This is a genomic window from Ensifer adhaerens (assembly GCF_013283195.1).
In the GTDB taxonomy this organism is placed as follows: Bacteria; Pseudomonadota; Alphaproteobacteria; order Rhizobiales; family Rhizobiaceae; genus Ensifer; species Ensifer adhaerens_G.
The window spans coordinates 300663-356951 of the sequence record NZ_JABEKT010000003.1 but is presented as its reverse complement, the minus strand read 5'-3'; the positions used below and the strand labels follow the sequence as shown (position 1 = coordinate 356951).

Genomic DNA, 56289 nt, shown 5'->3' with positions numbered 1-56289 from the left:
CCGCTGCATTGGCGAGGGCGGCATCGACGGCGGCGTCATCATGTAGATCGTAACGGGCAAGCTCCTTGCCGTCGGCGGGATTGATCGTCGTGATCACGGTGATCTCCTGATTCTTGGATGGAATAGGGAAAATTGATTCCCATTTTGCATTTTTAAAACTTAAAATGCAAAAAATCTCATTTTGTCAAGCGGAGTGGCTGGCATAGGTGTCGATCCGCCCAGAACTACATCTCCGCAAGCTGCGAGAATAAACGCCGTGATTGGCAAAAAATTCTTTATGAACATGTCATTACAGAGACACCTCAGTCTCTGAACGATGCGCCGTGGTTAGCCGATCTTTTCGGATGGTTTCAGGCTCCCCCTCACGTTCTGGGAGAGCGATTGCGCCGAAAAATTGGCTTTTCATCCGTGTTTCGTGCAAAATTCGCGGATCGCCCGTTTCCATCGCGCGGTCGCTCGCGTAAAACTGGCGGGATCCGGCGCACGCGCCTCGCACTATTGGATATGACATGGCCTCCAGTCCGCTTGCATTGAACATCGCCAATGAGATCACGCTTCTCATCACCTCGGGTGAGATTGTCGGGGGAGAGCATTTGCGGGCGCAGCATCTTGCGGATCGATTTGGAGTTTCGCGCCAGCCGGTGCGGGATGCATTCCAGATCCTTTCGGATCAGGGGCTGGTGGAACTCAAGGAAAACCGTGGCTTCTTCGTCAAGGAATCGGCCGGCGCCGTGGTCGAGCCGGTGAGTGACGAGGCAAGGCCGTTTGAGGTCGCAAACGATTACCAGCGGCTTGCCGAAGACTGGCTGACGGACAAGATCCCGGCCGAAGTCACCGAGCAGATGTTGCGCGAGCGCTATGACCTCACAAAGGCGCAGCTGAACGATATTCTGCTGCGTGCCGCGCGCGAGGGCTGGGCGGAGAGAAAGCAGGGTTATGGTTGGCGTTTCCTGCCGGTTGCCAAGACGGCGGAAGCCTTTGAGCAGATCTACCGTTTTCGCATGCTGATCGAGCCGGCAGCCATGTTGGAGCCGGAGTTCCGTCTTGATCGAACCATCATCGACGAACAGCGCCGGATCCAGATGCGGATGCTGGATACAGATATCGAGCGGCTGCCGGCCGAGCGGCTTCTACACAATGGTGCGCTCTTCCATGAAGAGCTGATCAAGATGTCCAACAACCCGTTCTTTCACCTGTCGCTGGTCCGGGTGAACCGGATGCGTCGCCTGCTGGAATATCGGTCGCGGGTCGATCGCAGCCGCACGGTGCGCCAGTGCCAGGAGCATCTCGCGATTCTGGATCTGTTGCAGCAGGGCGAGATCGTCGAAGCCTCCTTTGCCATGCGCCGGCACCTCGGCGGCGCGCTGTCGAAAAAATCACCAATTACATGGTCTTGGTCCCAGCATTCCCAAGAAAAGCAATCCGAATGAATTTTTCGATTGCATTTTTAGCTTAAAAAAGCCAATTATCTCTCGTGGCATTCAGCGACGTGACAGTTCGTCGCCTCATGGGAGAGCAATCAATGAAGATCTTTGTGACGCCGTGCGATGGCATCGGCCCGGAAATCACCGCCGCGACAATGGAGGTGCTGAAGGCGACCGATGCTGCCTTCTCGCTCGGACTCGAATATCATTTCGAAGACACCGGCTTTGCGAGCCTCCAAAAGTTCGGCACCACGCTTCGCGACGAGACCATCGAGCGTGCACGCACCTTCGATGGCGTCATTCTCGGTCCCCAGTCGCATATGGATTATCCGGCGCGCGACAAGGGCGGCGTCAACGTTTCGGCGGGCTTCCGCGTCAAGCTTGATCTCTATGCAAACGTTCGGCCGGCGCGTTCGCGTCCGTTCCTCAACGATGCCAAGAAGATGGACCTCGTCATCATGCGCGAGGCGACGGAAGGCTTTTATCCCGACCGCAATATGTATGCCGGCACGGGCGAATTCATGCCAACGCCGGATGTCGCTCTCTCAGTTCGCAAGATCACGGCCTCAGCCTGCGAGCGCATTGCGCGCCAGGCTTTCATTCTTGCCATGAAGCGCAACAAGAAGGTGACGGCCGTTCACAAGGCCAACAACTTCATCCTGACGGATGGCCTGTTCCTGCAGCAGGTTCGCAAGGTTGCGGCGGAGTTTCCGGAAGTCACGCTCAATGAATTCATCATTGACGCGATGGCCGCCCATCTGGTGCGCGATCCCTCGCGCTTCGACGTGATCGTTGCGACGAACTTCTATTCCGACATCCTTTCCGACCTCGCCAGCGAGCTTTCCGGCAGTCTCGGTCTTGCCGGTTCGATCAATGCCAATGCCGAAACCGGCCTTGTCTGCGCCCAGGCGCAGCACGGTTCCGCACCGGACATCGAAAACCAGAATATCGCGAACCCTACTTCGCTGATCCTGTCCGTCGGCATGATGCTGAGCTGGCTCGGTGAACAGCGTGGCCTGCCGCAGTTTGAGGCCGCCGGAGCGGAGATCGAAAGGGCGGTCGATGAGGTTCTCGCCAATCCAGCCACCCGCACCCGCGATCTCGGCGGAAACGCCAACACTGATGCTTTCGGTGCCGCAGTCACCAAGGTGATCCACAATGGCAACAGCAGCCGGACCTTTGCCGTCGCCTGATCGCCTGTTGGATATATCGATTTAAAAATCCAAACTCAGCATTTTCTGGGGCCGGATCGTCGGCCCTGGAAGTTTCGCCCGGAGGAGCGTGGAGCGCGGGCACAACATGGGAGAAGAGCATGAACACGAAGACAGTACGAAGCCTTGCCGCGGCAACCGCGCTACTCGGCTTTTCGGCAGTCTCTGCATGGGCGCAGGATGTGCCGGCCGGCTATCCGGCCGATTACGCCGCCATCATTGAAGCGGCAAAGAAGGAAGGCACGGTTTCGATTTACACCTCGACCGATGCCGCCCAGTCGCAGAAGCTGCAGGATGCCTTCACGGCGAAATACGGGATCAAGATCGCCTATAACGACCTTGGCACCAACGGCGCCTACAACCAGGTGATTTCGGAGGCCGCGGCCAGCCAGGTCACCGCCGATGTGGTCTGGAGCTCGGCGATGGACCTGCAGATGACGCTGGTTCAGGATGGCTATGCCGAGGAATATGCCTCGCCGGAAGCCGCAAACCTTCCCGCCTGGGCCACCTACAAGAATATTCTCTACGGCACCACCGTCGAGCCGATCGGCATGATCTACAACACCAAGGCGCTGACGGAAGACAAGCTGCCGAAGACCTATGCCGATCTCATCACCTTCCTGAAGGACAACAAGGGCGAGCTGCAGGGCAAGGTCGCGACCTTCGACCCGGAAAAGAGCGGCTCCGGCTTCCTCAACCATTCGAACGACGCGAAGAACCGCCCGGATTTCTGGGATCTCGCCAAGGCGATGGGCGATGATGGCGTAAAAATCTATTCCAGCTCCGGCGGCATGAAGGAAACCGTTGTTTCCGGCGAAAACGTCATCGCCATCAACATCATCGGTTCCTACGCGCTCGACTGGATCAAGGAGAGCCCGAACCTCGGCGTACACTTCGCGACCGACTATACGCCGGCCTTCTCGCGTCTTGCCCTCGTCACCAAGGGTGCGCCGCATCCGAACGCCGCCAAGGTCTTCGTGGACTTCATGCTGTCCAAGGAAGGTCAGTCCCTGCTTGCCGAAGGCGGCCTGCCTTCGGTGCGTGAAGACGTGAGCGCCGGCCTCAACATCAAGACGCTCAACGAGCGTGTCGGCGGCGGCCTGAAGCCGATCGCCGTTGATGAAGGCGTGCTCGAATACATGGACCAGATGAAGCGCGTTCAGTTCCTGAACGACTGGAAGGCCGCGCTCGGTCGCTGACATCTCTCCTGCTGCGGCGCGTATGGTCGCGCCGCAGCTTCGATTTCCCTTGTGAGAGGCGATTATGTCTACCCATGCACAAGCGCCGGCTGCGCTTCCGATGACGAAGGCGGCGGCCGAGAAAAAATATCCGGCAAAGATGCCGCGCCACGGAAATGCGAGTGTCTATCGCACCGTTGTCATCGGCCTGCTGGCCATTGCCGTTCTGGCTCCTGTCGGTTTGATCATCTACCAGAGCTTCCTGTCGGCTGCCTTCTTCAGCCCGCGGGCGAAGTTCGGTCTCGATGCATACCGCTATGTCTTCACCGACAGGAATTTCTACAAGGCGCTCGGCACGACCGCCGTCTTTTCCTTCGGCATGGTCGCGATTGCCGTGCCGCTCGGCGGGCTGCTCGCCTTCCTGATCACCCGCACCGACATCAAGGGCAAGCGGCTTCTCGAGATCCTCGTTCTCGTGCCGATGTTCATTTCATCGATCGTTCTCGCCTTCGGCTACACCGTTTCTGTCGGCCCGACCGGCTTCGTGTCGCTGTTCATTCGCGGGCTGATTGGCTTCGTGCCGTGGAACATCTACAGCCTACCGGGCATGATCCTGATCGCCGGCCTCAGCCACGTTCCCCATGTCTATCTCTATGTGTCATCGTCGATGCGCAATCTGCCGTCCGATCTGGAAGAGGCCGCCCGCACCACCGGCGCATCGATCTGGCAGGTCTCGCGTGACGTGACGCTGCCGATGGTTTTGCCGTCGCTGATCTTCGCCGCCTCGCTCAACATCCTGCTCGGCTTCGAAACCTTCGGCATCCCGCTCGTTCTGGGTGACCCGAACGGGATCATGGTGCTGACGACCTATATCTACAAGCTGACGACCTTGTTCGGCACGCCGACCTACCAGCTGATGGCCGTTGTCGCCGTGGTTCTGATCCTGATCACGCTGCCGCTCGTCTGGGCACAGCGCAAGCTTCTGAAAAACGCCCGCAAATATGTGGCGATGGGCGGCAAGGGTGCGCGTGTCGCCACCCTCAAGCTCGGCCGAGGCGGGCAGGTCATTGCATTGTCCATCATCGGCTTCTGGCTGTTCGTGTCCGTCGTCCTGCCCATCGGCGGCATCACGGTCCGTGCCTTCGTCGATGCCTGGGGTGAGGGCGTCAATCTCTTCGCCCAGCTGACCTTCGCGAATTTCGATCATCTGCTCGAAGTGCCGAGCCTGGTGCGCGGTATCATCAACACCGTCATCCTGTCGGTTGTCGGCGGCGCGGTTGCGGTCGGGATCTATTTGATGGTCGGCCTTGCCGGTCACCGCAATTGGGGCGCATCGAACACGCTGCTCGATTACATCGTGCTTCTGCCGCGTGCGCTGCCGGGTCTGGTCATCGGTCTTGCCTTCTTCTGGGTCTTCCTGTTCGTGCCGCTGCTCACGCCGCTTCGCCCGACACTGATCAGCATTTTCGTCGCCTATGTCGTCGTCGGCCTGTCCTATGGCCTGCGGCTGCTGCAGGGCACCTTGCTGCAGGTTGCCCCGGAACTCGAAGAATCCGCCCGCACCACCGGCGCCACCATCGGCCGCACCTGGAAGGACGTCGTCATCCCCATCGTCCGTCCCGGCCTCGCCGGCGCCTGGGCGCTGATCATGATCATCTTCCTTCGCGAATATGCGACGGGTGTTTACCTGATGGGTGCCGGAACCGAAGTCATCGGCTCGCTGATGGTCTCGCTCCTGCAGACCGGCGCCATGAATACGATCGCAGCCCTTTCCCTCATCAGTGTTGTCTTGACCGGCGCGGGCCTCGCACTCGCCCTCCGACTGGGAGCAAAAATCCATGACTGAACTCGTCGTCAACAATATCCAGAAGTGGCTGGGCGGCCTGCAGATCCTGAAGGGTGCATCCTTCACCGCCGAGCGTGGCTCCATCGTCGCCCTGCTTGGTGCCTCCGGCAGCGGCAAGACCACGCTGCTGCGCTGTATCGCCGGCCTGGAACAGCCGGAAATCGGCACCATCGTCATCGGCGGCAAGACCGTTCTCGATGGCGACAAGAAGCTGGCGCTGCCGCCCGAGCAGCGCAACATCGGCCTCGTTTTCCAGAGCTATGCGCTGTGGCCGCACCGCACTGTCAAGGAAAATGTCGGCTACGGCCTGAAGCTGCGCAATGTCTCGCCGACCGACATCGGCAAGCGCGTGCAGGCGATCCTTGACCGGATGGGCCTCGGCCATCTGGCCGACCGTTATCCGTCGCAGCTCTCGGGTGGCCAGCAGCAGCGTGTGGCGATCTGCCGGGCGCTGGTTTATGAACCGCGCGTGCTGCTGCTCGACGAGCCGCTGTCCAACCTCGACGCCAAGCTGCGCGAAGAGGCCCGTTACTGGATCCGCAAGCTGATCCTCGACCTGCAGATCTGTGCCATCCTGGTGACGCACGATCAGGGCGAGGCGCTGGCTGCCGCCGACAACATCCTGTTGCTGCAGGATGGCCGCATCGTCCAGCAGGGCGGGCCGCAGGAGATCTATTCCAACCCGAACAGCTTCTATTCCGCCGATTTCCTTGGCGCCAACAACATCGTCAGCGGCAAGGTCCAGACGGTCGACGGCAAATCTGCCGTGATTGGCGGCAACGGCTGGTCCTTGAATGGCACCGTGCGTGAAGCGGCAGGCCTCGGCCAGTCGCAGGATGCCCGTGCCGTCATCCGCGTCGAGCAGATCAAGGTCAGCGACACGCCGGCAACCGACGGCATCGAGATGCAGCTCGATGACAGCATCTATCTCGGCGACCGCTGGGAATATCGCCTCAGCCGTGGCGATTTCGTTGTCAAGGCGCATGGCACCAAGCGCATGGCGACAGGCAAGGTCTGGGCACAGATTCCGCAGGAAAGCATCTGGGTGTTCTCCGGCGCTCAGAAGTGAGTGCCCTTCCCGGCGGCCGTTCGTCCTCCCGGACGGCCGCCACTCTTTCTCTGGTGATCCCATGAACCGTCCCCGTATCGCGCTTATTCACGCAACCACCATCGCCATCGATCCGATCAAGGCCGCATTCGCATCCTCCTGGCCGCAGGCGGAGCCGATCAACATTCTCGAAGACAGCCTCTCGCCGGATCGCGCAAAGGTGGCTGAAATCACCGAAGCGCTGACCGATCGGATTGTGGCGCTCACGAAATACGCCCGCTCCACCGGCTGCGAAGCCGTGCTCTTTACCTGCTCCGCCTTTGGCCGGGCGATAGAGCACGCGGCTACCACCGTCGATATCCCGGTCCTGAAGCCGAACGAGGCGATGTTCGAGGCCGCGATCCGAAAGGGTGGCCGCACCGCCATGCTCTACACCTTTCCCCCGGCGCGGGAGGGCATGGAGGTGGAGTTCCGTGAAGAGGCTGATCGGCTGAATGCTGCGGCAGACATCGAAAGCATTCTTGTCGAGGGCGCCATCGAGGCGGTGAGGGCAGGGGATGTCGAAATCCACAACCGGCTGGTCGCTGCGGCTGCAGCGAAGCTCGAAGGCTTCGACGCGATCACGCTCGCCCATTTCTCGACGGCGCGCGCGCTGAAACCGGTGCAGGACGTCACGGATATTCCGGTCCTGACGAGCCCGGATGCCGCCGTCGCCAAACTGAAACATCTGCTGAAGGCTTGAGGTCTTATCATGTTGCTCGGCGTTATTGCTGACGATTTTACCGGGGCGAGCGATATCGCCAACACGATCTCCAAGGGCCTGCCCGGTCAGGGCGGCTTGAAGACGGCGCAGTTTCTCGGTGTCCCTTCCGAGGATGCGCCCGCCGATATCGAAGCGGGGGTCATTTCGCTGAAGAGCCGGTCGATCCCGGCGAAACAGGCAATCGAACAATCGCTGGCGGCGCTTTCCTGGCTGCTTGCCCAAGGCTGCCGTCAGATCGTCTTCAAATATTGCTCCACTTTCGATTCCACGCCGGAGGGCAATATCGGCCCTGTGGGCGAGGCGCTGGCCAGGGCGCTGGGCGTCAACGGCGTTGTGGCTTGTCCCGCTTTTCCGGGGGCGGGCCGTACAGTCTATATGGGACATCTTTTCGTGAAGGACCGGTTGCTGAATGAATCGGGCCTGCAGCACCATCCGCTCAACCCGATGAGTGATCCGGACATCCGCCGGTGGTTGACGAGACAGGTCGTGGACAAGGTTGGCCTCGTGACACAGGAGACCGTGCGAAGGGGAGCGGATGCGGTTCGCGCCGCGCTCGACGCAGCTTCCTACAACGGCGAAACACTCGTTATCGTCGATGCCACCTCCGATGACGATCTTGTCACCATCGCTACCGCCATTGCTGGTCACCGGCTTGTGACCGGCGGCTCGGGCATCGCGATTGGCCTCGGCGCCAATTTCATCCGCGCTGGCCTGGCCAAAGGCAATTCCGGTGGTTTGCTCGGCGCGGAGGGACCGGAAGCGATCCTTGCCGGCAGCTGCTCCGGCGCGACCCGTGAGCAGGTGGAGATCCATAGCCGGAACCACCCCAGTCTTCCGATCGACGTGCATTCCGTCATGGCCGGAGAGACCACGGCAAACACGCTGCTGGAGTTCCTGACCGGTCATCGCGGCAAGGCGCCGCTCGTCTATTCCTCCGGCACGCCGCAGGAGGTGGGTGCCTTGCAGGAACGCTACGGCCGACAAGCCGTGGCCGACCGGCTCGATGCGCTGTTCGCCGAGACGGCACAGAGGCTCGTGGCATCCGGCATTCGCCGCCTTGTTGTTGCCGGCGGGGAAACCTCCGGCGCGGTCGTTTCCGCCCTCGATCTCGGGGCCCTGACGATCGGCCCGGAAATCGATCCCGGCGTGCCCGTACTTCTGTCGGATGGCGATCAGCCGATCGCGCTTGCGCTGAAATCCGGCAATTTCGGTGCGCCGGATTTCTTCACGAAGGCGCTTGAAAGGTTGGCTGGGCGATGATGTCAGAAAGCAAGACCCGCGAGAATATCGTCCGGCTGTCGAAATCGCTGTTCGATCGCGGCTTCTCCGTCGGCTCCGCCGGCAATATCAGCGCGGCCGTCGAGGATGGTATCCTGATGACGCCGACTAATTCGTGCCTTGGATTTCTCGATCCGGCGCGGATCGGCAAGCTCGATCACCGGGGCAACTACGTGTCCGGCGACAAGCCATCTAAGGAGATCTTCCTTCACCGGGCATTCTATGAGACCCGTCCGCAGGCCGGCGCTGTCGTCCACCTTCATTCCACCTATGCGACGGCGCTGTCCTGCCTTTCCGATACCGACCCCGAAGACTGCATCCCGCCTTTGACCCCCTACGTCGTCATGCGTGTCGGCCGTGTCCGGCTGATCCCTTATGTGCGCCCCGGCGATGAAAAGGCCGGCGATCTCATCCGTGACCTGCGAGGCGCCTATGCCGCCGTGCTGCTCGCCAATCACGGTCCGGTGGTCACGGGCAAGGACATCGAGTCTGCTGTTTATGCGAGCGAGGAACTTGAGGAGACCGCCAAGCTCCTGGTCATGCTGCGCGGTGCGCCGGTCAGGATGCTTTCCACTAGCAATGTTCAGGAACTGAAAGCCGTTTTCGGCGAAGGACTTAAATCATGAAAACCGCCGATCTGGTCGATGCATTCGGTGACGACGTTTCCTTCTGCGACCTGCCCTTCATCAAGCTTGGACAGAAGAAGATGTTTTCGGGCGAGATCGAGACCGTTAAATGCTTCGAGGACAATGCGCTTCTGAAGGCGGAACTGCAGAAGCCGGGTCTTGGCAGGGTGATGGTCGTCGATGGCGGCGGCTCTATGCGGCTGGCCCTGCTCGGTGACCAGATAGCCCTGATCCTCAAGCAGAATGATTGGGCAGGTATCGTTATCAACGGTTCGGTGCGCGATAGCGCTGAGATCGACACTATGGATGTTGCGGTCTTCTGCCGCGCGGTGTCGCCCAAGAAATCGTCAAAGGATGGCGTCGGCAAGGTGTCCGTACCCGTCAGCTTCGGCAATGTCACGTTCCGGCCGGGAGACAATCTCTATGGCGACAGCGACGGCATTCTGGTCGCCGCGAAGCGTCTCGACGCGGAGCGTGGGTGAGCGACGCCATGATAGCGATTGCCAATATCACCGTCGGCTCCTCACGCTACGACATCATAGACCTTCCCGCCGAGGTGGGAGATGCGCTGGCGCGCCTGCCTTACATCCACCGCATCCTGCTCGAAAACGTGTTGCGCACAGCAGGCGAGGAGGTGGGTGCCGCGAAGCAGGCGATCCTTGATTGGCTGGAAACCGGCACAAGCGAGCGGGAGATCCCGTTTTTGCCCGGTCGCGTCCTGATGCACGACACCACCTGCGGTCCCGCGTTGGTGGATATCGCCGGCATGCGCTCCGCCCTTGCCGAAGCCGGCGGCGATCCGGCGCTTCTGAACCCCGTGGTTCCGGTCGATGTTTCCACCGACCACTCCATCGGTGTCGATGTGTTCGGCGAAGCCCGCGCGTTGGAGCGCAACATGACGCGCGAGTTCCAGCGCAACGCGGAACGTTATCGTTTCATGAAATGGGCGACCAATACGCTTGATGATTTCCGGGTGCATCCGCCGGGAACCGGCATTATGCACACCCTCAACCTTGAAAAACTGGCAACGGTCGTCGCGACCCGCGAAAGCGGCGGCCGGCACTGGGCGATGCCGGATACGCTGATCGGCACCGATAGCCATACGCCGATGATCAACGGCATCGGCGTGCTTGCCTGGGGCGTTGGCGGGCTCGAAGCCGAAAGCGTTTTCTTCGGCAAGCCGGTTGCCCTGCGCGTTCCCGATGTGGTGGGCGTGCGGCTCACGGGACGGCTGAAAGAGGGCGTGCTGGCAACGGATCTTGCACTTGTCGTGACGCATATCCTGCGCAAGACCGATCTGCAGGATAAGTATGTCGAGTTCTACGGCCCCGGCGTCTCCTCCCTGACGGCTGGAGACAGGTCCGTCGTCGCAAACATGACGCCAGAATTCGGCGGCAACAGCGGCTATTTCCCGATCGATGAAAAGACGCTTACCTATCTGCGCGCAACGGGTCGCGACGAGCAGCAAATCGAACTGGTCGAGAGCTATTGTCGTCGCGTCGGGCTGTGGTTCGATCCGGATACCGCGCCGCGCTACACGAGCACGATCGAGATCGACCTTTCACACGTCGAGCCCAGCCTGGCAGGACCAAGCCGCCCGCAGGACAGGCTGCCGGTGAGCGGCACGAAAGCAGCCATCGCTTCGATGAAGAGGAATGCGATCTCCATCCCGGACCAGCCGAACGACGGTGCGGTGGCGATCGCGGCCATCACCAGCTGCACCAATACATCCGATCCGAGACTGATGATCGCAGCCGGGCTGCTTGCTCGAAAAGCGCGCGCTTACGGCCTGCGTCCACCTCATTGGGTCAAGACCTCGCTCGCCCCCGGTTCGCCGACTGCAGAGCGGTATCTGCGCCGGGCCGGTTTGCTGGAAGATCTGGAAGCTGTCGGTTTCGGCATTGTCGGTTATGGCTGCACGACCTGCATCGGCAATTCTGGCCCGTTAACGGAGCCGGTTAGCAAGGCTATGACCGATCGTGGCATTCTTCCCGTCGCTGTTCTCTCCGGAAACCGGAACTTTCCGGGTCGTGTTCATCCCCATCTCGAAGCTGGTTTCCTGGCCTCCCCACCTATGGTGATCGCGTTCGCCTTGGCGGGAAGCGTCGAGATCGACATCATGAACGACTTCATCGGTTATTCGCGGGATGGCGAAGCTGTCACCCTGGCGATGCTCTGGCCGCAGAGCGCGGAGATCGACGACGCTCTCGCGCACGCGGTCGACAAGAACGACGTCACGCCGGCCTATGCAGAAGCAGAAGCCAGCCGCATGTGGCGGGACCTCGATGCGCCTGAAACAACGCTTTTCCCCTGGGATGAGACGTCTACCTACATTCGCCGGCCTCCCTTTGCCAGCCTCGGCAAAGGCAGCCTGCTCGGACACTACACGGCCCGTCCGCTGCTCTTCCTCGGCGACGATATTACGACGGATCATATCTCGCCGGCCGGCGCTATCCCGGCGGCAAGCGAAACAGGCGGGTATCTAACCGCGATGGGCGACAATCCGAACGACCTGAATGTCTATGCCTCCAGGCGTGGAAACTGGGAAGCCATGGTCCGCGGACTGTTCACCAACCGGGCTGTGCGCAACAGGCTGGGAGATGACATCCCTCCCGGCTCCACCATCTACTGGCCATCGCAGGAAATCCTGCCCTTGTGGGATGCCGCACAACGATATGCCTCCGAAGGTCAGCGCGTGGTCATCGTTGCCGGCGATCGATATGGCATGGGCTCTTCGCGGGATTGGGCGGCCAAGGGCGTTTCGCTCCTTGGTGTCAGCGCCGTCCTGGCCCTGAGCTTTGAGCGTATCCACCGCTCCAACCTCATCGGCATGGGCATATTGCCGATGCGGCTCCCTCCCGAGTTCGGGCCGGCAGCGCTTGATCTGAAATCAGGTGACACGCTGGAAATCGACGCGGAGATCGACCGCGTTTTCCCCCGGAGCCCGATCCCCGTGACGATCCGGCGCGCCGGCCGCGGAAATCTCTCCTTCGTGGCAACAGCCGCAATCGAAACAATGGCAGAGGTGGAGACGTTGAAAGCCGGGGGGATACTGCCTCTCATCGTAAGTGATAAGATGAAGGCATCGACGCGGATGGCGGAATATTAAACCTAACAAGTTGCATAATTCAATCTTACGCCTGAAATGCTGATTTGATCATGGTTGTTCCAGATTGATCGCATAATGTATCGACTGGAGCGTACTGTCGAACAAGCTTCAAGTCCGACCGACAGGAGGTCTTCGAGTTTCGAGAGTAGACGAACCTAGCATTTTAGCGGCACGGTTGAGCTGCGATTGATGGAGTCGTCCGACCACACTGAGCGCAACCGAAGTCAGGCCGCGATCGGTTGACCTTGAGGGATGGTTCTCACCTTGCTGTGCGAAACAGGCGCCTTTCAAGCAATGACTGCATGTCTCGGCGCCCGTCGGCGACGCAGTAAATGATCACATCCGAGCCGAGGATCCGGTAGATCATTCGCCACGGTTTGTGGTGTAGCTCGCGGTATTCGGTGATTCCGATCGGTGCGAGTTCCTTTGGAACGTTCCCTCGATCCGGCATATCCTCTAGGCTCGAGGCGGCCGCCTCGAGTTCGCCCAGTATACGATCTGCTGTTTCTACGCCTTCGCGGTTGGCAATGAACTGGTAGAGGTCCTCGATATCTTGTTCCGCGTCCTCGGAGAGTAAAACGGTATAAGGCATCAGGATCGGGAAACGCGATGTCGGATCCGCTTGAATGCTTCGGATGCGCGATCGACCTTGCCCGCTTCGACTTGCTTGTTGGTGAGCGCTAGCACCTTCAACAGAGCGATTGTCTCTTGGGTTTCCTCGTAAACGGTAACATCTTGGAGCACGGCTCTTGCCTCGCCATGCACCGTGAGTACGACAGGCTCACGATTTTCAGCCAGCGAACGAACGATCTCGGGCGCATGCGCCTTGAGATAGCTGATAGGTTTTACCTGCTGCGAGAGCTTCATACATCGGTCTCCAATTTGACCAGAAGATAGACCTTTAAATGGTCGAAGGCAATCTTTTGGGCTCAGCTCTGGCGGACGCTGGTCGGCTTAATATTGCTGACACATAGTGTTCGAGGTTCATATCCGTTCAAGGCGGCCCAGGAATATTTGAACACAATGCTGTTTTCTCCACTCGCCAGACGCCGTGATTGAGTCACTTGACTAACTCGCTTGGAAAATCCTTCAAGCCTGTGCGAGATGTTCGGTACGGAATGAACTGTTCGTGCGGCATGTGCCGGTGCAAGAGCTTCAATTCCACGTCTGTCGATAGATCGCGAGGGCTGTCAGCATGCCGTAAAGCGCTGCAGCCACTGCAACGATCCAATATAGTTGCGTGAGGTTGGCACCCCACAAAGCGACAGCGGACCAGCCCAGGAATGCGGCGACGACCATCCTGACCGTGCCAGCAAGCACCGGCAGGAACACGCGCTTTGCCGCCTGACTTGCGAAGTAAAGCGCAAGCCCCAGTCCCACGGCGCCATAGACCGGTGCCACGATGTGCAGATAGAGGGCCCCTTGCGCGACAACATCTGGATCATCTGTGAACAGCCCCATCCATAACTGCGGCCAGATCGCAACGACGAGACCGACGGTTGTCGAGAACGCAAACGCCATGCCGGCCCCCGTCCACGCAATTTTCCGCGCGCGCTCGATCTGGTTTGCGCCGATATTGATGCCGACCAGGGTGACGATGGCCGTGCCCAACCCGAACAAGATGGGGATCTGAAGATAATCAACACGCGACGCAATGCCGTAGCCTGCCAGCGCTTCCGTGCCAAAGCGGCCGGCGGTCGCCGTAACAAAAGTCACCGTGACATTAACCTGGACGGTGCCAACAGCGGACAGCAGTCCAACGCCGAGGATTTCCCCGAACAGGCGCCTTTCGAGCGGGACAGGCTTTATCTTGAGAACACTGCCGGCGCTGCGAAGGTGAGCAAACAGCCACATCGCTGTGATGAGATAGTAGACTGCGACCGCAAGCCCGGCGCCAGCGACGCCCAAAGCCGGAAACGGCCCCCACCCGAATATCAATGCGGGAGAGAGCGGAAGCAGGACGAAGGTTCCAGAAATGGTTACCACGGCGGGGAAGCGGGCATTGCCTGCTCCTCGGAGAGCCGAAGATATCAACGCTGTCAGCCAGATCGGCACGGAGGCGGAAAACACCACCATCGAGTAGGTCATGGCCGCCGATAAAGTCGCACCGGTTCCGCCCATCGCCGGGTAAAGCGTCGATCCGATCATGAAGCCCACTGCGGAGAAGATGACCCCGAGACCGCAGGCGAGCACGATCGAATGCCAAAGGAGGGCATTGGCATCGTCGTAGCGGCCGGCACCCGATGCGCGGGCGATTGCCGCCGCGGTTCCGCCACCGATCCCACCGTTCGCCATCATCTGCATCAGCATCAGGATCGGGAAGACCAGCGTGACGCCAGCGAGGGCTTCTGTGCCCAGAAAGCTGACGAAGTATGTCTCTGCCACGCCAACCATGGTCTGCACCACAAGGACGAGTACGGTCGGCGCCGCAAGACGCAGGATCGCAAGTGCAATCGGCCCGTTAAGTGCATGAGGAACATTTTTGCGCGACGTGGGAGACGGCGTTTGCGTCGACGATGTGCTGTTCATGGAGAATCCCTTCAACGCGACGAGCGCATATTGGCTTAGATTGTTGTCGGCATCTAAGTCAATATGGATTGCGTTCAAAATCTATGGGTCGAAAAGCCCAGCACTCTGCGCTTTGCATCACGGTCGCTATCGGACAGAAAAGATGAGCTTTATCCAAAACGACGACCTCTGTTCCGCCTTCCTTCGCCTTAACCGACGCCTGTCGCGCAAGATCAATGCGGCACTCAAAATCCATGAACTCACTGGAGAGCAGGCCGTAGTGCTTCAAACGATCGCTGCACTGGATTGCCCGCGGGTCACAGACCTGCGCATTGCGCTAGGTCTTGATCCATCGACGGTCTCGGCAAACCTGAAGCCGCTGTCGAAACGCCAGTTCGTGGCGATCACGGAAGATGTTGTCGACCGGCGCGTCCGGCGCGTGGAGCTGACGCCGCAAGGCCTCAGCCGGCTTCAATCGTCTCGGAAAATTCTGAAGACAAGAATGAGGTGATCAAAGTGAAGCTAGCAGCGCATGGTGTTCTGGAAGAGGTGATGGCCGCGCTGCGCATGCTGTCCTAACCCGGAGACCCGACGGGAGTTTTATCCGTTCGATGACTGCCTCATCGCAATCAGGAACATCGATCGAGCCAGTCGCTCAAGCGATCAGTCTGGGTCACCGCGTTCCTTCAAGATCGCCACTCTCTTTTCGAGGCTCGATACGCGCCTCTCCAGGCTGAGGAGATGGTCTCCTTGCAGATCATCGATACCGCCGAGCACCTCTTTCCAAATGCGCCATTTCGCCAAAAAAACGTTTCCACATCGTCATGCTTCGTCTCAATCGAAATTCCTGAATCCCAGCGCGACTACAATGCGCTATGCGACCCGCCCGATTGCGATCTCTTCGGACTGCAGGCCCGTCGCCACGATCGACACGCGCATCGTGTCTCCAAGGCCAGGGTCGAAGGCGGCCCCGAAGATGATTTCCGCCTCAGTGTCGACTGTTTCGCGAATGCGGCTGGCGGCCTCGTCGACTTCGTGCAAGGTGAGGTGCCGGCCAGCCGAAACTGAAACTAGAACGCCTCTCGCGTCGCTGAGGATGGCATCGCCGAACAGCGGGTTTTCGACCGCCGCCTTTGCGGCCTCGGCCGCGCGCTCGGGTCCGCTTGCCTCGCCGGTGCTCATGACAGCCCTGCCCATGCCCTGCATGACAGCCCGGACGTTGGCGAAATCGAGATTGACGATGCCTTCCTTCAAGATCAGGTCGACGACCGAGCTGACACCGGCATGCAGCACCGCATCCGCCATGGCGAAGGCCTCTGCCAGGGTCGTGTGAGGATTGGAAAGGCGAAACAGGCTCTGGTTTGGCACGACGATCACGGTATCCGCGCTCTGAACAAGCGCCTCGATCCCGGCTTTCGCCTGGCGCAAGCGGTGCGACCCTTCGAACACGAAGGGCTCGGTGACGACCGCGACGGTCAGAATGCCTGCCGCCCGAGCTGCGCGTGCGATGACCGGCATGGCACCTGTCCCGGTCCCGCCGCCCATACCGCCAGCCAGAAACAGCATGTCGGCGCTGGTAAGATACCCCATCAGATAGTCGATCGACTCCTCGGCCGCCGCCCGCCCGATATCCGGGAGCGAACCGGCGCCAAGTCCCTCGGTGAGCTGCGGGCCAAGCTGGACGATCTGCGGCGCCGATGATTTGGCAAGCGCTTGCGCGTCAGTATTGGCCGCGAGGAATTGCACCCCGGCAAGCTTTTTCGCGATCATGTTATCGACCGCGTTTCCACCACCGCCGCCGACCCCGATCACCGTGATTTTAGGCTTCTGGTCGGCCATACCGTGTTTAGCACTCATCATTGTTGTTATCCTCTTGCTGGCCGGGGTATCGAAAGGGACCATTGGCCGATCGAAGCGCCTACGCCCAGCGTTTGAACAAGGCGCTGGCGTTCACGCCACCAAAGCCAAACCCGTTCGAGATGGCGTAGTTCATCGGATGCGGACGCGCCCTCTTTGCAACGATGTCGATCCCGTCGCTTGCGGGGTCGGGAGCATTGAGGTTGAGCGTCGGCGGTGCGATCTGGTCTCTGAGCGCCATGATCGTAAAAATCGCCTCCAGACCGCCGGCCGCTCCAAGCAGGTGACCTGTTGCCGATTTCGTGCCACTCACGGCGAGGCCCGATCCCGTGCCAAACACCGATTTGATCGCTTCGATCTCGCCGCGATCCCCGACCTGGGTCGAGGTGGCATGAGCATTGAGATGCTGGATCTCTTCCGGCGCGATGCCCGCCTGCCTAATGGCGATCTGCATGGCGCGTGCGGCTCCGGAGCCGTCTTCAGGACCCGACGTGATGTGGTGGGCATCGGCTGTGGTGCCGTATCCAACCAGTTCGGCCAAAGGCTCGGCGCCGCGCGCGAGCGCATGGCTGAGAGATTCGATGACCAGCACGCCCGCACCTTCGCCCATGACAAAACCGTCGCGGAGCATGTCAAAGGGGCGCGATGCCAGCTCCGGCGTGTCGTTGAAGCCGGCAGTGAGAGAGCGTGCAGCTGCAAAGCCCCCGAGGCTTACCGTGTTGATGCAGGCTTCGGTCCCACCGCAGACAGCGATATCGGCCTCGTTCGAACGAATAAGCCTGGCCGCATCGCCGATCGCCTGGACACTCGCCGCGCAGGCCGTAACCGGCGCTCCGAGCGGCCCCCTGAAGCCATGACGGATGGAGACCTGGCCCGCCGCCAGATTGACGAGGAATGAGGGGATCGTGAACGGCGACAGGCGACGTGGGCCTTTTTGATCGACGGTCCTGACTGCATCGGTAATTGCCGGGAAGCCGCCGATGCCTGAGGCAATGATGGTTGCCGTTCTCATACGGTCCTCGTCTGAAGCGGGCTTCCACCTGGCCTGCGCCAGCGCTTCCTCGGCTGCTGCAATTGCCAGGAGGATGAAACGATCCACCTTGCGCTGATCCTTTGGCGGGAGGATGAGGTCGGGATTGAAACCTGCTTCCGGATCGTCTTCGATCGACGGGACAACGCCCCCGACCTTGGCCGGGAGATCGCCGACGATCTCGTCCGGGAGGCGACGAATGCCTGATTGACCGGCCAACAGCCGGGCCCAGGAACTGGTTACGTTTGCACCAAGCGGGCTTACCGCTCCCATGCCTGTGACGACGATACGACGCATGATGACTTCACCTGTACATGTAAAAGAAGGAATGCCGGCCGCGCGGTCTATTCGGTCGGGGCGAGGCGCTTGACCTCGTTGGCCGCCGCCTGAAGCAGCCGGTTGGACATATCCTCATCGGTTACAATTCTGGAAAGCGTGACCGCTCCAACCATCAGTGACAGCATGGCCATAGCCCTTTCCTCGGGATTGAATTCACTTCCTGCCGGCATCAGTTCTTCGATGACCTGCAGATGGCCTTTGATGCCGTCCTGGAAGGGCGTCCGGACTTCTTCACTTTGCCGAGCGGCGTCTGACCCGAGTGCCACGAGCGGGCAACCGTCACCCATCTCTCCACGATGGCCGGCCGACAGATAGAAATCGACAACGGCGTGCAGGGGATTGTTGCTGGATGCCGCGGCCGACGACCATCGGCGCGTTGCGCTCTCCATCGCCCGCCGGGAAGCGAGTGCGGCAAGGTCGTCCTTGGATTCGAACTGCTTGTAGAAGCCGCCCTGAGTAAGGCCGGCTCCCTTCATCAGATCCTTGAGACCGATCCCATCAAAACCGTGCTCGCGAAAGAGCCGGCTCGCCGCGTTGATAACAGCTTCCCGGTTGGCTTCAGCCTGGGCTCTGGTTACTCGCATTTGGCACTCCTTTTAGATTTCATTTGACATCTATATATGTTTTAGAGTTAGGATGCAATCTATTCCGAATACCTCGACCGTCAAGAAGGGTCAGCACATGAACAAGAAGTTTCTCCTCACCACCGCAGTGGTCATCGCCGGTGCAGCGACGGCGGCAGCCGTGTTCTGGCCTACGGAAAAGGTTTCGGCCGCCGCCGATCCAAGGACAGCTGCTCCGTTAGTTAGCGTCGTTAAGGTCAGGACACCCGATACCGTTTTCCGCAGCTTCACGGGCACGATCGCGGCAAGAGTTCAAAGCGATCTCGGCTTCCGCGTGCCGGGCAAGATAGTCGAGCGGCTCGTCAATCTCGGCGAAAACGTGAAAGCTGGGCAACCGCTGATGAAGATCGACGCAACCGATTTGCGTCTCGCACTGACTGCGAAGCGCAATGCGGCGGCGGCGGCACGCGCGAACTTCGTCCAGGCGAAAGCCGACGAGAAGCGATATGCTGCGCTGGTCAAAAGTGGCTTGGCGGCCACCCCGCAGAGATACGAGCAGGCCAAAGCGGATCTGGATTCGACGGCGGCGCAACTGGCAGCCGCGGAAGCCGAGGAGAGCGTAGCTGAGAACGAGGCTGCTTATACGCTTCTTCTGGCGGACGCTGACGGTTCGATTGTCGAGACCCTAGGCGAGCCGGGACAGGTGATTGCAGCCGGTCAGACCGTCGTCAAGCTAGCGAAAGCCGGCCCCCGCGAGGCGCTGGTCTGGATGCCAGAAAACCTGAGGCCGGAGCCCGGCGCGACGGCGCAGGCAAGCATCTATGGCCGTGACGCCTCGGAAAACGCGGTGCTGCGCCAGATATCCGCCTCGGCCGATCCCCAGACACGCACCTATGAGACGCGCTGGGTGTTGCAAGGTTCGGCTGCGGATGCGCCGCTGGGCGCGACCGTCACCATCAAGATCGCGAACGAGGATGCCCTTGCGCATGCCGAAATCCCGGTCGGGTCACTTCTGGACGACGGCGCCCGCACGGGAGCCTGGGTGGTCGATGATAAAGCCTCCAGCGTTCATTTCCGTGACGTCATAGTCGAACGGTTGGGCGAGGAAACAGCGATCGTGTCAGGCCTGAAGCAAGGAGAGGCGGTCGTCGCACTCGGCGCCCATCTTCTGACCGACGGTGAGACGATCCGCACCAGTGTCGAAAAAGCAGAGGCGGCAAACTGATGAGCTTCAATCTTTCCGCGCTTGCCGTTCGCGAGCGCGCTGTCACCCTGTTTTTTATCGTTCTCCTGGCCGCCGCGGGCGTCTATGCCTTTTTGAGCCTCGGGCGCGCGGAAGATCCGTCCTTCACCATCAAGACGATGACGGTGACGACAGTCTGGCCGGGTGCGAATGCCCGCGAGATGCAGGACCTCGTCGCCGAACCGCTCGAAAAGCGCATTCAGGAACTGACCTGGTATGATCGCGTTGAGACGACGACACGGCCCGGTTACGCTTATTTGACGGTGACACTGAGAGACGACACGCCGGCAAGTGCTGTCGAGGAGGAGTTCTACCAGGCGCGCAAGAAGCTGGGCGACGAGGCGCGCAACCTGCCGCGCGGCGTCTTCGGGCCCTTCATCAACGATGAATATTCCGATGTCAGCTTCGGCCTTTATGCGCTGAAGGCCAAGGGCATGCCGATGCGCGATCTGGTGCGTCAGGCTGAAACCATCCGGCAAGATCTCCTGCATGTGCCGGGCGTCAAAAAGATCAATATTCTCGGCGAACGGCCCGAGCAGATCTTCGTCGAATTCTCCTTCGCCAAGCTCGCGACACTCGGGATTTCCGCGCAGGATATTGCGTCAGCGCTCCAGAACCAGAACACCGTCACGCCTGCCGGCTCGATCGACACGCGCGGGCCGCAGGTGTTTATCCGCTTCGATGGTGCCTACAACAACATTCAGGCCATCGCTGATACCCCGATCGTTGCCGGCGGCCGTACCTTGAAACTGTCCGATTTCGCCGACGTCCGTCGCGGCTACGAGGACCCTGCCACCTATATTATCCGCCATGATGGCGAGCCGGCTATCATGCTCGGCGCCGTCATGCAGTCGGGATGGAACGGTCTGGAACTCGGCAAGGCGCTTGAGGAACGATCTGCGACCATCGCGCAGTCGCTTCCGCTCGGCATGACGCTGGCCAAGGTCAGCGATCAGGCCGTCAATATCCAGGAAGCAGTTGGCGAATTCATGATGAAGTTCGCCATGGCGCTTGGCGTCGTGCTCTTTGTCAGCCTGATTGCGCTCGGTTGGCGCGTCGGCATCGTCGTCGCGCTCGCCGTGCCGCTGACCCTTGCCGTCGTGTTCCTGATCATGCTTGAGACCGGCCGCTTCTTCGACCGCATCACGCTTGGCGCCCTCATCCTCGCACTCGGGCTTCTCGTCGACGACGCAATCATCGCCATCGAAGTCATGGTGGTGAAGATGGAAGAGGGCATGGACCGGATCAAGGCAGCCGCCTATGCCTGGAGCCATACGGCGGCGCCCATGCTCTCGGGCACGCTCGTCACCATCATCGGCCTGATGCCGGTGGGCTTTGCCAAATCGACAGCCGGTGAATATGCCGGCAACATCTTCTGGGTCGTGGGCTTCGCCCTGATCGTGTCCTGGATCATCGCGGTGGTGTTCACGCCCTATCTCGGTGTCAAGATGCTGCCCGACATCAAGCCGGTCGCCGGCGGCCACGAGGCGATCTATGGCACGCCGAACTACCAACGTCTGCGGTCCGTGATCAAGTTCGCGGTCCGGCACAAGTTTCTGACCTGCGCCGCCGTTGTCGTCGTCATGGGCGTTTCAGTTGTGGGAATGGGCAGCGTCAAGCAGCAGTTCTTCCCGACATCCGACCGTCCAGAGGTCCTGATTGAAGTGCGGTTGCCGGAAGGCACCAGCATCGAAACCACCACGACTACCGTGGAAAAACTCGAAAAGTGGCTGAAGCAGCAGCCGGAATCCAAGATCGTCACCAGCTATATCGGCCAGGGCGCGCCGCGCTTCTTCTTCGCCATGGCGCCGGAGCTGCCGGACCCCGCCTTTGCCAAGATCGTGGCGCTCACGCCAGATGCGCATGCGCGAGAAGAGCTCAAGCACCGCATGCGTGCCGCCATCGCCGACGGTCTTGCGCCTGAAGCCTCCGTGCGCGTTACCCAGCTCGTGTTCGGACCCTACACACCGTTCCCGGTCGAGTTCCGCGTCATGGGACCCGATCCGAAAAAGCTCTATGACATCTCCGAACAGGCACTCGCCATCATGAAAACGGTGCCGGACGTTCGCCAGGCCAATCGCGACTGGGGTAACCGCACGCCCGTGGTCCGTTTCGTACCGGATCAGGAAAGGCTTAAACTTATCGGCCTCTCGCCGGCAGAAGCGGCTCAGCAGATTCAACTCCTGTTGTCGGGCGTGCCGATCACCGAGGTCCGCGAGAACATTCGCAACGTTCCCGTCGTAGCCCGCAGCGGCGGAGACGTCCGCCTCGATCCCTCGCGGCTTGGGGATTTCTCCTTGATCAGCAGGGACGGTCGCGCCGTTCCTCTCGACCAGATCGGGCACTCCGAGGTGACGTTCGAAGAACCGATCATGAAGCGCCGCGACCGGACGTCGGTCATCACCATCCGCTCCGATATCAACGAGGCGACACAGCCGCCGGAGGTTTCGCAAGCCGTCATGAGGGCGCTCCAGCCGCTGATCGCCTCGCTTCCCGTCGGCTACCGTATCGAGATGGGGGGCAATATCGAAGAATCGATCAAGGCAAACACTGCCCTCGTCAAGATCTTCCCCCTGATGATCGCAGCGACGCTGATCGTGATCATTCTGCAGGTTCGCAGCCTGTCGACGATGACCATGGTCATGCTGACCGCACCGCTTGGCCTTGCCGGTGCTGTGCCAGCACTTCTGCTGTTCAATCAGCCCTTCGGCTTCAATGCCATCCTCGGATTGATCGGGCTCGCTGGAATTCTCATGCGAAACACGCTCATCCTGACGGAGCAGATCAAGGACAATCAGGCGGCAGGTCTCGATGACTACCACGCGGTGATCGAGGCAACCGTGCAACGAACCCGCCCGGTCATCCTGACGGCTCTGGCCGCGGTCCTCGCCTTCATTCCGCTGACCCACTCGGTCTTCTGGGGGTCGATGGCCTACACGCTGATCGGCGGTACGGCTGTCGGCACCTTGATGATCCTGCTGTTCCTTCCGGCACTCTACGCAGCCTGGTTCCGGATCAAGCCGACCGAGGACGATGCGGTGCACGCCGACCATGGCATCATGCGGCCGGAGGCGACCGGCCGCCCGGAGCCGAAACTGCATCTCGCAGCCGAGTGAAGCAATAGCCCTCTGGGGCGTCCCCGACGCTTCAGAGGGTCAAAGTCCCGCATCGCCGGTCTCTAGCTTTCACCGATCCACACTCACGACATACAGGTGCATCATGACCCCAATTGTATCTAGTTTCAAAACTCCGCCGGATGGCGGCCGGGGGTTCCACCGCGATATGCGCGTACGGTGGGCGCTGGAAGAAGTCGGCCAGCCCTATCGGCTGCGATTGCTGGCCTTCTCCGAAATGCGCCGTCCCGAGTACCGCGCGCTCCACCCTTTCAGACAGATGCCAACCTATGAAGACGGGGATCTGGTGCTGTTCGAGTCCGGCGCGATCGTCCACCACATTGCACAGAGTTACCCTGGTCTCTTGCCGCTGGATCCGAACGCCCGGTCGCGTGCGGTCATGTGGATGTTTGCGGCGCTGAACACGATAGAGCCCAGTCTCTCTTCACGCGATGCCGGCTATCTGTCTACCCGGCTTGGTCAACTCTCAACAAAGCTCGGTAACGCCGATTGGCTCGATGGAGACTTCAGTGCAGCTGATCTGTTGATGGTGACCGTCCTGCGCGCGTTGCATGGCGCGCATATTCTGGAGGGGTTTCTAAATCTGCAGCGGTACGTCGAGCGTGGCGAGGCCCGCCCGGCGTTTAAAAGGGCGCTGATAAAGTCTTCAAACCTTTCTCGCTCAGCGTGACCGCCTGAACCTGCATGCGGGGCATGGCTATTGCCTTTCCCCATCAAACATCTGAAGGAACCATCCATGTCATTTCAAACCAGACGGATTTTCGTCATCGGTGCCACCGGAGCGCAAGGCATGTCTGTCGTGCGTGGGTTGGTTGCGGATGGGAAATATAAGGTCCTGGCGCTCACGCGAGATGAAGCGTCGGAACGCGCGCAACAGCTTCACGCGTTGGGCAACGTAACCCTGCTGGAGGGTTCATTCGCAGACGAGGAGATCATTCGGAAAGGCTTTCAGACTTGCGACGGAGCCTTCGTCAATATTGACGGCTTCAACACCGGCGAAAAGACGGAAACCTTCCTCGCAATGAGAACGTATGAGATCGCCATCGAGGAGGGGATCAAATTCTTCGTCTTCGGGAACCTCGACTATGTCCTAAAAAAGTCGGGATACGACTCCCGCTTCCGCACCGGTCACTACGACGGCAAGGGCCGCATCGCCGAATGGATCCTGTCGCAAAACAAGTCCAATGCCGAAAGAATGGGCGCGGCAATTTTTACCACCGGCCCCTACATGGAGATGGCGTTCTCGCCCTTTACGCCGATGACGCCCAGGATCGAGGATGGCGTGGTGACCTGGGGGGTGCCGCTCGGTCAGGGCGCCGTCGTCCATGTCTCACTGGAAGATTGCGCATATTACGTCCGTTGGCTGTTCGACAATCCAGAGCGGTCTGTTGGAATGGACCTTGAGGTTGCGATCGAACACGTGCGTTACGACGAACTCGCCGCCGCATTCGAACGTGTGACCGGACATCCGGCACGCTACATCGATACCGATATTGACCAGTATTTCGGCGGTCCTCTCAAGAACGCCGCAGACCGGCCGGCTGGCTACAATGCGGATCCCGCCGACAGGAGCACGATGAGTTTCCGGGACAATTTTACCGGCTTCTGGAACATGTGGAAGCATGATGTCATCACGCGCGATTACCAGCTGCTCGATGAAATCCATCCGAACAGGCTGAAAACAGCCGAGGAATGGTTACGGCGGCATGAGGATCTCGCGCGTCTCAACGGTACACCGTCACTCTGGGACAAGCTCCAGCCAGAGGCGCTGAAAAACAGCTTCTCGGTTCTGAAAAGCAGCGAAGACCGGCAGCGAGGTCACCTTGGCGGCCTCTGATCCGCATGCGATCCCTACACGGAAAGTGTCCCTCGGATGACGGAGGTAGAGAAAGCTGAAGAGGGCGAGACCAGGGACCTTATTCTTGACCAGGCTGAAGCGCTGATCCGCCACATTGGGCGCAAGAAGACCAATGTGGCGGATATCGCCGAAAAACTCGGTATGAGCCGCGCCAACGTCTATCGCTTCCTTCCCACCAGGGCGGCAATCGATCGAGGCGTCTATGCACGGCATGCCGATCAGTCCCTGTCAGCCGCGCTTGCACGCTCTGAAACGTGCAGTCTACCCTCTGAACGGTTGGCGACCCTGCTTGAAGACCTCCACAAGCGCGTGCGGGACGATGCCGCGCACGCGCCAAACGTCCATGCGCTCTGCGTTGCCGCTTATCTGGAGGACTGGCCCGAAACGCGCCGGTATGTTAAGCGGTTGAGCGACGCGATTGTGCACATCCTTCGCGATGTGCAAAATCCCCCTGAGATGGTGTTGGATCGACACAGCGCTGCTCGGGCCGTCGTCGAAGCCATGATGTCATTCCTCCACCCGGCCCTGGTCGAGCAGCGTCTGCAGGGTGACCAGGAAATCGAGAATGCGCTGCGTTCGCAAATTGGATTTGTGTTGTGTGCTCTAGGGATCAAGGATTATCCGCGATCGATTTAGTCAGATCACTCTTCCATGCTCATTATCAACGTGCACCGCCGCAAGCGCATCCGCTTCGGAAGGAAAGATGAAAGGGTAAATCGTCGAACCCCGCCACAGCACGACACCGAGACAGGGCCCCCTCGATGCCCTCGACTGAAAACCGTGCTTCGAGCCGGTAAATTCAGGTTCGCCACCTCCGCATAAATCTCGGTATCGATCTCCAGCCAGAGTTCAGACGGTATCTTCTTTGCGGCAAGTGCTTGAGCCTCATCCTAGTAAGGATGCGGCTCAATTTCGCCACCGACTCTCTGAACCGCAACCACATAGCGTCTGCCTCGGGTCAGTCTGAGCAGCTTGAACGCGCTGGCGTCCATATTTGGCTTGAGAGCCTCGGTCACGCGCCAGCTGTTCGCCCGACTGCGATTGCCGTCGCTTCGCCACCGCCGATGCAAAGCGATGCGACCCCACGTGTGGGGCCACGGTGTGCCGGGGCTTGCAGCAGGGTAACGATAATGCGAGCACCGGTCGCACCAATTGGATGTCCGAGCGCACAAGCCCCACCATTGACGTTCAACCGCGTCCTGGGGATCTGCAGCTCTTTTGCCGCCGCCATGGCAATCACGGCAAATGCCTCGTTGATCTCAAACAGATCGACGTCGTCGACAGTCCAGCAGACCTTCGAAAGGAGTCTTTGGATTGCCGGTATGGGCGCGGTTGGGTACCAGGCAGGATCCTGGCTGTGCGTGACATGCGCCTTGATTTCCGCGAGGATGTGGAGGCCTTCTTTCAGCGCCAGCGAACGGCGCCGCAGCTCTCGTTCTGAGGCGCTTACAGTGGTTATCGTTCCATCCGGTTGGAAGGCCGGCCGAAGGGTCGGGATTTTTCGGGGAGACCTTGAGAGGATGCTCGTCGGTATGGACAATCACCTCTCCGGCTTTAGGCGGAACCGATACGAGCACGATCTTATCGACGAATTGTTTATGTTCGATTGCCGCCGCGGCACCCCGCAAATTCTCGACTGCGTACTCATCCTAGTCATCGCGGCTGAACTTGTACTTCGCGGCAGCCTTTTCCCCGAAATCGCCCATTGCACGGCCGGGCTCATAGGCATCTTCCAATCCATCAAACATCATATGGTCGAAGAAGGTGTTATGTTCGGCGCGGTAGCCTTGGCGTGCCTTTGGCAGCATAGCCGCTAAGGTGGCTCGTGAGATAGCGGCCCTTAAGCGCCGGCGGCTTTCGCTAAGTGGCAGGGTCTGGATGAATGCGCGCCCTCCGCCTCTGCCAACATATGGGGAGCAAATGGCGGTTTACGGGGAACTTCGGCCAGTGCGGCGGACGACCAACAGGGGCGCCTAAACCTGCCGCTCCCCGCGCACAGTCAGCTGCGGGCCTAATCGAGCTTTGAAACGCGTCCGCGACAAAGCCCACAGCGGTCGAAGGGAGCCGCTCTTCGCGAGCGCGGTCCACGGCTTGTTGCGGAGATGTTCACGTTCTGGGCCACGAAACTCGCATAACGTATCGCCCGGAACGAAGGTCCAAAACTGCAAGCTTCCGTTGTTTGGTTGTCGCCAATGATACTCGGGCTTAGCTTGTCACGCTAAATTGATCTCCCGCGCCCGGGTCGAAGTAAACTCGGCGGCCAATTGTGTAGCCGCCGCATTGCGTGGAATCGGCGTCGCCCGCGTCTTCGACTACCAGGTGCCGGAGGAACTCGCCACTGGTGCACTTGTGCCGCTTCTCGCATTGGTGGTCTGAGACTTTGGCATGTCAGTTTCCTCCCTGTAACGTCGGTTCCGTGACTAGACGGTCGACCTGCGCTTGAAGGCGGGGGCCGATCAGGAGAATGACGGGAATGACGATCACGTAGCCGATCCCCCACGAGCGCAGCCACGTCAGGACAAATCCATTTGAAAAACCCAGATTGAGGGCGAGGAGCGTGAAAGAGATGATCCCCGTCGTCACGACACCCATCGACAGGGCGAATGCGATTCTGCGTTTCAAGTGGATGTCCATGTGTTTCTCCCGGGTGGTTTGGAAACAATAGTTTGACCTGCCTGCTTGTCGTTCAGCGACGCCTGCAAGGCTTGCTATAACAATTGGGCTTCGCGCCTGCGGCCGGTAGAGCGAGAATGCGAGAGGCAGCCTCTTGAGATCGGCGTCCGGATTGACCCGAGACCTGAAACGAGAGGCTGGCTCTCATTTCCTCACAGTACCGGCCGGGAGACGTCCAACCTAATCTATGAGACATCAGCAGCGCCGACGCTCGCAAGCGATCGCGGTCTGCGCGCACCAAAATCAGAAAGGCACGACGATGCAAAAGATGTTGGGAAAAGCCGTCATTACCGGTGCATCAAGCGGCATCGGAGCGCTTTATGCCGATCGCTTGGCCCGCAGCGGCTATGATCTGATCCTGGTCGCGCGAAACGGCGACCGGTTGCGGCGAGTTGCAGCGACCATTCAGGAGCAGACCGGCCGCACGGTTGAGGCGGTTACTGCCGATCTCACGGTCGTGGATGATGTAGCTCGGGTCGCGGCGCAGATTGCCGATGATCCACGGATAACGATGCTGGTCAACAATGCCGGCGTTGGTGCAACCGCGCCGCTACTTCAATCCGACGCTCGGGCTATGAGCACGATGATTGCCCTCAATGTCGAGGCGTTGATGCGACTTACCTATGCCGCGGTCCCCGCGTTCGTTGACCGCAACGCTGGAACCATTATCAATATCGCTTCCATCGTGGCGGTTGCGCCCGAGAGGCTGAATGGCGTCTATGGGGGGACAAAGGCCTTCGTTCTCGCCTTCAGCCAGAGCCTTCGCCAGGAACTCGCCGACACGAACGTACATGTTCAGGTCGTCCTCCCTGGAGCCACCGCCACCGACTTCTGGGATATTGCCGGCTTGCCTGTGCAGCACTTGCCTCAGGAAATCGTTATGCCCGCCGACGCGTTAGTCGACGCCGCGCTCATGGGGCTGGCGCGCAACGAATTCGTCACTATCCCCAGTCTTCACGATGTCGGCGAGTGGGACGCCTATGAAGCTGCCCGACAGGCAATGGCTGACAATCTGTCCACCAGCAAACCAGCCGCCCGCTATCAGTCATTCTGACGTCCAGCTTGGAGAGACGGATGTCGAAACGCGTTGGCACTGGCATGTTTTCGCCGCCTGGTTCGGCGGGCAAAACCCTTAAGCTCATTGATCTCTATGGCTCCCAGCAATCCTCAAAAGGATAGACAAATGAACCCCCGCATTCTCATCACAGCTATTCTCGCAGTTGGCATTCTGTCGCTACAGGCGGCCCAGGCGCAGCAGGAAATCCAACGTACCGACCTCCTGCAAAAGGATATCACGGTTTCTGGGAAGGAGGTTGTCCAAGCGAGGGTGGACTTCAATCCCGGTGCGACCTCGATTAACCACAAGCATCCAGGCGAAGAAGTCGCATTTGTCTTGGAAGGTGCGCTTGAGTACCAGCTCGAGGGGCAGGCGCCTGTCATCCTTAAGGCTGGCCAGTCGCTGTTCATTCCTTCGGGAGTGGCACACCTCGCCAGGAACGTCGGTGAAGGCAAAGCCTCCGAGCTGGCGACTTACGTCGTTAGCAAAGACGCCACTCTCGTCGAACCCGTCGAATGAGCCGGTGACGCTCAAAAGAAAGGACGCGTCTCATCCGCCGTCGTCTGAAAAGAGGCCCCTGTCACGACGTGCCTTGCTGTTCGCCGGAGCCGCGATCGGGCTTCCGGTCGCAATCGTGCCTTCGGCGGCCGCGACGAAGCCTGCGTCTCAGACAAGATTCCGGCGACGGCTGCTGAGGCCTCTGAAAGGGTGGCTGGTATGCTCCCAATACTTTCACAAGGCCGAAGAGGGCCGAATTGATCGGGACTGGCGAGGTTGTCAAGATTGAGCGGCGGCGCTGCGAGAGGCGTGTTCGCCACCAGGATTTGCCCCGCCCGGGAAGGGCGGGGCAGCGGCGAAGGTGGACTTCCGCCCATACCCCGTGATCACTTGCGAGTAACAGAACGGGTAGGCCGCCCCGGCGTCCGGTGTGTGAAAAATATGAAGGAACTGCAGAGAAAAGGCCCCGCCCCTGATACGACGGGGCCCTGGCCGTTACGCGATGTCGACGATGAGCTTTCCGTCAACCTTGCCAGCTTCAATCAACTCGTGAGCCGCCATCACATTCTCAAGTGCGAAGGACCGACTGTCGAGACGCGGCATCAACTGACCCCTTTCTGCAAGGCGCGTTGCTTCCCGCATGATGTCCCCGTGATGCTCACGACCTTTGCCAGTGAGCAGCGGTAGCAGTGTGAACACGCCGGAATATGTCGCCGCCTTGAATGAAAGCGGGGCGAGTGCGTGCGTGCCCCAACCGAGGCAGCTAACCACATGCCCAAAGCGGGTGACCGCCTTGAACGCAGTGTCTAGGCCTGCGCCACCGATGGTGTCGTAGACGACATCGAATCCTTGTCCTTGCGTGTACTTTGCGACGTATTCGTCCACGGTTTCCGTGGCGTAGTCGATTGGGGTCGCATTCAGGCTCTTGAGGTAGTCAGCCTTCCGGGCTCCATCGACTGCATAGACGTCCGCACCGAGAGCTTTGCCAATCTGAACTGCAACGTGACCGACGCCACCACCGCCACCAAGGACGAGCAACTTCTGGCCAGCCCGGATGCCGACGCGATCCACGAGGCCTTCCCACGCCGTGATGAAGATTAGGGGTAGAGCGGCCGCTTCCCGCATGGAAAGGTGAGATGGCTTAATGGCCAGCAACCGTGCATCGACGGCCGCGAATTCTGCGAGTGAACCCTGAACGCCAGCCACACCGCCCGTCATGCCGTAGACCTCGTCACCGCGGCGAAAGCTAGTCACGCCTGCGCCGACTTCTTCGACGACCCCAGCAAGGTCGATACCCAGGATTGCGGGAAGTGGATGCCGGGCATGAGCGGCTGCTCCTGCGCGGATTTTCGTGTCCAGCGGATTTACGCCGCTCGCCTTTACGCGGACGAGCACCTGACCTTCGCCTGCAGCCGGTCGTGCGATCTGCGTGACCCGAAATTCGGTACCGTGATTTTCAAGAACTAATGCTTTCATCGTGCCCATAGGATTGATCCCTTTCAGTTGATGCCAGCACTTTGGTATGGAATTTTCCGAATGAAAATCATATAGATTGTATGCTAACCATGCATTTTTGAATGGATCATAAGTCATGATGGAATGGAGCGACATCCGTCTTTTTCTTGCGATCGCGAGGGAGGGAACGCTGGGTGCGGCCGCGAGGAAATTGGGCCTGACGCAGCCGACAATGGGACGACGACTAAAGACTCTTGAGGAGGCGGTCGGCCACTCGCTGTTCCAGCGCACACCGGACGGGTTTGTCCTGACAGATGAGGGCACCGTCGTGCTGGGGCACGCGGAACGAATGGAGGAGGAGGCGCTGGCACTCCAGCGACAGCTTGCGGGCGCCGAGAACACGTTGTCCGGAGCCTTGCGAATCTCGTGCTCTGACTGGTTCGGGGTTCATATCCTTGCCCCGATCGTTGCGGAATTCAGACGTGTACATCCCAACGTAATCATCGAGGTTCTTACGGATTCCAGGCTTTTGAACCTTGCGCGTCGGGAAGCGGATCTCGTCTTTCGCATCAAGCCCTTCACGGAGCCGGAAGTCATCTCACGTAAGCTACTGCATATTCCCTATGGCCTGTATGTCGCCAAAGGATCGGACGACCCTTCGCCCGGCACAGGAGCGGGATTCAGTATGGTCATCATGGACGAGGCCTTTGGAAGCATGCCGGACGTAGGTTGGCTTAAGGGCCGGTTCCCCAATGCGAACGTTTCGATGCGAAGCAACAATCGCGATGTTCAGGCGAGGTTATGCGCGGGTGGTGCAGGCATGGCGGTTCTTCCGAGGCCGTTGGGGGACTCGATGGACGTCTTGAAACGTATCGATGTGTTACAGCCTCCTCCCGGAAGGGACACTTGGGTGGGGTATCACCAGGATCTCCGGCGCCTTCCACGGCTGCGGGCTTTTATTCAGTTTGTTGGTGAACAAGCACAAACGATGCAACGACGATATGGCGTATTCGATTCATTCAATATCCGATAGAGAGTGCGTCGGATGCGTGTGTCTGTGATCCGGCGCTGCGTGAACTTTGTCGATGCCAAAATTTGGGAGCTCAATTCTGAGATCGACTACCCAGGTTATCCGCCAGAAAACCTCCGAGCGACTTTGCCTCGTTGGACAGACTTGCCCGACCTTTTACCAGTGCTATCTCAGACGCCGGCTGATCGTCGAAGCCATCGGCAGGACCGAGCTGCCGGTGTTCGGAAAGCACAGCATCGGATGGCAACAGACTGATCCCGAGGCCCGAAGCGACCGCTGCCTGCACACCCATCAAACCTTGGCTCGTATAGGCGATCCTCCAACGGCGACCGCTTTGCTCGATAGCGCGGATGGCCCGATCCCGGTAGATGCATCCGACGGGAAACACCGCAAGTGGCACGGGGTCGGCCTCCACGGAACGCGTGGCGCATTGCACCCAAACCAGCTTCTCCTTCCAACTGGCAAGACATTGCCCATTACCGGGCTCACGCTTGATCAGCGCGAGGTCAATTTCGGCCGCGTCCAACTGACGTCGAAGCTCTGTGCTCCAGCCGCTGACAGTGTCGAGCCTGATATGGGGCGATGCCGCAGAAAATCCCGACAAGAGGTCGATCAGGCGTCGCCCTGCAAAATCCTCCGGCACCCCAAGGCGCACGGTTCGGGGTGCCAAAGGTTTCCGCATGACTTCGGCGGCTTCCGCTGCGGTCGCAAGTATCCTGCGGGCATAGCTCAGCAGTAATTCCCCGGCCTCGGTCGTCTCGACGGTTCCGGACGATTTGTCCCGACGCAGCAGGACAGAACCGATGTTGAGCTCAAGCTTCTTGATCTGCTGGCTCACGGTCGATTGCGTGAGGTTCACCCGCTCGGCGGCCTTAGTGAAGCCGCCGCAATCGACCACGGCAACAAATGTTTTCAGAAGGTCCAGATCGAAGCCGAAGGTCATTTGATTTATCGATTTCCTGCATGGCGATATTTAATTTTCCAATGATTGATGAGTTTGTCAATGTCGGGCTGAACACAGGAGACAAGATATGACATTGCCCGGAGCCAGACCAACATGGTTGACCTTTGATTGCTACGGAACCCTGATCCAGTGGGACGAAGGGCTGCTAGCGGCGATGGACGGGATACTGTCCGCAAAAGGTGGCGATATCGATCAGCGAACCTTCATCGCAGTTTATGACCGACATGAACATGCACTGGAAGCGGAGCGTCCTCACCGAACTTTTGCCGACGTCAGCGCCCTTGCTCTGGAAAGGGCGATGGTCGAATTCGGTCTCCCATTTGATGCCGCTGATGCCGAAATCCTGACTTCCTCCATCGGCAAGATGCCGCCGTTTCCGGAAGTCGTGGCGACGCTGAAGGAGTTAAAGGCTGCCGGATTCCGCCTTGCAATCATCTCGAACACCGATGACGCCATTATCGCCGGAAATGTCGGCCAGTTGGGCAGTTCAATCGACCGGGTTATCACGGCTGAACAAGCTGGTGCCTACAAGCCCTCCGTCCAGACCTTCCGTTACGCTTGGCAAAGCCTTGGCATTGGTATGGACGATCTGGTGCACATCTGCGCCAGCCCGCATCTTGATCTTGCTGCAGCGCGTGAGCTTGGATTTCGCACTGTTTGGATTGAACGTGGCACGGGCCGCAAACCACTTTCTGACTACCACCCGAATGCAATTGCCCCCACGCTCGACAAGGTACCTGCCATCCTTGCCGCAGCAGGCTGGATGTAACCCCGAGGAGACACAAATGGCGCATGAGCTGAATATTTCGAAGGCGAGCCACACTCTACGTCACAATCTCCCGCTGGATAGCGAGGAAATCTGGCAAGCCAGGGTCGACCTTGCTGCTTGCCTTCGCATGGCTGCTCACCTGGGTCTTGAAGAGGGAATCTGCAATCATTTCTCGGCCGTTGTGCCCAGGCACCCCGATCTCTTCATCGTCAATCGCCTCGGCTGGGCGTTTCAGGAGGCAACCGCTTCATCGCTGCTGATCTGTGATTTCGAGGGTAATGTCGTTGTCGGTGACGGTGTTCCGGAGGCGACCGCCTTCTACATCCACGCGCGGCTGCACAAGATGTCACCGCGGGTAGGCGCTGCCTTTCATACCCATATGCCGAACGCCACGGCGCTCAGCATGGTCGAAGGCGAACCACTGGTCTGGGCAGGGCAGACGGCGCTTAAGTTCTACGGTCGTGTCGCGGTGGACGAGAACTATAACGGTCTCGCGCTGGATGAAAGAGAGGGCGACCGAATCGCCTCGGTTCTTGGTGACAGAGATATCTTGTTCATGAAAAATCATGGCGTCATGGTGTGTGCACCCAGCATAGCCGAGGCTTGGGACGATCTCTATTATCTTGAGCGCGCTGCCGAAGTTCAGCTAAAGGCGATGGGCTCGGGTCGCAAACTTCTGCCGGTTTTACCGGATGTCGCTGCCGAGACGGCCCGGCAGATGCGGGAAGGGGATCCGGAAAGTGCCAGGATGCATCTGCAAAGCATCCGGCGGCTGCTTGAGCGCCAGGCGCCAGACTATCGCGATTGATGGAACCGGAAAGGCGAAGCGTGTGGCATTCGCCTCGGTTCCTCCGGGTCAGGACGTCCCTTTCAGCAGCGGTGAATCACCCAGTGTCACGACCATATGTTCGATGAAGGCACGGACGCGGTGGGGCAGGGGGCCGCCACCAACGTAGACGGCATGCACCAGTTCAAGATCGCCTGGATTGAAGTCTTCGAGCAGTGGGATCAAACGCCCCGCCGTGATGTCGTCGGCCACATGAAACAGGCCGACGCGGGCAACGCCGGCGCCGGCCAACACCATTTGCTTCATTGTCTCGCCGTTGTTGACGACGATGCTGCCTTTGACCGGTTGCGCGATGTCCCGGTCACGGTCACGAAACGGCCAGGACGGCCTTGCGCGCCGGAAATTGAAGGTCAGGCAGTCGTGCTGCGCGAGGTCCTCGGGCGTTTCCGGCGACCCCCGGCGCGCCAGATAGTCGGATGAAGCACAGACGACGCGCCGGCTTTGTCCCAGCTTGCGGGCGATCAGCCCGCTGTCCGGCAGATTGCCCATGCGGATGGCGACATCGGTTTTTTCCGCCACCAGATCGACAAGCCCGTCCGTGAAGGAGAGATCGACGATCAGGTCAGGATTGCGGGCGATGAATTCCGGAATGGCCGGAGCGACGAACATCGTGCCGAACGGTATTGTGGTGTTAATCCGCAGACGTCCGCGGACCGCACCACCTGCTGCTTCCTGCTCCGCCTCGTTCAACTCCTGCAGAATCCGGAGGGCGGCATGATGATAGGCCTCGCCTTCTTCTGTCAGCGTGAGTGCGCGGGTCGTTCGCACCAGCAGGCGCGTGCCGAGCCTTGCTTCCAGACGTGCGATCAACTTGCTGACTGCTGATGGCGTGATGTCCAGATTGCGCGCGGCCGCGGAGAAGCCCCCGTCCTGTACGACACGGGCAAACACTTCCATTTCGCCGGAGCGTTCCATCAGAATACGCGGCATTGATGATCCTCATTCACAAGTGCATGTCTTCTGCAGGCAATAGTGCGAACTGAGCTTAAATCATACGTTTCCTCCAGCAACAATCTGGAGACACGGATATGGATCTGCAACTCAATGGGAAGACCGCCCTCGTGACCGGCGCCACCGCCGGCATCGGTCTCGAAATCGCCCGCACGCTCGCCACTGAGGGCGCACGCGTCGTCATCACGGGACGCGACCGTGCCAAACTCGACAACGCGCTCGCTGCTATTAAAACATCCGGCGGAGCCGAGATCACAGGCATTCTTGCTGACGCGGCCAGCACCGAGGGTGCCGCGATCATTGCCGAAGCGGAACCATTAATCGATATTCTCGTCAACAATCTCGGCATCTACGAGAGCAAGGCCTTCGGCGATATCCCCGATGCCGACTGGAGCTATCTGTTCGACGTCAACGTCATGAGTGGCGTCCGGCTGTCACGCGCCTTTCTTCCCGGCATGCTGGATCGCAACTGGGGACGCATCGTCTTCATCTCAAGTGAGGCGGGCCTCGCCATCCCCGGCGATATGATCCACTACGGAATGACCAAAACGGCGCAGCTCTCGGTGTCGCGCGGGTTGGCGCAGATGACCCGTGGCACCAACGTTACCGTCAATTCCGTTCTCCCTGGGCCGACCCGCTCGGAAGGGATAGAGGCCTTCCTGCGCAGCCAGGCAAGCGATCCATCGGCACCGATCAAGCAAATCGAGGTGGAATTCTTCGCCACTGCCCGCTCGGCATCAATCCTCCAGCGCATGGTGGAAGCGGAGGAGGTGGCAAACCTCGTCGCCTATCTCGCCAGCCCCCGTTCATCGGCGACCAACGGCGCAGCCCTTCGTGCTGAAGGCGGCCTCGTCAACACCATCTCCTGAGAAAGGTTTTGCAATGTCGAACACAGCTCTGACCATCATCGCCATCACCACGGCAAAGCCCGGCAAGGAGGCGGCCCTTGGGACCGCCCAGGAAAAGCTCGTTGCCGAGACCTTGGCCGAAGACGGCTGCCTTCGCTACGAACTGCATCAGTCGCTCGATGATGGACGCGTTCGCATCTTCGTCGAAACCTGGGCAAGCGAAGAGCAATGGCGTGCCCATATGCAGGGCGCCGCCATGCAGCGCTTCCAGGCGAGCGGCGTCGGCGAATATCTCGCCGACTTTGCTCTGCATCGGCTGACCAAGGTCGCTGGCTGAGAGGCATCCACCTTTTCATTCCCCACCAGATTTTCTCACATTCGGAGCTAAACCCGTGAACCTTCTTCGCACCCTCGGTATCGCGCTTGCACTAAGTGCCAGCACCTTAACCGCCCATGCTGCAAACGTATTGATCGTCCTGTCCGATTCCGACCGTCTTGATTTGAAAGACGGCAAGGTGTTCAAAACCGGATTTTACCTCAACGAACTGATGCAGCCCGTGAAGGCGCTGCTCGACGCCGGCCATAAAGTCACTTTTGCCACGCCGAAGGGGACTGCGCCTTTCGTTGACGTGACTTCCATCGACAAGATGTATTTCGGCGGTGACGAAGCGGCGATGAAAGCCAGTGAGGCACAGCTGTCGGAACTGAACCTGATGTCGAGTGAGAAGTCGCCGGTCATCAGCCTCGCGCGGGTCGAGCAGATCGGTTACGACCATTTCGACGCGGTCTATGTGCCTGGCGGTCACGCACCCATGCAGGATCTTCTGGCGAGTTCCGAACTCGGCAAGCTGCTGACGGACTTCCATGAAAACGGCAAGCCGACCGCCTTGGCCTGCCATGGTCCTATCGCTCTGCTGTCGACGCTGCCCGACGCTCAAGCGTTTGTCAGTGAGTTTGCGACGAGTGGAAAAGCAAAGCCGCACACAGAGTGGGCTTATGCCGGCTATCGTTTCACCGTCTTCAGCAACCAGGAAGAAGAAATGGCCAAAGGCCTACTGGGTGGCGGTGAGATGAAATTCTATCCGCAGGATGCGCTCACGCAGGCGGGCGGGCGATATAGTCAGGCTGACGCTGCGTTCTCGGCCCATGTCGTGACCGACCGCGAGCTGATTACCGGACAGAATCCCGCATCGGCCCCGGCCGTAGCTCAGGAATTGCTGGTCCGGTTGAAGTAGGATCGCCGGCGCTGCGGGGCACCAGTTGCCCGCAGCGCGCATAACCGTCGTGCCCCTGTGGAGGCGCCGTCTTTTCCAATCGTCGGGTCAACCTGACGAAATTCATCGGGCACAGGCCGATGACCAAGCTAGCGCTTGAGCCACCTATTCACTTTATTTTTCGGTCGAAAGTGATGACAATTTGCCGAACAAGGTCATAGATTATTAGAAATCGCGCCGTGAGTTCCATTATTGTGGCTATGCCGCCGGCTTGCAGATTTCAACGCATCATCCAGGGCCTCCACCGTCTTCAACCCCGGCCCGAGGACCCAGTTGTACATCTTAGCGAAATTGCGCTCTTCATGCGGGTCCGAATCGATGTTGAACACCTTCGGATAGCTGTTCATCGGTGCGGCGCTGCTTCCCTCTCCGCCCAGGAGCGTTGCGCCGCCAGGGCCGCCGCAGCCGGACGCCACGTCGGCGAAATAGGCTTGCTTCCAGCGGACGGCGATCAGGTCGGATCCGACGAAGGTCAGCAAATGCTCGCGATGTCCGCTGTCATTGTCGCCGAGCAGCCGGTCGCTCTGGTCGATCCCGTCGAACGGCCGGTCGTCCGGCACCTTGCCGCCCGCAAGCTTTGCGTCGGGAAGAAGTCCATGATCGAGAACATCGCGTAGGAGGATCGCGGCTTGATCCGTTGCGGCCAGCGGATCAGCGGGGCCTATCGGCGTAGAGAAAATACGTGTCCTGGCGCGCGCCCGGTGGATGGGGTAGCGATCCAGCACATAGATCTCGCGCTCCGGGAGATGGATGCGCAAGTGGTCGTAGGTGCGACCGTGACCCAGACCCATCTCGAACACAATGCCCGGACGGCCGGCTATCTCTCTGAAGGCCCATTCGAGGCAGATGCGCTGGGCCTCCAGGCGGAAGAGCAATTTTTCGGGCCGGTGGTCCTTGCGTCTCCCTTCATCACGCGCATCTTTCCATCTGGCGTCCGTCGGCATCCTTATCGTCCCTAGCGCGCTGCTATCATTTCTCAGGTGGCGGCCTCTTCTCCAATCCGATCCACTGGCAGCGGTGAGCGGCTGAAGCGACCTATGGTCCTTAGTCGGCCCTCGACCTAGATCGGCGTGACGCCGTCGGTGGCATTTGATCGCGTTCAAACCAAAAAAGCGCCCGCCTTCAAAACGTATTGACGTTCAGAACCTCGTCATGTTCGCGGCGGGCGGATTGGGTGACCGCGCGAGGCTCGCCTTGTATTCCTCCACCGTTTTTCAACACCGTGCCGAGGACCCAGTTGTGCATCTCGTCGATATTGTGCTCTTCGGACGGATCCGACTCCATGTTGAACACCTTTTGGTGGCCGTTCATCGGTGCGGCACTGCTTCCCTCTCCGCCCAGGAGCGTTGCGCCGCCAAGGCCGATGCGGCCGGGCGCCACGTCGGCGAAATAGGCCCGGAATTGCTTCCAGGATGGCTCGACCAGGAACTGCGTCAGCCGCAGGCCCTCTGCGGCGAGCCGGTCGATGCGCGGCGTCGGCGACCCGTGCAGCTCCCCGCCGCCGTCGACGCCGATGTTGTCGGCGAGGACCAAGAGGATGTTTGGCGGCGAGTGCTGCGCAGATGCGGTTTCGATAGGCAACGAAGGAGCAATGAGACACGACCCAATCGCCAATGCTTCGCGCATTCGCAGCCAAAATCTGAGCCATTTCATGCTGCGTCTCCACGTGTTGGCTATCGTTCCGAAACGCCGCAACGTTAGCGTCTGATCGCCGCTCCTATTGCCTGCCGCGTTGCACTCTCCGTTGCCCTCATGTCATGCGCCCTGCCTATTGCCCCTTGGAGAAGCAGGCCCAACCTCTTCAATCGCCTGACGAAACCGTCAATGCTCTGTTGACGGCGCTGATCAACAATTCGGCTGGGAACGGCTTGTGCAGATACGCCACGCAGCCCGCCTTGACAGCCTCCAGTTCCAGGGCTTCATCCTCCACGGCGGTGATGAAGATGACCGAGAGATCGACTCCGGAACCCTTGAGGCGGTGCCAGAGTTCGACACCGGACATACCACCCAGGTGGATATCGAGCACCACACAGCCAATCCGGCTTGCATTGGCACGGCTGAGAAAGGCCTCCGCGGACGAATGTCCTTCGGTCGCAAAACCATTTGCGTTCAACAATCGTTCGACGCTCCTGCGCATGCTTGGATCGTCTTCGACGACAGCGACTGTGCGGGATGGGCTTTCCAATTGACGCCTTTCTGGAGCCCATGCGAAAAGCATGACCAGCCCCGATCATGACGATATGACCGACGTCGAGGGCTGGCTATTGTCCTTTGGTGAAGAGCCGGTCAGTTAGCTACCGTCGCAGCGGATCCGCCGTGGCATCGACAAGCCCTAGTCTCTCGGCGATCGACACCGTCTCTGCCAACGACCCCGCCCCAAGCTTTTCCATGACGTTGTGACGGTGTGCCTTGACCGTACGTTCGGACGTGCCGAGGGCATGGGCGATCTGCTTGTTGAGCTTGCCGCGGACGATGAGGCCAAACACCTCGAACTCACGTGGCGTCAGATTCGCCAGACGTCTGCGAAGGGCATGGAGGCGGCCCTGCTCGAGACGCCGCGTCTCGCAACGGCGCAAGGCCCGCTCGACGGCCTCCAGCAGTGCGTCTCGGGGGGTTGGTTTTTCCAGGAAATCCTCAGCGCCCGCCTTCATGGCCTGAACGCTTGTCCTGACGTCGCCTTGCCCCGTCAGAAACACGATCGCCAGCAGCGGCGCTTTCTCGGCGAGTCTGGCCTGCAATTCCAGGCCGCTGAGGCCAGGCAGACCGAGGTCAAGGAGGACGCAGCCAGGCTCGGCGTCCGGCGACTGCGTTAGAAACTGATCGCCTGACTCATAGAGGGAAACGCGGTACCCGGACGCCGAAAGCAGCCGTCCGACTGCTGTGCGGAAGGACTGGTCGTCATCGACGATGTGAACGACGGGTTCCAATTGCTTCATCCAGTTCGTGCGAGAGGCAGCACAACACGAAATACCGCTCCGCCCTCGGGTCGGTTGGCGGCCCAGATCTTGCCGCCATAGGTTTCGACTATCGCGCGCGCGATGGAAAGGCCAAGCCCCGTTCCAGTCGGCTTTGTAGTATAGAACGGCTGGAAAATACTGGCGAGTTGTTCGTCCGGGACGCCGCGGCCCGTATCGGAAACCGACAGCTCTACCTCGGAATCCTTCGTTAGCGTTGTTTCGAGTGTCAGTCTCCTTTCCGTCCCCCCCACGTCCAGCATTGCGTCCATCCCGTTGATCGCGAGGTTGAGAATGACCTGCTGCACATGAACCCGGTCGGCTCGGACCGGCAGCTTTCTCGAAGCCCGGTTGGAACTGACTTCAACGCCCCTGCGCTCGGCCTCACCGCGAAGGATCCTGATCGCACTAGACGCCACATCGTTGAGGTCGAACTCCTGCCAGTCAATCTCGCCCCGTTTCTTGAGCAGGCCTCTCAGCCGGGAAATCACGTCATGGGCGCGCTGATCGTCGTCTTGAATGTCTACGAGTATCTGCTCGATCAGATCCAGATCGGGCCGCGCGGACCGGAGAATGACCGACGCCGCCTCGGCATTGCTGCGGATGGCACCCAGAGGCTGGTTGAGTTCATGCGCGATCGACGCCGAGAGCGCGCCAGCTGTTGCGGACTGATTGAGATGAACAACTTCAAGGAGCCGACGGCGCGATTCGATCTCCGCCGCTCGCCGCCGGCGGCGTTCGATGAGAAGTCCAGCAATGACCGTGCCCTGTAGCGTGATGACGGCAAGCGCCGCGACAGTGACGAACCAGTACTGTTCCCAGAAGGTCGGCTCCTTGAACAAGAGAACAGTGTCAGGAGGAAGGTTCTTGTCCGACAACCCCCAGCGCTGGAGCTGTCGCGCGTCGGCGACATATGTTTGAGGCGACTCGCGATGGGAAATCGGCTTGCCGGCGATTGCATCGAGCGCGAGGTTGGCGGCTGTCATGCCCAGGGACTCGAATGTGACCACATTGCCTCCGACGACGCCGTAGTCGATGTAGGTTGGATACGGACCGTAGATCGGCGCGCTGGCAGACTTCGATATCTGCTTGATGGCTTCGCGCGGAATGAAATTGCGCCCGGTACGGTCTTTGAAGATCGTCAGGGCCAGTACGATGCTGTCAATGGGAAACTCCGCGGCCCGCTTGGTAAACTCGTCGATCGTCAAGTCCGTCAAGTAGGCTGTCTCATAATCCTTGGAAAAAGCCGCAAGATCGGCTCGCGCGGTGGCGAGCCACGAACGGTCGAATTCTGATGATCCTCCGATAATGAAAAGATTCCGCGCCTCCGGCTGGAGTCCGCGTGCCATCTCCGCAGTCTTGACGATGTGAAACTCGCTGAAAGCTCCGATCACATCCTTCGGCAGGTCAATTTCTTCGGCGGTGGACCTGCTGAAGCCGGCGACGACTATCCTTGCATCCTCCGCAAGGTCCTTACAGTTCACAGAGATGAATCGCGCCGATTCTTCGCCGAGCGCAATCACCACATCGGGGCGACGATCCGCATACTTGGCCGAAAGGTACACGGCCATGCGGCCAACGTGCTTTGTTTCTGGGAACCTTGAAAGATCGAGAAACTCGGAGAAGAGATCGATCTTTCCGTTGGTCGCGTCGAGAAGTCGCGTTCTCACGGCCTCTCCGGCGGCAGTCGTCGCGGCTATTCGTTCGTCATACGGGTAGAGAATGAGAACACGTGGAATGCGGCCCACGATCTCCATAGACGCGGATGGCACCGCAGCAATCGTTACAAGGAACATGCAGCAGAAAACCGCTCGCCACCCGAGCTGGCGCGATCGCGTCGTCCAATTGCGCACCAAGCCCATCGCCTTGCCCCGAGAAGCTCGTCGACAAATAGCAAAGCCGCGTTTCCCTTACAACTCACCCAATGGAGTCAAGAAAGATCACAATCTGGAATCGCTGCCCCAAGGTACAATAGCGCTGCGGCGCCTCGTTCGGTAGGATGCTCGCCACGAGTGTCGTTCGTAACCCGGACGGAGGCTCGGGTTATGTCGTTCCGATCGAAACGCGTCCGAATCTCGATATTGCTCCAGTTGTTTGGATTGATTTCTTAGTGAGTAGCGCACGGCGGCGTTTGTCTACGTGCGCCTCGGTGAATCACCGTTCAACCGGAGATCTCAACGGAGGACTCGAAATGAATCCTAGGATCATCTGCGGCGTTGGAGCATTGTTTGCTTCAACCGTTCTCTGGTGTACCGCATTCCCCCTGCAGGCCCAGGAAGTGCAACCAAGGCCCAACATCCTGTTCATCGTCTCCGACGACACCGGCTATGGCGATCTCGGCCCTTACGGCGGTGGCGAAGGTCGCGGCATGCCAACTCCTAACATTGACCGATTGGCCGAGGAAGGCATGACGTTCTTTTCCTTCTATGCCCAGCCGAGTTGCACACCTGGCCGCGCGGCCATGCAGACCGGGCGGATTCCGAACCGCAGCGGTATGACCACCGTGGCATTCCAGGGCCAGGGGGGTGGTCTTCCGGCAGCGGAATGGACGCTGGCGTCAGTGCTGAAGCGCGGCGGATACCACACCTACTTTACCGGCAAGTGGCATCTCGGCGAGGCAGACTATGCGATGCCCACTGCACAGGGCTACGATGAAATGAAATATGTCGGTCTTTACCACCTCAACGCCTACACCTATGCCGATCCGACCTGGTTCCCGGACATGGATCCCGAACTTAGGGCCATGTTCCAGAAGGTGACCAAAGGAGCGCTGTCAGGCAAAGCCGGCGGGCCGGTGACCGAGGACTTCAAGATCAACGGCCAGTACGTCGACACGCCGGTGATCGACGGCAAGGAGGGCGTTGTCGGCATCCCCTATTTCGACGGTTATGTCGAAAAGGCGGCACTCGAATTCCTTGATACGGCTGCCAAGAAGCCCGATCAACCGTTCTTCATCAACGTGAACTTCATGAAGGTGCACCAGCCGAACCTTCCTGCTCCCGAGTTCCAACATAAGTCCCTGTCGAAGAGCAAATATGCGGACTCGGTCGTGGAACTCGACACGCACATCGGCAGGATCATGGACAAGCTCCGTGAAACCGGTCTCGATAGGAACACCCTGGTCTTCTACACGACGGACAACGGAGCCTGGCAGGACGTTTATCCGGATGCCGGATATACGCCGTTCCGCGGCAGCAAGGGCACCTTGCGCGAGGGCGGCAATCGCGTTCCCGCGATCGCCGTGTGGCCTGGCAAAATCAAGCCACGAGCAAAGAATCACGACATAGTTGGCGGCCTCGATCTTATGGCGACATTCGCCGCAATTGGCGGGGTGCCGCTGCCCGATAAGGACCGAGAAGACAAGCCAATCATCTTCGACAGCTATGACATGTCGCCGATCCTTCTTGGCAACGGTAAGTCTGCGCGCAAATCATGGTTCTACTTTACCGAGAACGAGCTCTCCCCCGGAGCGATTCGCGTCAACAACTACAAGTTTGCCTTCAATATCCGTGGCGATGACGGAGCCTCGACCGGCGGGCTGGCCGTCGACTCGAACCTCGGCTGGAAGGGCGCGGAGAAATATGTCGCCACAGTACCTCAAGTGTTTGACCTGTGGCAGGACCCGCAGGAACGCTACGACATCTTCATGAACAACTTTACGGAACGGACCTGGATGGGCGTGGTCATGGGCGAAGAATTGAAGAAGATCATGGCCACATACGTGCAGTATCCACCGCGGAAGCCGCAGAGCCTAACCTACAATGGTCCCATCACTCTTTCGGATTACGAGCGCTTCCAATGGGTCCGGGACTCACTTGCAAAGGAGGGCGTCAATATTCCGATCCCGACCGGCAACTGACGTCCCCGCGGCGACCCCAGAGCAGCGGGGTCGCCTCCTTTGTTCCAGAACGAAATTGTGGGACCGGCCAGTCTGCCGAACCCCTACTGGCCTGGCCCTGCCTTGACCGCGAATGCGATGCCTGGTCGGGCGCGCCGCGCCAAATCCTGCAGGTTGCCCCAAAGGACAATATCCCTGAGGCGCGTCCCCGACTAAGCTGCGGTGCGATGAGTGGCTTTCGCATAAGTTGCGATTAACCCGGATCGGGCGCCGGTTTCAACGGCTGACGGGAAATGTTCCGGCGAGCTTCCGGCGCAGCCATCAATGCAAGACTACACGCGGTCGCGGAATTTATCGTCCATGCGTTCACAGGTGTCCCTTGTGTGCTCGCCCGGCGCTCCAGGTGAAGGCCACCGCAACGGATCATCTTCCGAACGGGAGGTGTGTATTCATCGGAGGAACTGACAATGAGGCACAAAACTCTTCGTTACAGTCTCGGTGCGTTAACGACCCTGGCCTTTCTCTGGGGCGCGAACGCCCCGGCGCAGACTCAGGAAACGAGAAAACCGAATATCCTGTTCATCATGGGCGACGATATCGGCTGGATGCAGCCGAGCATCTATCATCAAGGCATTGCGGTGGGAGAAACGCCCAACATCGACCGCATCGGCAATGAGGGTGCGAAGTTCATGACGTACTATGCCGAGCAGAGCTGCACTGCCGGACGCACTGCGTTCCTCACCGGCATGCAACCGGTGCGCGTCGGCATGGTCCTACCGGAAATTCCCGGAAGCCCGTCCTACTTGCGGACCGGCACGCCTTCACTCGCCAAGTTCCTATTCGATCTAGGCTACACCACCGGCGAGTTCGGCAAGAACCATCTCGGAGATCACACCGAATCCCTGCCGACCGCGCACGGATTCCAAGAGTTCTGGGGGTATCTGTACCACCTCGACGCCATGCAGGGAGTGAGCTTCCCCGATATCAACAAGACACCGACAGAGCAGACACTCGCGCCTCCTTGCAAGAACACGCCGATCCCAGGACTTGCGGACGATCCGGCAGCCGTTGATCCCAAGACAACGACCTGCCTGACGCCACCACGTCCAATGCTTGCGTGCACATCTTCCGACGGGACGGCGGCGAACCAAAGCTGCAAGGACCAGGGCCCGCTGACGTTAGAGCGATCGAAGACCGTGGACGAGGAAATCTCGGCCAAGGTTATCGACTTCCTCGACCGCAACGATCCCGAGAAAACGAAGAAGCCATTCTTTGTCTGGTACAACCCGGCCCGCATGCACATTACGACCGTGCTCCCAGACAAGTACCTGGACATGGTCGGCGAGCCTGGCGGCAAGGACTGGGGCGTCAACGAAGCCGGCATGAAGCAGATGGACGACAACATCGGCTACGTGCTGAAGAAGCTCGAGGAGATGGGCGAGCTCGACAATACGATCATCGCCTTCACCACCGATAACGGCGCCGAGACGATCACCTTCCCCGACGGCGGCACCACTCCCTTCAAGGGCGGCAAGCTGTCCACCTGGGAAGGCGGCATGCGCGCGCCGCTGGTCGTACGCTGGCCCGGGCATATCGAGCCCGGAACGGTAAAGAACGAGATGTTCGCCGCTCTCGACTGGCTGCCTACGCTGGTCGACATCGCCGGTGGTCCAAAGGCTAACGAACTCAAGGCGCGGATTGAAAAGGGCGACTATCCCGGAATCGCCAAGACCACGCTCGACGGCGTCAACCAGCGCGATTACCTGGAAGGCAAGTCGGAAAAGTCCGCGCGCGACCACTTCTTGTACTACTCCGGTAAGGAGCCGTCGGCAGTGCGATACAAGAACTGGAAGATGTACTTCGCGATGGTGTCGGACGACCCGGCCGGCTTTATCACGGGTGTGGTCCCCTACGCCTGGACGCAGGTCGTCAACATCAAGCGCGATCCTTTCGAGACTTCGGTCGGACAACAGTTGAAGACACTCTTCGGTACAGGCGGAGCCATCGCGTCACCGTCCACCGCCTACGTCTATGATTGGAACATGCTACCCATCGGGCAGCAATTGTGGCTGAGGCACCTCCAGAGCTACATCGAGTTCCCGCCAATGCAGGATCCGGCGAGCTACAATCTCGAGCAGGTCATGCAGCAGGTCCGGGAAATGAAGACTGGGCACGACTGACGCGCCAATGGGCGTACGACATGGCAGGCGGCCCAGGAGGGCCGCCTGCCAACCGGACGCGCTGCGGATCGCTCTGCCTTTTTCACCGGAAGGTAGCGGAACGACTCGCATGGCGTTTACCATTACCGCAGCAACTGCTCGGCCAATAACCGACAAGGAGACACGACATGGGAGTGTTCCATCATTTCGAGCTCGGCCGTCGTCGAGTGTTGCTAACGCTCGCCGCAATCTTGGTTCCGATCGCTGTCGCCTGCTCCGGTGATCCTTCACAGGCCCAGACCACCGACCCACTGCCTTCGTGGAATGACACCGCACCGAAGAAGGCCATCGTCGCTTTCGTCGATAGGGTAACCACGGAGAACTCGCCCGACTTCGTCCCGGAGCCTGAGCGGATCGCCGTCTTCGACAATGACGGCACGTTGTGGGTCGAGCATCCGATGTATACCCAGCTCGCCTTTGCGCTCGACCGCGTGAAGGACGAGGCTGCTGCCCATCCGGAATGGAAGGACAAGCAGCCGTTCAAGGCGGTTCTGGAGGGCGACATGAAGGCGCTTGCGGCAGCGGGCGAAAAGGGCCTGGTGCAGCTCATCATGGAGACCCATGCGGACATGACCAATGACGAGTTCCAGAAGGTCGTTTCCGATTGGCTTGCCACCACACGGGACCCGAAGTTCAAGAAACCCTATACCGAACTTGTCTACCAGCCAATGCTCGAACTGCTCGACTATCTGCGCGCCAACGGCTTCAAGACCTTCATCGTGTCGGGTGGCGGTATCGAATTCATGCGACCGTGGGCAGAGCAGGTCTACGGCGTTCCGCCCGAGCAGGTCGTCGGCTCCTCGATCGAAACACAGTTCGAGATGCGCGACGGCGAGCCGACGCTGTTTCGCCTGCCGCAAGTCAACTTCATCGATGACAAAGCCGGCAAGCCGGTTGGTATCAACGCGCATATCGGTCGCCGCCCGATCGCCGCCTTCGGCAATTCCGATGGCGATTTGCAAATGCTGCAATGGACGACAATGACGGGCGGGAGCGTCCGTTTCGGCTTGCTCGTTCATCACACCGATGCTGAACGCGAATACGCCTACGACCGCGACACCGAATTCGGCCGCCTCGATGAGGCGCTTGATGCAGCGGCGATCAACAAATGGACGGTGGTCGACATGAAGGCGGATTGGAAAGAGATCTTTCCGGAGAAGTAATAACTGCGTTCCTGCATCGCGTGCGACACTGTTGTTCCAATGCTTATGCACGTTCCGTGAGGCCATCAGCACACGCGGTTTTGCCGCTTTTAGCTCGGAGGACATCCAAGATGCTACCTAATCACATCGCCGGCTTGATAGCCGTTGTTGGAGGCTTGGCACTGGCAGCAACTGCTGCATTCGCCCAGGATGCCACGAAGAAGCAGCATGTGCCACTGGACAAGAAGATCGGGGCGGTCACGCCCACCGCTCCGGTACCGTCACTTGCAGTCATCAACTCGAATGGCGCCAAGATCGAAGGTGAAAAATTGGTTTTGACTGGTGTGTCGGGAAATTCAATCGTTTTTGCTGATCGACCGGTGCGCGCCGCCGGACATGTGACCACCGAACAGTTCATCATGCAGTGGGATGAAGGCAAGGACAACTTTGCAGTCGATCCTCCAAACGCGACGGTATCGGTGCTGGGAGGCGGCGGGTCGGACGTGAGTGACATCGTGGTCACACTGAAATCGCCTAAGCTGGAAGGCACTACGCCCACATTCGACATCGCCGTTCTGGAAGGGAATCTGGATGGAGCAACCGGCCCCGCTGCTGTTTTCATCGATCATTTCGGCGGCAGTTTTGGCGGCGGTGGCGGATTTGGCGGAGGTGGATTCCACGGCGAAGACTTTGCCGGGGGTGGCTTGCGAGGCGGCGACGTGGCTGGATTTCATGGAAACTACGCGCATATCAACGATGTCAACGTCAACGTTGCCCATGGAGGCAACTATTGGCACGCCCCCGTCTACAACGGCGCCTGGTATCGCGGTGGTGCGGTTGCCGCGGGAGTGGTGGCTGGAGCCGCCGTCGGGTCTGCGGTAGCCAATCCGTACTACCGCCCCCCGCAATGCGGCTACTATCCGTACCCGCCTTGCTACTAAGTTGGTTGGTTGGTCTAATCGGCACGAATGCAACCATTCCCGACAGAGGGTGAAAAGCTCGGGCTTCTCTCAGTGGATTTCTGCCCACTGCGCGCTTGTCGCGCTGCCGAGTGCAGCGCGACCTTGGTTCCACAATGATGCGGAGCGTTTGATTGACGGGATCTATCCACTCAGCGGCAATTATTCGGGCAGCCCTATTGTTTGGCGCCCTGCTTGTGCTCGCCCCCCCGATTTTTGCCGTCGAAACGGCTCCGTCTGCCGCCGCCGCAGACCCGCTCGTCGCACTTCATGAAGGATTCGTCGACGAGAAGACATGTACGTCCTGCCACGCCGAAGAGGCCGCCGCATTCGCCAAGTCGCACCACGCAAAGGCAATGTCCCTTACCGATGATAAAACCGTGCGCGCCGATTTCAACAACACCCGGTTTGAGCGCGATGGCATCTCGGCGGAGTTCTTTCGCCGAGACGGTCGCTTCTTCGTCCGCACGGAAGGAGCTGAAGGCAGGCAAGCGGATTTCGAGGTAAAATATACTTTCGCCTACGAGCCCCTGCAGCAATATCTGCTCGACATCGGCGACGGGCGGTTGCAGGCCTTCGACATTGCCTGGGACACCCAAAAGCAGGAATGGTTCTGGCTGGGCGAAGGCAGTCCGGCAAGACCGGGCGCCACATTCCATTGGACGGGCCCATTCTACCGCTGGAACCGCACCTGCATCGACTGCCATTCCACCGATCCGCGGGCTAATTTCCAGACGCAGACGAGCGCGTACAAGTCGTCCTATGTCGCGACCAGCATCGGATGCCAGTCCTGTCATGGCGGCGGGGCAAAGCACATCGAATGGGCAAGGACCAAGGCGGAAGATGCTTCCGCGGCAGCGATGGGTGGTCCAGGCCTGTCGAAGATCGACTCGAACACCTGCTTCGCCTGCCACGCGCGGCGCATCAGACTTGTCGATGGCTATGGACCAGGCGGATCCTTCCTCGATCATTTTTCCCCTGCGCTGCTGCGCAGCGACCTCTACTTTCCGGACGGGCAAATCTTGGACGAGGTTTTCGAGTACGGCTCCTTCCAGCAAAGCAAGATGGCAAACGCCGGCGTCACCTGTTTCGATTGCCACCGGCCGCACGAGGGTATCGTCAAAGCCATCGGAAACGCACTATGCACGCAGTGCCACGCCGAAACCGCGCCGGAACGGTTTGCAGACAATGACCCGAGCGGAGCGTTCGACACTCCGGCGCACACGCACCACCCCAAAGACTCAGCAGGCGCTCTTTGCGCCAACTGCCACATGCCGGAACGGACCTACATGAAGGTGGATCCCCGGCGCGACCATTCCTTCGTCATCCCCCGCCCAGATCTTTCCGAGGTCTACGGTACGCCGAATGCCTGTACCTCGTGTCACGCGGGCAAGACGAACGCCTGGGCGTCGGAGAACCTGGACAGGTGGTACGGCAAGTCCTGGCGTGAACGCCCGACCATTGCCCACGCCTTCGCGCGAGCGGCCCGCAACGATCTTGCTGCGATCGAGGATCTGCGCAGGTTCCTGGCCGACCGCGAGCAGCCGGGCATCATTCGAGGCAGCGCGATAGCCGAAATGACGAGGCTCGACGGAACAGCCACGGCCGCGGACGTCAGGACGGCGGCGAAAGATTTCGATCCGATCGTCAGGTTGGGGTCGGCGGAGGCGGCCGCGAATTTGCCGCCCGAGCTGCGCTTGGCGGCGATCGGCGACCTGCTTGCTGACGAAACCCGAGCAGTCCGAGTAGCGGCCGCCAGTGCTCTCGGCACCACTCCGTCGCTGGACTTCCTCGGCGATCAACGGCGCGACTTCGATGCCGCCGTGAACGATCTGCGCGCCTATGTCCGGGCCAACGCAGACGTCGCCGAGGCGCAGAGCACCTACGGAACCTTCCTGTTCGGACAGAGGCGTGCGGACGAGGCGGAAAAGGCATTTCGCCAGGCGATTGCTCTTGATGCGACGCTTTCCGGCGCGCGCATCAATCTCGCCGAGCTTTATCGCGTCAGCGGTGACAACGAGAAATCCGAACGGGCCTACGCAGAGGCGGTCGCCGCCAATCCGGACATGGCCGACCTTCGCTACGGACACGGTTTGTCGCTCGTTCGCCAAAAGGCCATGCCGGAGGCGATCCGGGAACTGGAGGCAGCCGTGCGGCTGGATCCAAGCAACTCCAGATACAGGACGACGGCAGCAATCGCGCTCGATTCCGTCGGCCGAACAGATGAGGGCTTTGCGCTTTTGGGCCAGGCCGTCTCGGGTGTTGCGACTGATGTCGAGCTACTCGGCACTGCAATTCCGCTGGGCCTCAAACTTGGCCGCTATGCTGAGACACTCAAGTTCGCGGAGGCGCTCGCCCGTCTCCAGCCGAACGACCCACGAGCCTCAGAGCTCGTTCGACAACTACAAGAAGCAATCCAACTTGGCAGATAGGAGCCTTGATTTGCACTGCTCGCTGCGGGTGCGGATTTCCAGGGCGGATCCATTGTTGCGCCGACGACGACGTCTCCTGTTGGAAAGGACAGTGCGCATCGCAACCTTATTTGAATATCCTCCGCCTTCGCTGCGCCTGACGGCCCGATGTCCTGTTTTCGGGGGAATACGAAGTGTCTAGTCCCACCCGGCCGGTGGCGTTTTCGCTAGCGGGACCGCGCCACCATGACCTCATAACGCACCGTACGGAGCCGCGAGCGGGAATTGTAGCGCAGTCGATGTTTTCCATGACTGCCAGACCAAATCAGACGCGAAGTGCAAGTTTTCGAGGGCAACCAGCAAGCTTTAGAGGAGTCAGCCGGATTGTGGGGTCTGTTGCGGCAGGGCCGCATGACGACAATGTGCCGTGTTTGTTCGCGATTTGTGCGCCCGGGGATCGCATAATGTACTGGAGTGCCGTCCATCCACATGCGTATCGCGTCAGGGCAAACGTTGTCCGGTGACGAGCATTACGCCGATAGGCGCGCCTCGGCAAAGTTTGCTGCCGCTTCTTCCAGTGCTTCTTCTGCCCACTGGTTGAGACTCTTCCCCGAAAGCTCGGCAGCAAGAGCTGCCCGGCGATGGACTTCAGGAGCGACACGGAACATCATCTTGCCGGAATAGGGTTTCTGAGGCTCTTTGCCTACTTTCCTGCAGGTCTCGAGGTAATCATCGACTGCCTCATGGAAGGCATTCTTAAGTTCAGCGACACTGTCACCGTGAAAGCCGATTACATCGGAGATACCTGCGATCCTGCCGAAAAACACTTCATCCTCAGCGTCGAATTCGATGCGAGCGTGATATCCATTGTAAGTCATGGTGTTCATGGCGATACTCCAATCTGCCTCAGGAACTCGCGAGCATCCCGCACCTGATAGCGCTTTGCTTCCTTGTCCAGATGAGGTCGATGGAAGCTCGCAATAATGCCATCTTTTTCGAACTTAACGCGGGAACCGCTTTCCTCGATTACGTTCGCTCCGGCAGCCACTAGCAGATTCTCTACAGCGGCCCACTCAATGGTTCCGGAAACGGGATCCTTGAATACGGCCGCGAGAGTTTTTTTCTGCTTGCTGTTCATGCTAGCAAATATAGGACCGCTTGCTGATTATGCAAGCAAAAACCGACGGTGGAATAAGATAATGGTGCGCTTTTGAACAAGGGACGTATCGGGTTGGCGAAGAAAACTGCCGCCGCTCTTGCGATCAAATTACTGGAGGCAATAAATGCGGGTCGCCAGTTCAAGTCCCTTCAAGGCGTTCGATGCGCACCTGGTCGCCCAGATACTTGCCACCCCAGAAACGGTGTATAATTTGGGGGGAGGTCCTCGGCCATGACCGTCATGAAGCAGCAATCCAGCAAGGCGGGTAGCTTCACTTTTTACGGTGTTCAGTATTCGCGCTTTGGCAGTCGACTTGCAGCCGAGGTCAGACTCGAGGCCTATGGTGAGGACCTCGGCCAACAAGGATGGCGGTCGCTTGACGAACAAGTTGAAATAATCGGTCTTGTCCAAGAGAGCCCTCAAGGCAAACTGCTAGATGTCGCTTGCGGGTCTGGCGGTCCATCGATTGCGATTGCCGCCGCCACGGGATGTCGACTGACGGGAGTCGATATTGAAGAGGCCGCTATCGAGCACGCAAGGGCATTGGCCGCGGCCGCGCATCTGCCGCTCGGTGCAACGTTCGTTGTCGCCGATTGCAGCGAGCAACTGCCATTCGACAGGGAGGAATTCGACGTCGTCTCCTGCATTGACGCGATCATACACCTGGCGTCCCGTCGCGAGGTGTTCGCAGACTGGTTCAGGCTACTCAGGCCGGGCGGTCGGTTAATTCTTACTGATGCTTGCGTCCTAACCGGAATTGTCTCGAAGGAAGAATTGGACATCCGAGCGTCTCAGGGAAAGTTTCATATCGTCCCTGCGGCTTTCAATGAGCTCATGCTTGAGAGAGCCGGTTTCGAGCTAAGGCTCTGCAGAGACACGACCGAAGCTGTCTCAAATCTGGCGTTGCGCCTCTATCACGCTCGCGAATCGCGCCGTTGCGCGATGTTGGAAGAGGAGGGCGTGGGCTGGTTCGAAAACAGGCAGGCCTTTCTCAAGACGACCGCGGAATTGGCCGTAACGGGGAGACTATCCAGATTTCTTTACGTCGCAGAGAAGCCAATACATACGTAGACAGAGTGATCGCCTCAACAACCGACATGGGGCCGCAAATCGAACGGTTTCACTCGCGCGTTGACGCCAACGAGAAACGCTGGCTGGCTCGGGGAGTTCGCGCGGGACGTTGCTCCACACATCTAGCGGTGGGCGACGCCATAGGGTGAGGCCCCACGAGCATTGTGCTGTGTTTGTTTCCGATGTGCGTCTGGGATCACCTAATGGATCAGTGAGGTGCGGAAGTTAAATGGCATCGCGCGTTAATAAACGAAATAGCATTTTCGTTAATTAATGCCCTTGCTTAATTAACGGCCGTGCCAATGGAATCTGGTTCGAATACCATTAAGGCGAAAGAGAATTGAAGTTTTCTTCTTTCGTTGCCAACTCGGAGCGAAAAGTCGCGGCCTTGCGATCAGGCTGCCTTTCTCTGTTCCGTGATCTTCTGAAAGTCAGCCAGGATGTCTGGAAACTTTTGCGCGAGATATCGCACACCGCGGGCGGTGCTGAGCAGGCGCGTGAGGTATCCGGTGGTCAAGACGAGTTTGAGGTAATCGGCACCATAATCGTGCTCGATCGTCTTAAACTCATGGTCTAGGCTGGCTGCTTCATTTTCCATAGGCTTGATGCGTATGATGCCTTCTGAAGAGAAGGCTAACGGGAGCGCGCCGATATTCGTCAGGTTCCGCGAAGGCCAGTGATAACCAGCCATTTGCGGCAGCGCCCGGCGAGCATGTGTCCATAGATTTTCAGGCGCCGCCGGTGCGCGTAGTCCATCAGAAACAGTGAGACGCGGTCATTGGCGCTGACGTTGCCTGTTGTGATGTATTGCCGGTTGCCGCGAAAATCTGCAAAGCCCAGCATCGATGCATCAACCATGGCGAGAAATCCTGCAGGCCCACCACGGTACTGGACGTAGGGCCAACCGGTCGCCGAGACGCACGCAAGATAAAAACCGTCGAGCGCGCCGATCCCTGCGGACTGCTCCGCGCTGCCATACTGCTCCTGTGCGGCTGCTACGGAGGGCGTCGTGGCGATACTGAGATATCTGCTGCTCATTTGATTCCTACCGTTCTAGACCGCCGGAGCTAACTTCAATCCTGCAAGGCCCAGTCCGCCACCTCCCAGCGCATCTGCCCACGGTCGGCGACGACACGGCCGAGCCCTGGGAAGGGCATGTGCGTGGCGGCGATGAGTGCGCCTTCCGAAGCGGCGCGAGGGAAAAAGCGGTCGCGCATCGCCTTGGCCGCTGCACGGTCCTGCTCGAACAGGAAGAACACGTCGGTCGCCCCCGGATGCACGACCGGAAAGATCATGTCCGAGACCATGATGAGGCTTTTGCCGTCATCTTCGACCCGCACGCCGATATGGCCGGGTGTGTGGCCGGTCAGGTCGACAATTGAGATGCCGCGCACAATTTCGCGTTCTCCGTCAATCGCCTGGAGTTTCGGGTAGAGGCGCACCACCTCCTCCGCCATCTTAAAGCTGGTCTGCAGATAATCGGGTGCGCCGCTGCGCTTGGCCGGGTCGGTCCAATGGGTGACGTCACGACGATCGATGTAAAGCTGCGCCTTTGGGTAGTTGTTCCTGCCTCCGGCGATCAGACCGCCCATGTGGTCCTGATGCATATGCGTTACGATCACCGCGTCGATCTGGTCAAGCTGCAGCCCAAGCGCACCGAGCGCCTGCGGCAGTTTGCCGGTCTGCCCGATCGAGCCCGCTGCACCCGCATCGATCAGGACGCGGCGCTCGCCATCATCGATGAGATACTGGTTAATGAGGAACCGCACCCCACTCGGCCGGGCGGTGAACTGAGCGACTGCCGCCTGCTGCACCTCCGCCGGGGTGCGCCCCGGAAAATAATCGAAGGGCATATCGGCATACCCGTCTGTCAGCGCCGTCACCGTGAAGCGACCGATGCGGATCTGCGACAGCGGCGGAATGTTGGCCGGCGTTTTGGCGGTATTCTGCGCTGCGGCAAGGGGCGGTGCGCCACTGATCAGTCCTCCACCGAGGAGGCCGAGAGGAAGAGCGCTGACAAAAGCACGACGCGAAAGTTGAGGCATGACGTCTTTCTCCTGATCAGTGGCAATACGGAGGGCCGGCCGGCGCCCCCTGGAACGACGTGAAAGCTAGGATATCCGAAACCAATAGGGTATCCTGCCATTTCAGGAACTTTCCTCCCAATTTCCGGAAGGACACGATGGATCGGTTTGAAGCGATGTCGGTGCTGCTGGCGGTGGTGGACGCCGGCAGCCTCTCGGCTGGTTCGCGGCGATTGCATGCGCCCCTCGCCACGGTCAGCCGCAAGGTCGCGGATCTTGAAAAGCACCTTGGCGTGCGCCTGGTCCTGCGCACCCGCCGCGGCGTCACCTTGACGGACGAGGGGCGCAGCTTCGTCGCCGCGTCACGTCGTATTCTGGAGGAACTGGACGCGGCAGAGCGGCAGGCCAGCGGCGACGATGGCGCGCTGCGTGGAGGGCTGCACGTGACCGCACCGATTGCCTTCGGCGAGCGCCATCTGTTGCCAACAGCTCTGGAGTTCCTGAAGCAGCAACCCGATATCGACCTGCGCCTCACCCTTGCCGATCGGCAGCTAAGTCTGGAAGATGAGCATGTCGACGTGGCCCTGCGGATCGGACACCTGGCTGACAGCGCACTTATCGCAACGCGCGTCGGCGTAGTCCGACGAGTAATCTGCGCGAGCCCAGACTATCTTGCCCGCCGAGGCGTTCCGCGTCACCCGGAGGACCTCAGCCAGCATGACGGCATAAGCTTTCAGGGCTTTGCGACCGCGCCGGAATGGCGCTACCGCCGGGACGGCGCGGCCTTTACTATCGAGCCGCGTCCCAGATTCGCGGTCAATACGACGGAGGCTGCCATTCAGGCTGCAATAGCCGGTATCGGCATTATCCGCGTGCTGTCTTACCAGATTTCCGATCAGTTGCGCTCCGGTGCTCTGCACGAATTGCTGACAGACTTTGCACCGGAACCGCTACCTGTGAACGTTATCCATGGACCAGCCGGTCCGCTGCCGCTGAAGGTGCGGTGCTTCCTCGACTGGATCATCCCAAGCCTACGCGAGCAACTGGCTTACTAGTGTCCCGCTTCACAGCCGAAATGGCGCGCAAAACGGAGATCATTTCCGCAAGGAGCCGATTGCCGACCGGCTTGTT

50 protein-coding genes and 6 pseudogenes (1 of these 56 cut by a window edge) are annotated in these 56289 nt (G+C 59.6%); 34 read left to right on the top strand and 22 right to left on the bottom strand.

The window, feature by feature from the left end; all coding sequences use genetic code 11:
• Positions 1–97, bottom strand: a pseudogene (locus LPJGGPFB_RS24640) (NAD-dependent succinate-semialdehyde dehydrogenase) (its annotated part extends 1277 nt beyond the left edge of the window); the annotation flags it as partial.
• 412 nt (positions 98–509) lie between these two features.
• On the opposite strand from LPJGGPFB_RS24640, the pseudogene LPJGGPFB_RS33655 reads away from it, so the two are divergent.
• From LPJGGPFB_RS33655 to acnA, 11 genes and pseudogenes are all read left to right on the top strand, one after another.
• Positions 510–701 (top strand): annotated as a pseudogene (locus LPJGGPFB_RS33655) (GntR family transcriptional regulator); the annotation flags it as partial.
• A 30-nt stretch (positions 702–731) separates the two neighbouring features.
• The gene (locus tag LPJGGPFB_RS24635; RefSeq protein ID WP_345791085.1) at positions 732–1430 is read left to right on the top strand and encodes a GntR family transcriptional regulator; all 699 of its coding nucleotides are present in this window, start codon (positions 732–734) and stop codon (positions 1428–1430) included.
• A gap of 92 nt (positions 1431–1522) precedes the next feature.
• Positions 1523–2617, top strand: coding sequence for an isocitrate/isopropylmalate dehydrogenase family protein (locus LPJGGPFB_RS24630; RefSeq protein ID WP_173422572.1), 1095 nt, complete (start codon positions 1523–1525; stop codon positions 2615–2617).
• Positions 2618–2736: 119 nt separating this feature from the next.
• Positions 2737–3834, top strand: coding sequence for an ABC transporter substrate-binding protein (locus tag LPJGGPFB_RS24625; RefSeq protein WP_173422571.1), 1098 nt, complete (start codon positions 2737–2739; stop codon positions 3832–3834).
• Between the two features lie 64 nt (positions 3835–3898).
• Positions 3899–5659, top strand: a complete 1761-nt coding sequence (locus LPJGGPFB_RS24620; RefSeq protein ID WP_173422570.1) for an ABC transporter permease — start codon at positions 3899–3901, stop codon at positions 5657–5659.
• Positions 5652–6728, top strand: a complete 1077-nt coding sequence (locus LPJGGPFB_RS24615; RefSeq protein ID WP_173422569.1) for an ABC transporter ATP-binding protein — start codon at positions 5652–5654, stop codon at positions 6726–6728. The genes LPJGGPFB_RS24620 and LPJGGPFB_RS24615 overlap by 8 nt, the downstream gene beginning before the upstream one ends.
• 61 nt (positions 6729–6789) lie before the next feature.
• Complete coding sequence (locus LPJGGPFB_RS24610) at positions 6790–7449, top strand: aspartate/glutamate racemase family protein (RefSeq protein ID WP_173422568.1); 660 nt, start codon at positions 6790–6792, stop codon at positions 7447–7449.
• A gap of 9 nt (positions 7450–7458) precedes the next feature.
• Positions 7459–8730, top strand: coding sequence for a 3-oxo-tetronate kinase (gene otnK / locus LPJGGPFB_RS24605; RefSeq protein WP_173422567.1), 1272 nt, complete (start codon positions 7459–7461; stop codon positions 8728–8730).
• A complete protein-coding gene (gene otnC / locus LPJGGPFB_RS24600; RefSeq protein WP_345791070.1) occupies positions 8727–9374 on the top strand; it encodes a 3-oxo-tetronate 4-phosphate decarboxylase in 648 nt (215 codons plus the stop codon). The genes otnK and otnC overlap by 4 nt, the downstream gene beginning before the upstream one ends.
• Entirely contained in the window at positions 9371–9856 is a 486-nt protein-coding gene (rraA, locus tag LPJGGPFB_RS24595) for a ribonuclease E activity regulator RraA (protein ID WP_173422566.1), read from the top strand. The genes otnC and rraA overlap by 4 nt, the downstream gene beginning before the upstream one ends.
• A gap of 8 nt (positions 9857–9864) precedes the next feature.
• Positions 9865–12483, top strand: coding sequence for an aconitate hydratase AcnA (gene acnA / locus LPJGGPFB_RS24590; protein WP_173422905.1), 2619 nt, complete (start codon positions 9865–9867; stop codon positions 12481–12483).
• A gap of 259 nt (positions 12484–12742) precedes the next feature.
• Here the strand turns inward: acnA and LPJGGPFB_RS24585 are convergent, their stop codons facing one another.
• The 3 genes from LPJGGPFB_RS24585 to LPJGGPFB_RS24575 form a co-directional block, all read right to left on the bottom strand.
• Complete coding sequence (locus LPJGGPFB_RS24585) at positions 12743–13075, bottom strand: type II toxin-antitoxin system RelE/ParE family toxin (RefSeq protein WP_173422565.1); 333 nt, start codon at positions 13073–13075, stop codon at positions 12743–12745.
• Entirely contained in the window at positions 13075–13350 is a 276-nt protein-coding gene (locus LPJGGPFB_RS24580; RefSeq protein WP_173422564.1) for a type II toxin-antitoxin system Phd/YefM family antitoxin, read from the bottom strand. The genes LPJGGPFB_RS24585 and LPJGGPFB_RS24580 overlap by 1 nt, the downstream gene beginning before the upstream one ends.
• Before the next feature lie 288 nt (positions 13351–13638).
• On the bottom strand, positions 13639–15090 hold the full coding sequence (locus LPJGGPFB_RS24575; protein ID WP_234903033.1) for an MATE family efflux transporter: 1452 nt from the start codon (positions 15088–15090) through the stop codon (positions 13639–13641).
• Between the two features lie 64 nt (positions 15091–15154).
• Between LPJGGPFB_RS24575 and LPJGGPFB_RS24570 the strand changes: the two genes are divergently transcribed.
• Positions 15155–15502: a MarR family winged helix-turn-helix transcriptional regulator gene (locus tag LPJGGPFB_RS24570; protein ID WP_173422563.1), complete on the top strand. Its 348-nt coding sequence runs from the start codon at positions 15155–15157 to the stop codon at positions 15500–15502.
• A 362-nt stretch (positions 15503–15864) separates the two neighbouring features.
• On the opposite strand, the gene ftsZ is transcribed toward LPJGGPFB_RS24570, so the two are convergent.
• From ftsZ to LPJGGPFB_RS24555, 3 genes are read right to left on the bottom strand one after another with little or no spacing between them, the layout of a single operon-like run.
• The gene (gene ftsZ / locus LPJGGPFB_RS24565) at positions 15865–16851 is read right to left on the bottom strand and encodes a cell division protein FtsZ (RefSeq protein WP_173422562.1); all 987 of its coding nucleotides are present in this window, start codon (positions 16849–16851) and stop codon (positions 15865–15867) included.
• A gap of 58 nt (positions 16852–16909) precedes the next feature.
• Positions 16910–18175 (bottom strand): beta-ketoacyl-ACP synthase II, encoded by a 1266-nt coding sequence (gene fabF / locus LPJGGPFB_RS24560; protein ID WP_173422561.1) that lies wholly within the window; start codon positions 18173–18175, stop codon positions 16910–16912.
• 47 nt (positions 18176–18222) lie between these two features.
• On the bottom strand, positions 18223–18801 hold the full coding sequence (locus LPJGGPFB_RS24555) for a TetR/AcrR family transcriptional regulator (RefSeq protein WP_173422560.1): 579 nt from the start codon (positions 18799–18801) through the stop codon (positions 18223–18225).
• A gap of 97 nt (positions 18802–18898) precedes the next feature.
• Here LPJGGPFB_RS24555 and LPJGGPFB_RS24550 point away from each other — a divergent pair, with 97 nt between their 5' ends.
• The 5 genes from LPJGGPFB_RS24550 to LPJGGPFB_RS24530 all read left to right on the top strand — a co-directional run bounded on the left by LPJGGPFB_RS24550 (position 18899) and on the right by LPJGGPFB_RS24530 (position 25651).
• Positions 18899–20005: an efflux RND transporter periplasmic adaptor subunit gene (locus LPJGGPFB_RS24550; protein WP_173422559.1), complete on the top strand. Its 1107-nt coding sequence runs from the start codon at positions 18899–18901 to the stop codon at positions 20003–20005.
• On the top strand, positions 20005–23139 hold the full coding sequence (locus tag LPJGGPFB_RS24545; protein WP_173422558.1) for an efflux RND transporter permease subunit: 3135 nt from the start codon (positions 20005–20007) through the stop codon (positions 23137–23139). Before LPJGGPFB_RS24550 ends, LPJGGPFB_RS24545 begins: the two co-directional genes overlap by 1 nt.
• Positions 23140–23242: 103 nt before the next feature.
• Complete coding sequence (locus tag LPJGGPFB_RS24540) at positions 23243–23827, top strand: glutathione S-transferase family protein (protein ID WP_173422557.1); 585 nt, start codon at positions 23243–23245, stop codon at positions 23825–23827.
• Positions 23828–23893: 66 nt separating this feature from the next.
• On the top strand, positions 23894–24994 hold the full coding sequence (locus LPJGGPFB_RS24535) for an NmrA family NAD(P)-binding protein (RefSeq protein ID WP_173422556.1): 1101 nt from the start codon (positions 23894–23896) through the stop codon (positions 24992–24994).
• Between the two features lie 36 nt (positions 24995–25030).
• Positions 25031–25651 (top strand): TetR/AcrR family transcriptional regulator, encoded by a 621-nt coding sequence (locus LPJGGPFB_RS24530; protein WP_173422555.1) that lies wholly within the window; start codon positions 25031–25033, stop codon positions 25649–25651.
• 376 nt (positions 25652–26027) lie between these two features.
• Here the strand turns inward: LPJGGPFB_RS24530 and LPJGGPFB_RS24525 are convergent.
• Positions 26028–26823: pseudogene (locus tag LPJGGPFB_RS24525) on the bottom strand (thiolase family protein); the annotation flags it as partial.
• A 418-nt stretch (positions 26824–27241) separates the two neighbouring features.
• On the opposite strand from LPJGGPFB_RS24525, the pseudogene LPJGGPFB_RS24520 reads away from it, so the two are divergent.
• Positions 27242–27376 (top strand): annotated as a pseudogene (locus LPJGGPFB_RS24520) (LysR family transcriptional regulator); the annotation flags it as partial.
• A 27-nt stretch (positions 27377–27403) separates the two neighbouring features.
• Here LPJGGPFB_RS24520 and LPJGGPFB_RS24515 read toward each other — a convergent pair.
• Complete coding sequence (locus LPJGGPFB_RS24515; protein ID WP_173422554.1) at positions 27404–27649, bottom strand: DUF2798 domain-containing protein; 246 nt, start codon at positions 27647–27649, stop codon at positions 27404–27406.
• 298 nt (positions 27650–27947) lie between these two features.
• Between LPJGGPFB_RS24515 and LPJGGPFB_RS24510 the strand changes: the two genes are divergently transcribed.
• The 3 genes and pseudogenes from LPJGGPFB_RS24510 to LPJGGPFB_RS33765 form a co-directional block, all read left to right on the top strand.
• Positions 27948–28742, top strand: a complete 795-nt coding sequence (locus LPJGGPFB_RS24510; RefSeq protein ID WP_173422553.1) for an SDR family NAD(P)-dependent oxidoreductase — start codon at positions 27948–27950, stop codon at positions 28740–28742.
• 129 nt (positions 28743–28871) lie between these two features.
• Positions 28872–29264, top strand: coding sequence for a cupin domain-containing protein (locus LPJGGPFB_RS24505; protein WP_173422552.1), 393 nt, complete (start codon positions 28872–28874; stop codon positions 29262–29264).
• A 169-nt stretch (positions 29265–29433) separates the two neighbouring features.
• A pseudogene (locus LPJGGPFB_RS33765) lies at positions 29434–29532 on the top strand (DUF983 domain-containing protein); the annotation flags it as partial.
• Between the two features lie 206 nt (positions 29533–29738).
• Here the strand turns inward: LPJGGPFB_RS33765 and LPJGGPFB_RS24500 are convergent.
• Positions 29739–30728 (bottom strand): zinc-dependent alcohol dehydrogenase family protein, encoded by a 990-nt coding sequence (locus tag LPJGGPFB_RS24500; RefSeq protein ID WP_173422903.1) that lies wholly within the window; start codon positions 30726–30728, stop codon positions 29739–29741.
• A 109-nt stretch (positions 30729–30837) separates the two neighbouring features.
• On the opposite strand from LPJGGPFB_RS24500, the gene LPJGGPFB_RS24495 reads away from it, so the two are divergent.
• Positions 30838–31731: a LysR family transcriptional regulator gene (locus LPJGGPFB_RS24495; protein WP_173422902.1), complete on the top strand. Its 894-nt coding sequence runs from the start codon at positions 30838–30840 to the stop codon at positions 31729–31731.
• 70 nt (positions 31732–31801) lie between these two features.
• On the opposite strand, the gene LPJGGPFB_RS24490 is transcribed toward LPJGGPFB_RS24495, so the two are convergent.
• Positions 31802–32671, bottom strand: coding sequence for a LysR substrate-binding domain-containing protein (locus LPJGGPFB_RS24490; RefSeq protein ID WP_173422551.1), 870 nt, complete (start codon positions 32669–32671; stop codon positions 31802–31804).
• Positions 32672–32759: 88 nt separating this feature from the next.
• Here LPJGGPFB_RS24490 and LPJGGPFB_RS24485 point away from each other — a divergent pair, with 88 nt between their 5' ends.
• Positions 32760–33461 (top strand): haloacid dehalogenase type II, encoded by a 702-nt coding sequence (locus LPJGGPFB_RS24485; protein ID WP_173422550.1) that lies wholly within the window; start codon positions 32760–32762, stop codon positions 33459–33461.
• Between the two features lie 16 nt (positions 33462–33477).
• Positions 33478–34269, top strand: coding sequence for an aldolase (locus LPJGGPFB_RS24480; RefSeq protein WP_173422901.1), 792 nt, complete (start codon positions 33478–33480; stop codon positions 34267–34269).
• A 48-nt stretch (positions 34270–34317) separates the two neighbouring features.
• On the opposite strand, the gene LPJGGPFB_RS24475 is transcribed toward LPJGGPFB_RS24480, so the two are convergent.
• Complete coding sequence (locus tag LPJGGPFB_RS24475; RefSeq protein WP_173422549.1) at positions 34318–35238, bottom strand: LysR family transcriptional regulator; 921 nt, start codon at positions 35236–35238, stop codon at positions 34318–34320.
• A gap of 98 nt (positions 35239–35336) precedes the next feature.
• Between LPJGGPFB_RS24475 and LPJGGPFB_RS24470 the strand changes: the two genes are divergently transcribed.
• The 3 genes from LPJGGPFB_RS24470 to LPJGGPFB_RS24460 are packed head-to-tail and all read left to right on the top strand — an operon-like array spanning position 35337 to position 37342.
• Positions 35337–36128, top strand: a complete 792-nt coding sequence (locus tag LPJGGPFB_RS24470) for an SDR family NAD(P)-dependent oxidoreductase (RefSeq protein ID WP_173422548.1) — start codon at positions 35337–35339, stop codon at positions 36126–36128.
• A gap of 13 nt (positions 36129–36141) precedes the next feature.
• Positions 36142–36444, top strand: coding sequence for a putative quinol monooxygenase (locus LPJGGPFB_RS24465; protein WP_173422547.1), 303 nt, complete (start codon positions 36142–36144; stop codon positions 36442–36444).
• Between the two features lie 55 nt (positions 36445–36499).
• The gene (locus LPJGGPFB_RS24460; RefSeq protein ID WP_173422546.1) at positions 36500–37342 is read left to right on the top strand and encodes a DJ-1/PfpI family protein; all 843 of its coding nucleotides are present in this window, start codon (positions 36500–36502) and stop codon (positions 37340–37342) included.
• Between the two features lie 194 nt (positions 37343–37536).
• Here LPJGGPFB_RS24460 and LPJGGPFB_RS32910 read toward each other — a convergent pair whose 3' ends face one another.
• The 5 genes from LPJGGPFB_RS32910 to LPJGGPFB_RS24435 form a co-directional block, all read right to left on the bottom strand.
• A complete protein-coding gene (locus tag LPJGGPFB_RS32910; protein ID WP_210264593.1) occupies positions 37537–38325 on the bottom strand; it encodes a class I SAM-dependent methyltransferase in 789 nt (262 codons plus the stop codon).
• A 178-nt stretch (positions 38326–38503) separates the two neighbouring features.
• A complete protein-coding gene (locus tag LPJGGPFB_RS24450; RefSeq protein ID WP_173422305.1) occupies positions 38504–39007 on the bottom strand; it encodes a hypothetical protein in 504 nt (167 codons plus the stop codon).
• Positions 39008–39182: 175 nt separating this feature from the next.
• A complete protein-coding gene (locus LPJGGPFB_RS24445; protein ID WP_173422545.1) occupies positions 39183–39599 on the bottom strand; it encodes a response regulator in 417 nt (138 codons plus the stop codon).
• Between the two features lie 76 nt (positions 39600–39675).
• Positions 39676–40317: a response regulator transcription factor gene (locus tag LPJGGPFB_RS24440; protein ID WP_173422544.1), complete on the bottom strand. Its 642-nt coding sequence runs from the start codon at positions 40315–40317 to the stop codon at positions 39676–39678.
• The gene (locus tag LPJGGPFB_RS24435) at positions 40314–42131 is read right to left on the bottom strand and encodes a sensor histidine kinase (protein ID WP_234903031.1); all 1818 of its coding nucleotides are present in this window, start codon (positions 42129–42131) and stop codon (positions 40314–40316) included. The genes LPJGGPFB_RS24440 and LPJGGPFB_RS24435 overlap by 4 nt, the downstream gene beginning before the upstream one ends.
• Positions 42132–42526: 395 nt before the next feature.
• Here LPJGGPFB_RS24435 and LPJGGPFB_RS24430 point away from each other — a divergent pair, with 395 nt between their 5' ends.
• The 5 genes from LPJGGPFB_RS24430 to LPJGGPFB_RS24410 all read left to right on the top strand — a co-directional run bounded on the left by LPJGGPFB_RS24430 (position 42527) and on the right by LPJGGPFB_RS24410 (position 50925).
• A complete protein-coding gene (locus LPJGGPFB_RS24430; protein WP_173422900.1) occupies positions 42527–44194 on the top strand; it encodes an arylsulfatase in 1668 nt (555 codons plus the stop codon).
• 446 nt (positions 44195–44640) lie between these two features.
• Complete coding sequence (locus tag LPJGGPFB_RS24425) at positions 44641–46353, top strand: arylsulfatase (RefSeq protein ID WP_173422542.1); 1713 nt, start codon at positions 44641–44643, stop codon at positions 46351–46353.
• Positions 46354–46520: 167 nt separating this feature from the next.
• On the top strand, positions 46521–47555 hold the full coding sequence (locus LPJGGPFB_RS24420; RefSeq protein WP_173422541.1) for an HAD family hydrolase: 1035 nt from the start codon (positions 46521–46523) through the stop codon (positions 47553–47555).
• 110 nt (positions 47556–47665) lie between these two features.
• Entirely contained in the window at positions 47666–48475 is an 810-nt protein-coding gene (locus tag LPJGGPFB_RS24415; protein ID WP_173422540.1) for a hypothetical protein, read from the top strand.
• A 209-nt stretch (positions 48476–48684) separates the two neighbouring features.
• Positions 48685–50925: a tetratricopeptide repeat protein gene (locus LPJGGPFB_RS24410; RefSeq protein WP_282438160.1), complete on the top strand. Its 2241-nt coding sequence runs from the start codon at positions 48685–48687 to the stop codon at positions 50923–50925.
• A gap of 509 nt (positions 50926–51434) precedes the next feature.
• Here the strand turns inward: LPJGGPFB_RS24410 and LPJGGPFB_RS24405 are convergent.
• On the bottom strand, positions 51435–51791 hold the full coding sequence (locus LPJGGPFB_RS24405; RefSeq protein ID WP_173422538.1) for a type II toxin-antitoxin system HicB family antitoxin: 357 nt from the start codon (positions 51789–51791) through the stop codon (positions 51435–51437).
• Positions 51788–52042, bottom strand: coding sequence for a type II toxin-antitoxin system HicA family toxin (locus LPJGGPFB_RS24400; protein ID WP_173422537.1), 255 nt, complete (start codon positions 52040–52042; stop codon positions 51788–51790). Before LPJGGPFB_RS24400 ends, LPJGGPFB_RS24405 begins: the two co-directional genes overlap by 4 nt.
• A gap of 252 nt (positions 52043–52294) precedes the next feature.
• Here LPJGGPFB_RS24400 and LPJGGPFB_RS24395 point away from each other — a divergent pair, with 252 nt between their 5' ends.
• Positions 52295–53134, top strand: coding sequence for a class I SAM-dependent methyltransferase (locus LPJGGPFB_RS24395; protein ID WP_173422536.1), 840 nt, complete (start codon positions 52295–52297; stop codon positions 53132–53134).
• Between the two features lie 394 nt (positions 53135–53528).
• Here LPJGGPFB_RS24395 and LPJGGPFB_RS24390 read toward each other — a convergent pair whose 3' ends face one another.
• From LPJGGPFB_RS24390 to LPJGGPFB_RS24380, 3 genes and pseudogenes are all read right to left on the bottom strand, one after another.
• Positions 53529–53825: a plasmid partitioning protein RepB C-terminal domain-containing protein gene (locus LPJGGPFB_RS24390; RefSeq protein WP_173422535.1), complete on the bottom strand. Its 297-nt coding sequence runs from the start codon at positions 53823–53825 to the stop codon at positions 53529–53531.
• A gap of 20 nt (positions 53826–53845) precedes the next feature.
• A pseudogene (locus LPJGGPFB_RS24385) lies at positions 53846–54172 on the bottom strand (pyridoxamine 5'-phosphate oxidase family protein); the annotation flags it as partial.
• A gap of 35 nt (positions 54173–54207) precedes the next feature.
• Positions 54208–55179 (bottom strand): MBL fold metallo-hydrolase, encoded by a 972-nt coding sequence (locus tag LPJGGPFB_RS24380; protein ID WP_173422533.1) that lies wholly within the window; start codon positions 55177–55179, stop codon positions 54208–54210.
• 137 nt (positions 55180–55316) lie between these two features.
• On the opposite strand from LPJGGPFB_RS24380, the gene LPJGGPFB_RS24375 reads away from it, so the two are divergent.
• Positions 55317–56213 carry a LysR family transcriptional regulator gene (locus LPJGGPFB_RS24375; protein ID WP_173422532.1) on the top strand — a complete coding sequence of 299 codons (897 nt, stop codon included), beginning with the start codon at positions 55317–55319 and terminating at the stop codon, positions 56211–56213.
• The last annotated feature ends 76 nt before the right edge of the window (positions 56214–56289 follow it).

What these genes read in the sequence shown, in the direction of transcription:
- otnC (WP_345791070.1), top strand. Translation starts at nt 8,727, where the DNA reads ATGATGTCAGAAAGCAAGACCCGCGAGAATATCGTCCGGCTGTCGAAA.
- LPJGGPFB_RS24510 (WP_173422553.1), top strand. Translation starts at nt 27,948, where the DNA reads ATGCAAAAGATGTTGGGAAAAGCCGTCATTACCGGTGCATCAAGCGGC.
- LPJGGPFB_RS24495 (WP_173422902.1), top strand. Translation starts at nt 30,838, where the DNA reads ATGGAATGGAGCGACATCCGTCTTTTTCTTGCGATCGCGAGGGAGGGA.
- LPJGGPFB_RS24540 (WP_173422557.1), top strand. Translation starts at nt 23,243, where the DNA reads ATGACCCCAATTGTATCTAGTTTCAAAACTCCGCCGGATGGCGGCCGG.
- LPJGGPFB_RS24570 (WP_173422563.1), top strand. Translation starts at nt 15,155, where the DNA reads ATGAGCTTTATCCAAAACGACGACCTCTGTTCCGCCTTCCTTCGCCTT.
- LPJGGPFB_RS24375 (WP_173422532.1), top strand. Translation starts at nt 55,317, where the DNA reads ATGGATCGGTTTGAAGCGATGTCGGTGCTGCTGGCGGTGGTGGACGCC.
- rraA (WP_173422566.1), top strand. Translation starts at nt 9,371, where the DNA reads ATGAAAACCGCCGATCTGGTCGATGCATTCGGTGACGACGTTTCCTTC.
- LPJGGPFB_RS24425 (WP_173422542.1), top strand. Translation starts at nt 44,641, where the DNA reads ATGAGGCACAAAACTCTTCGTTACAGTCTCGGTGCGTTAACGACCCTG.
- LPJGGPFB_RS32910 (WP_210264593.1), bottom strand. Translation starts at nt 38,325, where the DNA reads ATGCCGACGGACGCCAGATGGAAAGATGCGCGTGATGAAGGGAGACGC.
- LPJGGPFB_RS24430 (WP_173422900.1), top strand. Translation starts at nt 42,527, where the DNA reads ATGAATCCTAGGATCATCTGCGGCGTTGGAGCATTGTTTGCTTCAACC.
- LPJGGPFB_RS24550 (WP_173422559.1), top strand. Translation starts at nt 18,899, where the DNA reads ATGAACAAGAAGTTTCTCCTCACCACCGCAGTGGTCATCGCCGGTGCA.
- LPJGGPFB_RS24475 (WP_173422549.1), bottom strand. Translation starts at nt 35,238, where the DNA reads ATGCCGCGTATTCTGATGGAACGCTCCGGCGAAATGGAAGTGTTTGCC.
- LPJGGPFB_RS24400 (WP_173422537.1), bottom strand. Translation starts at nt 52,042, where the DNA reads ATGAACAGCAAGCAGAAAAAAACTCTCGCGGCCGTATTCAAGGATCCC.
- LPJGGPFB_RS24480 (WP_173422901.1), top strand. Translation starts at nt 33,478, where the DNA reads ATGGCGCATGAGCTGAATATTTCGAAGGCGAGCCACACTCTACGTCAC.
- LPJGGPFB_RS24415 (WP_173422540.1), top strand. Translation starts at nt 47,666, where the DNA reads ATGCTACCTAATCACATCGCCGGCTTGATAGCCGTTGTTGGAGGCTTG.
- LPJGGPFB_RS24440 (WP_173422544.1), bottom strand. Translation starts at nt 40,317, where the DNA reads ATGAAGCAATTGGAACCCGTCGTTCACATCGTCGATGACGACCAGTCC.
- LPJGGPFB_RS24580 (WP_173422564.1), bottom strand. Translation starts at nt 13,350, where the DNA reads ATGAAGCTCTCGCAGCAGGTAAAACCTATCAGCTATCTCAAGGCGCAT.
- LPJGGPFB_RS24505 (WP_173422552.1), top strand. Translation starts at nt 28,872, where the DNA reads ATGAACCCCCGCATTCTCATCACAGCTATTCTCGCAGTTGGCATTCTG.
- LPJGGPFB_RS24490 (WP_173422551.1), bottom strand. Translation starts at nt 32,671, where the DNA reads ATGACCTTCGGCTTCGATCTGGACCTTCTGAAAACATTTGTTGCCGTG.
- LPJGGPFB_RS24445 (WP_173422545.1), bottom strand. Translation starts at nt 39,599, where the DNA reads ATGCTTTTCGCATGGGCTCCAGAAAGGCGTCAATTGGAAAGCCCATCC.
- LPJGGPFB_RS24610 (WP_173422568.1), top strand. Translation starts at nt 6,790, where the DNA reads ATGAACCGTCCCCGTATCGCGCTTATTCACGCAACCACCATCGCCATC.
- LPJGGPFB_RS24585 (WP_173422565.1), bottom strand. Translation starts at nt 13,075, where the DNA reads ATGCCTTATACCGTTTTACTCTCCGAGGACGCGGAACAAGATATCGAG.
- LPJGGPFB_RS24630 (WP_173422572.1), top strand. Translation starts at nt 1,523, where the DNA reads ATGAAGATCTTTGTGACGCCGTGCGATGGCATCGGCCCGGAAATCACC.
- LPJGGPFB_RS24405 (WP_173422538.1), bottom strand. Translation starts at nt 51,791, where the DNA reads ATGAACACCATGACTTACAATGGATATCACGCTCGCATCGAATTCGAC.
- LPJGGPFB_RS24545 (WP_173422558.1), top strand. Translation starts at nt 20,005, where the DNA reads ATGAGCTTCAATCTTTCCGCGCTTGCCGTTCGCGAGCGCGCTGTCACC.
- ftsZ (WP_173422562.1), bottom strand. Translation starts at nt 16,851, where the DNA reads ATGATGAGTGCTAAACACGGTATGGCCGACCAGAAGCCTAAAATCACG.
- LPJGGPFB_RS24625 (WP_173422571.1), top strand. Translation starts at nt 2,737, where the DNA reads ATGAACACGAAGACAGTACGAAGCCTTGCCGCGGCAACCGCGCTACTC.
- LPJGGPFB_RS24465 (WP_173422547.1), top strand. Translation starts at nt 36,142, where the DNA reads ATGTCGAACACAGCTCTGACCATCATCGCCATCACCACGGCAAAGCCC.
- LPJGGPFB_RS24380 (WP_173422533.1), bottom strand. Translation starts at nt 55,179, where the DNA reads ATGCCTCAACTTTCGCGTCGTGCTTTTGTCAGCGCTCTTCCTCTCGGC.
- LPJGGPFB_RS24500 (WP_173422903.1), bottom strand. Translation starts at nt 30,728, where the DNA reads ATGGGCACGATGAAAGCATTAGTTCTTGAAAATCACGGTACCGAATTT.
- LPJGGPFB_RS24515 (WP_173422554.1), bottom strand. Translation starts at nt 27,649, where the DNA reads ATGGACATCCACTTGAAACGCAGAATCGCATTCGCCCTGTCGATGGGT.
- LPJGGPFB_RS24420 (WP_173422541.1), top strand. Translation starts at nt 46,521, where the DNA reads ATGGGAGTGTTCCATCATTTCGAGCTCGGCCGTCGTCGAGTGTTGCTA.
- LPJGGPFB_RS24535 (WP_173422556.1), top strand. Translation starts at nt 23,894, where the DNA reads ATGTCATTTCAAACCAGACGGATTTTCGTCATCGGTGCCACCGGAGCG.
- acnA (WP_173422905.1), top strand. Translation starts at nt 9,865, where the DNA reads ATGATAGCGATTGCCAATATCACCGTCGGCTCCTCACGCTACGACATC.
- LPJGGPFB_RS24485 (WP_173422550.1), top strand. Translation starts at nt 32,760, where the DNA reads ATGACATTGCCCGGAGCCAGACCAACATGGTTGACCTTTGATTGCTAC.
- LPJGGPFB_RS24390 (WP_173422535.1), bottom strand. Translation starts at nt 53,825, where the DNA reads ATGGCTGGTTATCACTGGCCTTCGCGGAACCTGACGAATATCGGCGCG.
- LPJGGPFB_RS24555 (WP_173422560.1), bottom strand. Translation starts at nt 18,801, where the DNA reads ATGCGAGTAACCAGAGCCCAGGCTGAAGCCAACCGGGAAGCTGTTATC.
- LPJGGPFB_RS24435 (WP_234903031.1), bottom strand. Translation starts at nt 42,131, where the DNA reads ATGTTCCTTGTAACGATTGCTGCGGTGCCATCCGCGTCTATGGAGATC.
- LPJGGPFB_RS24395 (WP_173422536.1), top strand. Translation starts at nt 52,295, where the DNA reads ATGACCGTCATGAAGCAGCAATCCAGCAAGGCGGGTAGCTTCACTTTT.
- fabF (WP_173422561.1), bottom strand. Translation starts at nt 18,175, where the DNA reads ATGCGTCGTATCGTCGTCACAGGCATGGGAGCGGTAAGCCCGCTTGGT.
- LPJGGPFB_RS24615 (WP_173422569.1), top strand. Translation starts at nt 5,652, where the DNA reads ATGACTGAACTCGTCGTCAACAATATCCAGAAGTGGCTGGGCGGCCTG.
- otnK (WP_173422567.1), top strand. Translation starts at nt 7,459, where the DNA reads ATGTTGCTCGGCGTTATTGCTGACGATTTTACCGGGGCGAGCGATATC.
- LPJGGPFB_RS24470 (WP_173422548.1), top strand. Translation starts at nt 35,337, where the DNA reads ATGGATCTGCAACTCAATGGGAAGACCGCCCTCGTGACCGGCGCCACC.
- LPJGGPFB_RS24530 (WP_173422555.1), top strand. Translation starts at nt 25,031, where the DNA reads ATGACGGAGGTAGAGAAAGCTGAAGAGGGCGAGACCAGGGACCTTATT.
- LPJGGPFB_RS24620 (WP_173422570.1), top strand. Translation starts at nt 3,899, where the DNA reads ATGTCTACCCATGCACAAGCGCCGGCTGCGCTTCCGATGACGAAGGCG.
- LPJGGPFB_RS24450 (WP_173422305.1), bottom strand. Translation starts at nt 39,007, where the DNA reads ATGCGCGAAGCATTGGCGATTGGGTCGTGTCTCATTGCTCCTTCGTTG.